At 58.1% G+C, this 57,041-nt stretch carries 52 protein-coding genes and 2 pseudogenes (1 of these 54 only partly in view); 34 read left to right on the top strand and 20 right to left on the bottom strand.

The window, feature by feature from the left end; translation table 11 throughout:
- The 4 genes from CAF65_RS03695 to CAF65_RS03680 form a co-directional block, all read left to right on the top strand.
- Positions 1–569, top strand: partial view of an ABC transporter substrate-binding protein gene (locus tag CAF65_RS03695; RefSeq protein WP_085715065.1) — the 3' portion only. The gene continues 226 nt to the left of window position 1, outside the view; 569 of the gene's 795 nt are visible here — the last part of the coding sequence; its start codon lies off the left edge, out of view; the stop codon is at positions 567–569.
- A 64-nt stretch (positions 570–633) separates the two neighbouring features.
- A complete protein-coding gene (locus CAF65_RS03690) occupies positions 634–2,181 on the top strand; it encodes an amino acid ABC transporter permease/ATP-binding protein (protein ID WP_085715064.1) in 1,548 nt (515 codons plus the stop codon).
- A gap of 43 nt (positions 2,182–2,224) precedes the next feature.
- On the top strand, positions 2,225–3,013 hold the full coding sequence (locus tag CAF65_RS03685) for an SDR family oxidoreductase (RefSeq protein ID WP_085715063.1): 789 nt from the start codon (positions 2,225–2,227) through the stop codon (positions 3,011–3,013).
- Between the two features lie 397 nt (positions 3,014–3,410).
- Positions 3,411–6,305: a multicopper oxidase domain-containing protein gene (locus CAF65_RS03680; RefSeq protein ID WP_085715062.1), complete on the top strand. Its 2,895-nt coding sequence runs from the start codon at positions 3,411–3,413 to the stop codon at positions 6,303–6,305.
- Positions 6,306–6,465: 160 nt separating this feature from the next.
- On the opposite strand, the gene CAF65_RS03675 is transcribed toward CAF65_RS03680, so the two are convergent.
- Positions 6,466–7,422 carry an AraC family transcriptional regulator gene (locus CAF65_RS03675; RefSeq protein WP_085715061.1) on the bottom strand — a complete coding sequence of 319 codons (957 nt, stop codon included), beginning with the start codon at positions 7,420–7,422 and terminating at the stop codon, positions 6,466–6,468.
- Between the two features lie 199 nt (positions 7,423–7,621).
- Here CAF65_RS03675 and CAF65_RS03670 point away from each other — a divergent pair, with 199 nt between their 5' ends.
- From CAF65_RS03670 to CAF65_RS03655, 4 genes are all read left to right on the top strand, one after another.
- Positions 7,622–8,575 (top strand): diiron oxygenase, encoded by a 954-nt coding sequence (locus CAF65_RS03670; RefSeq protein ID WP_085715060.1) that lies wholly within the window; start codon positions 7,622–7,624, stop codon positions 8,573–8,575.
- A gap of 78 nt (positions 8,576–8,653) precedes the next feature.
- A complete protein-coding gene (locus CAF65_RS03665; protein ID WP_085715242.1) occupies positions 8,654–9,076 on the top strand; it encodes an MAPEG family protein in 423 nt (140 codons plus the stop codon).
- 140 nt (positions 9,077–9,216) lie between these two features.
- Entirely contained in the window at positions 9,217–9,507 is a 291-nt protein-coding gene (locus CAF65_RS03660; protein WP_085715059.1) for a hypothetical protein, read from the top strand.
- Positions 9,508–9,705: 198 nt separating this feature from the next.
- Entirely contained in the window at positions 9,706–10,266 is a 561-nt protein-coding gene (locus CAF65_RS03655; protein WP_085715058.1) for an NAD/FAD-utilizing enzyme apparently involved in cell division, read from the top strand.
- A gap of 32 nt (positions 10,267–10,298) precedes the next feature.
- Here the strand turns inward: CAF65_RS03655 and CAF65_RS03650 are convergent, their stop codons facing one another.
- Genes CAF65_RS03650 through CAF65_RS03630 form a run of 5 tightly spaced genes read right to left on the bottom strand, consistent with a single transcriptional unit; the run spans position 10,299 to position 15,336 of the window.
- Complete coding sequence (locus CAF65_RS03650; RefSeq protein WP_008017298.1) at positions 10,299–10,616, bottom strand: cytochrome C oxidase subunit IV family protein; 318 nt, start codon at positions 10,614–10,616, stop codon at positions 10,299–10,301.
- 13 nt (positions 10,617–10,629) lie between these two features.
- Positions 10,630–11,343: a heme-copper oxidase subunit III family protein gene (locus CAF65_RS03645; protein ID WP_085715057.1), complete on the bottom strand. Its 714-nt coding sequence runs from the start codon at positions 11,341–11,343 to the stop codon at positions 10,630–10,632.
- 6 nt (positions 11,344–11,349) lie between these two features.
- The gene (locus CAF65_RS03640; RefSeq protein ID WP_085715056.1) at positions 11,350–12,042 is read right to left on the bottom strand and encodes a cytochrome c oxidase subunit 3; all 693 of its coding nucleotides are present in this window, start codon (positions 12,040–12,042) and stop codon (positions 11,350–11,352) included.
- Positions 12,039–13,814 (bottom strand): cytochrome c oxidase subunit I, encoded by a 1,776-nt coding sequence (gene ctaD / locus CAF65_RS03635; protein WP_085715055.1) that lies wholly within the window; start codon positions 13,812–13,814, stop codon positions 12,039–12,041. Before ctaD ends, CAF65_RS03640 begins: the two co-directional genes overlap by 4 nt.
- A 49-nt stretch (positions 13,815–13,863) precedes the next feature.
- Positions 13,864–15,336, bottom strand: a complete 1,473-nt coding sequence (locus tag CAF65_RS03630; protein WP_085715054.1) for a c-type cytochrome — start codon at positions 15,334–15,336, stop codon at positions 13,864–13,866.
- 316 nt (positions 15,337–15,652) lie between these two features.
- Between CAF65_RS03630 and CAF65_RS03625 the strand changes: the two genes are divergently transcribed.
- Complete coding sequence (locus CAF65_RS03625; RefSeq protein WP_085715241.1) at positions 15,653–15,991, top strand: hypothetical protein; 339 nt, start codon at positions 15,653–15,655, stop codon at positions 15,989–15,991.
- Positions 15,992–16,007: 16 nt separating this feature from the next.
- On the opposite strand, the gene CAF65_RS03620 is transcribed toward CAF65_RS03625, so the two are convergent.
- A complete protein-coding gene (locus tag CAF65_RS03620; RefSeq protein ID WP_085715053.1) occupies positions 16,008–16,763 on the bottom strand; it encodes a tetratricopeptide repeat protein in 756 nt (251 codons plus the stop codon).
- Positions 16,764–17,076: 313 nt separating this feature from the next.
- Here CAF65_RS03620 and CAF65_RS03615 point away from each other — a divergent pair, with 313 nt between their 5' ends.
- The 3 genes from CAF65_RS03615 (at position 17,077) to CAF65_RS03605 (ending at position 20,958) form a co-directional block, all read left to right on the top strand.
- Positions 17,077–17,487: a hypothetical protein gene (locus CAF65_RS03615; protein WP_085715240.1), complete on the top strand. Its 411-nt coding sequence runs from the start codon at positions 17,077–17,079 to the stop codon at positions 17,485–17,487.
- 304 nt (positions 17,488–17,791) lie between these two features.
- A complete protein-coding gene (locus CAF65_RS03610; RefSeq protein WP_085715239.1) occupies positions 17,792–18,523 on the top strand; it encodes a protein-L-isoaspartate(D-aspartate) O-methyltransferase in 732 nt (243 codons plus the stop codon).
- A gap of 2 nt (positions 18,524–18,525) precedes the next feature.
- Positions 18,526–20,958 (top strand): SAM-dependent methyltransferase, encoded by a 2,433-nt coding sequence (locus CAF65_RS03605; RefSeq protein ID WP_085715052.1) that lies wholly within the window; start codon positions 18,526–18,528, stop codon positions 20,956–20,958.
- 313 nt (positions 20,959–21,271) lie between these two features.
- Here the strand turns inward: CAF65_RS03605 and CAF65_RS03600 are convergent, their stop codons facing one another.
- A complete protein-coding gene (locus tag CAF65_RS03600) occupies positions 21,272–21,613 on the bottom strand; it encodes a helix-turn-helix domain-containing protein (protein ID WP_085715051.1) in 342 nt (113 codons plus the stop codon).
- A gap of 99 nt (positions 21,614–21,712) precedes the next feature.
- Between CAF65_RS03600 and CAF65_RS03595 the strand changes: the two genes are divergently transcribed.
- Entirely contained in the window at positions 21,713–22,039 is a 327-nt protein-coding gene (locus CAF65_RS03595) for a nuclear transport factor 2 family protein (protein WP_085715050.1), read from the top strand.
- Positions 22,039–22,818 carry an SDR family oxidoreductase gene (locus tag CAF65_RS03590; protein WP_085715049.1) on the top strand — a complete coding sequence of 260 codons (780 nt, stop codon included), beginning with the start codon at positions 22,039–22,041 and terminating at the stop codon, positions 22,816–22,818. The genes CAF65_RS03595 and CAF65_RS03590 overlap by 1 nt, the downstream gene beginning before the upstream one ends.
- Positions 22,819–23,105: 287 nt before the next feature.
- On the opposite strand, the gene CAF65_RS28990 is transcribed toward CAF65_RS03590, so the two are convergent.
- From CAF65_RS28990 to CAF65_RS03550, 7 genes and pseudogenes are all read right to left on the bottom strand, one after another.
- Positions 23,106–23,273, bottom strand: a complete 168-nt coding sequence (locus CAF65_RS28990; RefSeq protein WP_371918989.1) for a hypothetical protein — start codon at positions 23,271–23,273, stop codon at positions 23,106–23,108.
- Positions 23,267–23,704, bottom strand: a complete 438-nt coding sequence (locus CAF65_RS03585) for a flavodoxin family protein (protein ID WP_371918988.1) — start codon at positions 23,702–23,704, stop codon at positions 23,267–23,269. The genes CAF65_RS28990 and CAF65_RS03585 overlap by 7 nt, the downstream gene beginning before the upstream one ends.
- A gap of 578 nt (positions 23,705–24,282) precedes the next feature.
- Positions 24,283–25,335: an alpha/beta fold hydrolase gene (locus tag CAF65_RS03575; protein WP_085715048.1), complete on the bottom strand. Its 1,053-nt coding sequence runs from the start codon at positions 25,333–25,335 to the stop codon at positions 24,283–24,285.
- Positions 25,336–25,925: 590 nt separating this feature from the next.
- Positions 25,926–27,152: an RtcB family protein gene (locus tag CAF65_RS03565; RefSeq protein ID WP_085715047.1), complete on the bottom strand. Its 1,227-nt coding sequence runs from the start codon at positions 27,150–27,152 to the stop codon at positions 25,926–25,928.
- A 181-nt stretch (positions 27,153–27,333) separates the two neighbouring features.
- Positions 27,334–27,531, bottom strand: a pseudogene (locus CAF65_RS28640) (diguanylate cyclase); the annotation flags it as partial.
- Between the two features lie 430 nt (positions 27,532–27,961).
- The gene (gene umuC / locus CAF65_RS03555) at positions 27,962–29,239 is read right to left on the bottom strand and encodes a translesion error-prone DNA polymerase V subunit UmuC (protein ID WP_085715046.1); all 1,278 of its coding nucleotides are present in this window, start codon (positions 29,237–29,239) and stop codon (positions 27,962–27,964) included.
- On the bottom strand, positions 29,232–29,657 hold the full coding sequence (locus CAF65_RS03550; protein ID WP_085715045.1) for a LexA family transcriptional regulator: 426 nt from the start codon (positions 29,655–29,657) through the stop codon (positions 29,232–29,234). Before CAF65_RS03550 ends, umuC begins: the two co-directional genes overlap by 8 nt.
- A 99-nt stretch (positions 29,658–29,756) precedes the next feature.
- Here CAF65_RS03550 and CAF65_RS03545 point away from each other — a divergent pair.
- Positions 29,757–30,386, top strand: a pseudogene (locus CAF65_RS03545) (SOS response-associated peptidase family protein).
- Positions 30,387–30,846: 460 nt separating this feature from the next.
- Positions 30,847–31,695, top strand: a complete 849-nt coding sequence (locus CAF65_RS03540; RefSeq protein WP_085715044.1) for a mechanosensitive ion channel family protein — start codon at positions 30,847–30,849, stop codon at positions 31,693–31,695.
- A 379-nt stretch (positions 31,696–32,074) separates the two neighbouring features.
- Here CAF65_RS03540 and choX read toward each other — a convergent pair whose 3' ends face one another.
- Entirely contained in the window at positions 32,075–33,016 is a 942-nt protein-coding gene (gene choX / locus CAF65_RS03535; RefSeq protein ID WP_085715043.1) for a choline ABC transporter substrate-binding protein, read from the bottom strand.
- Positions 33,017–33,105: 89 nt separating this feature from the next.
- Between choX and betI the strand changes: the two genes are divergently transcribed.
- Together betI and CAF65_RS03525 are read left to right on the top strand one after the other, a co-directional pair.
- Positions 33,106–33,696, top strand: coding sequence for a transcriptional regulator BetI (betI, locus tag CAF65_RS03530; RefSeq protein ID WP_085715042.1), 591 nt, complete (start codon positions 33,106–33,108; stop codon positions 33,694–33,696).
- 2 nt (positions 33,697–33,698) lie between these two features.
- A complete protein-coding gene (locus CAF65_RS03525; protein ID WP_085715041.1) occupies positions 33,699–35,123 on the top strand; it encodes an amidase in 1,425 nt (474 codons plus the stop codon).
- 272 nt (positions 35,124–35,395) lie between these two features.
- Here CAF65_RS03525 and CAF65_RS03520 read toward each other — a convergent pair whose 3' ends face one another.
- The gene (locus tag CAF65_RS03520; protein WP_085715040.1) at positions 35,396–36,286 is read right to left on the bottom strand and encodes a LysR substrate-binding domain-containing protein; all 891 of its coding nucleotides are present in this window, start codon (positions 36,284–36,286) and stop codon (positions 35,396–35,398) included.
- 274 nt (positions 36,287–36,560) lie between these two features.
- Here CAF65_RS03520 and CAF65_RS03515 point away from each other — a divergent pair, with 274 nt between their 5' ends.
- The 6 genes from CAF65_RS03515 to CAF65_RS03490 all read left to right on the top strand — a co-directional run bounded on the left by CAF65_RS03515 (position 36,561) and on the right by CAF65_RS03490 (position 40,950).
- The gene (locus CAF65_RS03515; RefSeq protein WP_085715039.1) at positions 36,561–37,178 is read left to right on the top strand and encodes a LysE family translocator; all 618 of its coding nucleotides are present in this window, start codon (positions 36,561–36,563) and stop codon (positions 37,176–37,178) included.
- A gap of 255 nt (positions 37,179–37,433) precedes the next feature.
- Positions 37,434–38,225 carry an enhanced serine sensitivity protein SseB C-terminal domain-containing protein gene (locus CAF65_RS03510; RefSeq protein ID WP_256578594.1) on the top strand — a complete coding sequence of 264 codons (792 nt, stop codon included), beginning with the start codon at positions 37,434–37,436 and terminating at the stop codon, positions 38,223–38,225.
- A gap of 215 nt (positions 38,226–38,440) precedes the next feature.
- Complete coding sequence (locus CAF65_RS03505; RefSeq protein WP_218191712.1) at positions 38,441–39,016, top strand: SMI1/KNR4 family protein; 576 nt, start codon at positions 38,441–38,443, stop codon at positions 39,014–39,016.
- 270 nt (positions 39,017–39,286) lie between these two features.
- Complete coding sequence (locus CAF65_RS03500) at positions 39,287–39,769, top strand: hypothetical protein (RefSeq protein ID WP_085715037.1); 483 nt, start codon at positions 39,287–39,289, stop codon at positions 39,767–39,769.
- Positions 39,770–40,042: 273 nt separating this feature from the next.
- Positions 40,043–40,456 carry a hypothetical protein gene (locus CAF65_RS03495; RefSeq protein WP_178076650.1) on the top strand — a complete coding sequence of 138 codons (414 nt, stop codon included), beginning with the start codon at positions 40,043–40,045 and terminating at the stop codon, positions 40,454–40,456.
- A gap of 167 nt (positions 40,457–40,623) precedes the next feature.
- Entirely contained in the window at positions 40,624–40,950 is a 327-nt protein-coding gene (locus CAF65_RS03490; protein WP_085715036.1) for a multidrug efflux SMR transporter, read from the top strand.
- 38 nt (positions 40,951–40,988) lie between these two features.
- Here the strand turns inward: CAF65_RS03490 and CAF65_RS03485 are convergent, their stop codons facing one another.
- Both CAF65_RS03485 and CAF65_RS03480 read right to left on the bottom strand, forming a co-directional pair.
- The gene (locus CAF65_RS03485; RefSeq protein WP_085715035.1) at positions 40,989–41,447 is read right to left on the bottom strand and encodes a metallophosphoesterase family protein; all 459 of its coding nucleotides are present in this window, start codon (positions 41,445–41,447) and stop codon (positions 40,989–40,991) included.
- A gap of 75 nt (positions 41,448–41,522) precedes the next feature.
- On the bottom strand, positions 41,523–42,446 hold the full coding sequence (locus CAF65_RS03480; RefSeq protein WP_085715034.1) for a LysR family transcriptional regulator: 924 nt from the start codon (positions 42,444–42,446) through the stop codon (positions 41,523–41,525).
- A gap of 136 nt (positions 42,447–42,582) precedes the next feature.
- On the opposite strand from CAF65_RS03480, the gene CAF65_RS03475 reads away from it, so the two are divergent.
- The 10 genes from CAF65_RS03475 to CAF65_RS03430 all read left to right on the top strand — a co-directional run bounded on the left by CAF65_RS03475 (position 42,583) and on the right by CAF65_RS03430 (position 56,538).
- A complete protein-coding gene (locus CAF65_RS03475; protein ID WP_085715033.1) occupies positions 42,583–43,638 on the top strand; it encodes a tartrate dehydrogenase in 1,056 nt (351 codons plus the stop codon).
- 107 nt (positions 43,639–43,745) lie between these two features.
- Positions 43,746–45,101, top strand: coding sequence for a dicarboxylate/amino acid:cation symporter (locus CAF65_RS03470; protein ID WP_085715032.1), 1,356 nt, complete (start codon positions 43,746–43,748; stop codon positions 45,099–45,101).
- 293 nt (positions 45,102–45,394) lie between these two features.
- Complete coding sequence (locus tag CAF65_RS03465; RefSeq protein WP_085715031.1) at positions 45,395–46,312, top strand: bifunctional helix-turn-helix transcriptional regulator/GNAT family N-acetyltransferase; 918 nt, start codon at positions 45,395–45,397, stop codon at positions 46,310–46,312.
- 245 nt (positions 46,313–46,557) lie between these two features.
- Complete coding sequence (locus CAF65_RS03460) at positions 46,558–47,430, top strand: GNAT family N-acetyltransferase (RefSeq protein WP_085715030.1); 873 nt, start codon at positions 46,558–46,560, stop codon at positions 47,428–47,430.
- Positions 47,430–48,323: a polysaccharide deacetylase family protein gene (locus CAF65_RS03455; protein ID WP_085715029.1), complete on the top strand. Its 894-nt coding sequence runs from the start codon at positions 47,430–47,432 to the stop codon at positions 48,321–48,323. The genes CAF65_RS03460 and CAF65_RS03455 overlap by 1 nt, the downstream gene beginning before the upstream one ends.
- 346 nt (positions 48,324–48,669) lie before the next feature.
- Positions 48,670–51,996, top strand: a complete 3,327-nt coding sequence (locus CAF65_RS03450; protein ID WP_256578593.1) for an Ig-like domain-containing protein — start codon at positions 48,670–48,672, stop codon at positions 51,994–51,996.
- A gap of 197 nt (positions 51,997–52,193) precedes the next feature.
- The gene (locus CAF65_RS03445) at positions 52,194–53,606 is read left to right on the top strand and encodes an FAD/NAD(P)-binding protein (RefSeq protein ID WP_085715027.1); all 1,413 of its coding nucleotides are present in this window, start codon (positions 52,194–52,196) and stop codon (positions 53,604–53,606) included.
- Positions 53,607–53,622: 16 nt separating this feature from the next.
- Entirely contained in the window at positions 53,623–54,582 is a 960-nt protein-coding gene (locus CAF65_RS03440; RefSeq protein ID WP_085715026.1) for an alpha/beta fold hydrolase, read from the top strand.
- A 146-nt stretch (positions 54,583–54,728) separates the two neighbouring features.
- On the top strand, positions 54,729–56,156 hold the full coding sequence (locus CAF65_RS03435) for a GGDEF domain-containing protein (RefSeq protein ID WP_085715025.1): 1,428 nt from the start codon (positions 54,729–54,731) through the stop codon (positions 56,154–56,156).
- Between the two features lie 85 nt (positions 56,157–56,241).
- Positions 56,242–56,538 (top strand): hypothetical protein, encoded by a 297-nt coding sequence (locus tag CAF65_RS03430; protein ID WP_256578592.1) that lies wholly within the window; start codon positions 56,242–56,244, stop codon positions 56,536–56,538.
- A 31-nt stretch (positions 56,539–56,569) separates the two neighbouring features.
- Here CAF65_RS03430 and CAF65_RS03425 read toward each other — a convergent pair whose 3' ends face one another.
- On the bottom strand, positions 56,570–57,028 hold the full coding sequence (locus tag CAF65_RS03425) for an Lrp/AsnC family transcriptional regulator (protein WP_085715024.1): 459 nt from the start codon (positions 57,026–57,028) through the stop codon (positions 56,570–56,572).
- Between the last annotated feature and the right edge of the window lie 13 nt (positions 57,029–57,041).

Raw genomic sequence — 57,041 nt, 5'->3', positions numbered from 1 at the left:
AGTTCCCGAGCCTGATCCTGGGCTTGAACTCCGGCAAGTACGACGCGGTCATTTCCGGCATGTACATCACGCCGGAGCGCCAGACTCAAGCCCAGACCATCGCCTATGCCAACACAGGTGCCGCAGTCATGGTGCCCCAGGGCAGCGAAATCAATGCGAAAAAACCTGAGGACCTGTGCGGCTTGAAACTGGGCCTGGAACAGGGCACTACCTGGGTCAAGGAATTCAGGAAACTGTCGGATGACTACTGCGTGCCGAACAACAAAGGCGCCATCACCGTCAGCGAGTACCCGTCGGCACCGGAAGTGACCCAGGCCCTATTGTCCAAAAACATCCAGGCCCAGGTTGAAATCGCTGGCGCCGCAAAAATGATCGCGGAAAAAACCAATGGCCGGGTAGTGATCACCACCGAGCACCCGATTTATCAGCAAACCCTGGGCATCTTCGTCAAGAAAGGCAACGACGACACCTTCCAGGCTTTGCAAAAGGCCTTCGAAGAGACGAAAAAGAGCGGTGAATACGCCGCTATCCTTAAGAAATATGGCTTGGAAGAACCGACTGCCAACTAAGAACCTGTCCTTGTAGTCTGGTCATCTGCCGCCCCTGCACGGGGGCGGCAGATTGAGGTGCCCTATGCAATTCGATTGGTCGTACTTTCTCTCCCTGTTCTCCCTGCCAGACTTCTGGAAAGCCTGCGTCACGGTGATCCAGCTCAGTGCCCTGGCCTGGTTCATCGGCATGCTGCTGGGTTTTGTCCTGGCCACGGCCAAGCTGTCCCAATCGCCCTTGCTGCGCATTCCGGCAGCTGTCTACATCTGGTTTTTCCGCAGCATCCCGTTGCTGGTGCTGGTGGTGTTCGTCTACAACCTGCCGCAATTGTTTCCCGGCAGCGGACCGATCCTGTCCAACCCCTTCTACTCCGGCTTGCTGGCCCTGGTGGTCACCGAGGCGGCGTACATGGCGGAAATCCATCGTGGCGGTCTGATTTCCGTGGCCAAGGGCCAAAAGGAAGCCGGGCGCGCGCTGGGTGTCGGCCTGTTTGGCATGCAACGCCTGATTGTGATCCCCCAGGCTTTCCGTATTTCGCTGCCCACTCTGATCAATGAATACATCACGGTGGTCAAGCTGACATCGCTGGTCTCGGTCATCTCCCTGACCGAAATCCTCACGGTCGGCCAACGCCTCTATGCCACCAACTTCCTGGTCATGGAGACCCTGGCGGCGGTCGGCGTCTACTACGTGTTGATCGTCACCGTGTTCGGCTATTTCCTGCAGCGCCTGGAGCGCTATCTGGACCTGAACTTCCGCAAGCCGCACACACTCGACGCGGCCACCATCGCCAGGTTCAAGGCCAGCGCCGAAGCGTTGCCCGACACTGCGCGCAAAGCCGCCGGCAACAACGCGACGCCTATCCTGCAATTGAAGAACATCCAGAAAAGCTATGGCACGCACAAGGTGCTGCTGGGTATCGACCTGAATGTCGACTACGGCCAGGTGGTCTCGATCATCGGGCCATCCGGTTCCGGCAAGACTTCGCTGATCCGCACGGTCAACGGCCTGGAAAGCATCGATACCGGCGACATTCTGTTGTTCGGCGAAAAGTTCATCGAAGCATCGGACAAACCCAACAGCTCCCGTCTGCGCAAAGGCGTGCGGCACATCGGCATGGTGTTCCAGAACTTCAACCTGTTCCCGCACCGCACCATTCTCGACAACGTCACGCTGGCACCGCGTTACCACGGCCAACCGGGCGAGTTGAGTGAACATCGTGCGTATGCGCTGCTGGACAAGGTCGGCCTGCTGGCCCATGCCCACAAGTACCCGCACCAGCTCTCCGGTGGGCAGCAACAGCGTGTGGCGATCGCTCGGGCCCTGGCCATGGAGCCGCAGATCATGCTGTTCGACGAGCCGACCTCGGCCCTCGACCCGGAACTGGTCAACGACGTGCTCAGCGTGATCCGCGACCTGGCGAAGGAAGGCATGACCATGCTGATCGTGACCCACGAAATGGACTTTGCCATGTCGATCTCCGACCGGGTGATTTTCATGGAGAACGGCAATATTCAACTCGATGCCGCACCTGAAACCATACGATGCGACGCCAAGGGCGAGCGAGTACGGCGCTTCATGGGAATCGCTGCCCGCTCGCCAAACCTGTCTGCAACGGTGGACCATGCATGAATAGGCAACCACTTTCTTTGAGCTCCCTTTCAGGAAAACCCGCATGAATCTTGGAATAGCAGGACGCTGGGCGCTGGTGTGCGCCGCCAGCAAAGGCCTGGGCAAAGCCTGTGCACAGGCACTCGTGTGCGAAGGCGTGAACGTGGTGATCACCGCACGGGGCGAACACATGCTTAATGAAACGGCCCGTGAGCTCAGAGCGATAAATCCTGAAGTGACGGTCATCGCCGTGGCCGGAGACATTTCGACGCCCGAGGGTCGGACGGCAGCGCTCAAGGCCCATGAGCATTTCGATATTTTGATCAACAACGCCGGAGGCCCTCCCCCCGGGGATTTCCGCGAATGGGATCGCAACGCCTGGCTCAAGGCGCTGGATGCCAACATGCTGACCCCTATCGAATTGATCAAGGCAACGGTAGACGGTATGGCGGCACGCGGATTTGGCCGGATCATCAACATCACGTCGAGTGCCGTGAAGTCCCCTATCGAAAGCCTGGGCCTGTCCAATGGCGCGCGCAGTGGCCTGACGGGGTTCATCGCAGGGCTCGCCCGACAGGAGAACATTGCCAGCCGCAATGTGACGATCAACAACCTGCAACCGGGTTCCTTCGATACCGATCGACTGCGTGACAACCTGGTCGCTGCCGCCGAAGAGTCGGGGCAAGACAGTGAGGTATTCCTTGGCGAATGCCGTGCCGAAATTCCTGCCAAACGCTTTGGATCACCCGAAGAGTTCGGTGCGCTTTGCGCCTTCGTTTGCAGCAGCCATGCAGGTTACCTGACCGGGCAGAACCTGTTGATCGACGGAGGAGCCGTTCGATCCAGTCAATAATGACGACAGGCACAATGGGACAGGCAGAAAACGGCCACGTCCCTTATCCCGAATCCCCCCGCACAATCGCACCCGGTATTGGGTAATGCGAGCATGATCCACTGTAGGAGCGAGCGCGCTCCTACAGAAGAATCCTTGACTGAACACCACTACCCTGTGTTGGGGGTATTCCCCAATTTCGGGGACCTTCACCCAGTTTCTGATACGCCCGCTCAAAGCCAGCAAGCAAGGGGAATGTGGCGCAGAGCCATAAATCAATTCCTTTCACTTTTGGCAAAAAAATTGCGTCGTCAACATCCCGGCTCGAAATAAAACGTTTCGCCAGCCGGCCTGGAAGCCGTGGCTCGTTACTCAGGTATAACCACGCGCACCGGGGATCCCGTCAGAGGTGTTTGCGATGAAACTGGATACCGGAAGGTTGACTCCTAGTCCATTGTTCAAAACCAGGCTGGCGCTGAGTATCTCTGCTGCCGTGATCATGCTGGGGCTGGGCTTGTCCCACACTCGGGCAGCCCCCCTCGACAACACCGATCCACCGCCTCCTACCGACCCATCGGCGTTCACCAATCCGCCTGCCGACCCCAATGCCGCATTGCGGGACTTGCTCAAATTGCCTCCGGCAAACGTCGGCGCCTTCGACTTGCCCAATGGAGTAGTCGGTAACCGCCAGACGCCCTTGGCCGACAATGTGCTGCCACCCGATCAGCAACCCAGCTTCAATATCCCCACTAACGGTAATGCCAGCCCGTTGTTCGGGGCTCAACCGTTCACACAGAAGCTTGAACTGTTCGAAGAGTTCGGCTCGAACAAGCTGGATGCGACCGACCCGCCATCACCCGTTCCGTTTCCGGTCCCGACGGTGGGCCCCGCACCGGCGCAAGATCCATTGAAGGTAGCGCGTAGCGGCCCGTCGCCGGATGCGCTGGATGCCTTTCTCAGGCAGCCGGCATTGACGCCCTTCCCCACTGAGTTCTCCAATGTACTGGACCGAAACCCCTGGAAGGCGCAGATCGAGCTTTTCCTCAATCGCCGAGTCGACTCGCCCGCAGAAGGCCGGCCACCGGGAAAAGGCTGGTCGCACCAGCGATTCAATGAGTTTTTCCCGCGCGACGCCTTCAAGACTGTGCAAGCCGGCGCGCACGTCAACAGCGGCTTGCGTGATCACATGCAACGGCATAACTACGCCGTGGGGGAATTTGCGCCAGGCGGGCTCTATCACAACACCAACGGCAACCCGGCCAACGAGGGCACCACCAAAGGTATCCAAGTGCAGTTTCACCCCAACCTCCCTGTTCAGGACCACAATGCGCTATGGACGTTCGACGGTACCTTTCCGCCCAAACTGCTGCAAGTACGCTATGGCCAGGCGATGCTGATGCGTCATTACGATGCCTTGCCGATTGATCCGTCGGCCAACCGGGGCTTTGGCCTGCATACCCTCACCACCCATGAACATAACGGTCACACGCCCGGAGAAAGCGACGGCTTTACCAACGCGTTCTTCTTCCCGGGCCAGTACTACGACTATCGCTGGCCGATCCAGTTGGCCGGTTACGACACCATCAACACCACGGCCGAGGACCCACGGGCGGCGTTCCCCTGCGACCCCGGTGAAACCCTGTTCGTCAACGACGCCAGCCCCGGCTTCAAGACCTGCGACCACGGCACCATCAAGATCCGTGGCGACTGGCGTGAAACCATGAGCACCCACTGGTTCCACGACCACATGCTCGAATTCACCGCGCAGAACGTCTACAAGGGTAACGCGACGATGATGAACTACTACAGCGCCCTGGACCGTGGCAACGAGGCCGTCGACGACGGGGTCAACCTGCGCTTGCCCAGCGGTACGGCGCTGGGCTGGGGTAACCGCGACTATGACGTCAACCTGACGATTGCCGACAAGGCCTGGGACCAGACCGGCCAGTTGTGGTTCAACCCCTTCAACACCGACGGTTTCCTTGGAGACCAGGTACTGACCAACTGGGAGTTCAAGCCCTTCCTGGACGTACGTGCCCGCCGCTACCGTTTCCGCATTCTTGACGGAGCGGTATCTCGCTACTTCAAGTTCGCGCTGGTGCGTCAGGTCAGTGGTAATGGTGGCGAGTTCCCCGGCCCGGCAGGTTCCGGTGTGTCTTATAACCGCGTGCCGTTCCACATGATTGCCAACGACGGCAACCTCATGGAACACGCGGTGCCCTTCGATGGCAGCCTGGACCTCGATGGCGACGGCGACACACAGGACAACAATGCCATTCTGCCGCTACTGGGCATTGCCGAACGCTATGACATCGTCGTCGATTTCGCGGCAAACGGCATCAAGCCGGGCGACAGAATTTTCTTTGTCAATATCGAGGAGCATGAAAACGGCAAGCGTCCAAATCGTGACATTCCATTGGCGGATGTACTCTCCGAGAAGTACCTGCCCGTGGTCAGGCAAACCAGCCACGGGCCACAGTGGGTCAACGGTGACCCGGGCGTAGGCCTGTTCCTGCAACTGAACGTCCAGCCTTACAGCGGCCAGGATGTCAGCCTCAATCCAGTCGACTACGAGCCCGCCAAGCCCGGCAAGCCCGAGGGCAAGTTCATGATCCCCCTGCCCTTGCACCGTGATGACCCTGCCGATATCGCCCGGCTTGCCCAGGCGCGGCACCGCACCTTTATCTTTGGCCGCTCCAACGGCACCGACGAACAACCCTGGACGATCAAGACCGATGGCGGCCCAGGCTTCAACATGGACCCGCGGCGGATTTCAGCCGCGCCACAACTGGCCAATGGCCCGACACCGGCCGGGTTCACGGGTGAAGGCACGCTGGAAATCTGGAAGATCCAGAACGGCGGCAATGGCTGGACTCACCCGGTGCATGTGCACTTCGAGGAAGGGGTCATTCTCAGTCGAGGTGGCAGACCACCACCCGAATGGGAAAAAGGAGCGCGTAAGGATGTCTACCGTATAGGCCGGGATCCTGACAGCCTCGACAATGTCGAAATGGCCATACGCATCCGCGAGTTTTTCGGTACCTACATGGAGCACTGCCACAACACTCAGCATGAGGACACGGCGATGCTGCTGCGCTGGGACTCCGAGCACCCTGGCCAGTTCCAGTTGATGCCCACACCGTTGCCCAGCTGGGACGGCGTGAAATTCGTGAACTCGGTTGCGTTACCGACATTCCGCACGGGAGATGGCGTCGGACCACAGGTCAATGTCAACAATAACCAAGTAGATAACAGTGGCGGTAGCGGTAGCGGTAGTAGCAAAGGCGGTGGCAAAGGCGGTGGCAAAGGCTAGCGTTGTCTATCAAACGGCTGATCATGTCGTCAGCAAACGCTAAACACCGCTTACACGACTGTTTCAACCCAAAGCCGCCTGACATCACAGTCGGCTTTGGGTCGATGGTTAGACATTGGCCGCCTGGCTTTTTCAGGGTGTCCTCCGGCACCAAACCTTCTCATGCCGATTGTCTGCGCCAGGTGCCTGGGGATGTGCCGAACTGGCGTTTGAATGCGCGACTGAACGCGGCTTCGGATTCATAGCCAACTGCAAAGCCGACTTGCGCCACATTGCCGCGACCTTCGCGCAGGTGTTGAGCCGCCACATGCATACGCCAGAGCGTCAGGTATTGCATCGGTGGCTGTCCGACCAGCGCCGTGAATCGCTCCGCGAAAACCGAGCGCGACATACCCACCTCAAGCGCCAGGGCTTCTGCAGTCCAGCTTTCGGTCGGACGAGCATGGAGTAGCGCCAGTGCGCGCCCGATATGCGGATCCCGCAAACCTGCCAGCCATCCGCGCCGCTCGGCGGGCAGGCTGGCGACATACTGGCCGATGGCTTCGACGAATAGCAGCTCGGATAGCTTGGTGATGACCGTTGCCGAACCGACGCGTCCCGCCGCGATTTCACTGACAGCAAAACGGAACGAACTTTCGATCCAGGCGCCTGAAGCCGTCGCGCGTACGTCCAGTTTCAATAAGGATGGCAACGACGAAAGCAACGGACTGAAGGGTGTTTCAGAGCCGAGGAATCCGCACAACAACTGCGTGGCCTCGCCGCCCCCGCCGTACTTGATCCGTGAAATCCCACCGACTTCCGGAGGCTGAATGACTTCTCTGGCCGGCATGGGCGCAACGCTCAGGTCGCTGCCAAAAGAGTGAGCGTCATTGCGAGGCAGCAGAACGAGTTCGCCCGCCCCCACGTCGATGGCGGAATCACCGTCGATGCGTATTTGCATGTGCCCCGCCGCTACAAAATGTGAGGCAATGATATGCCGGGGTACCGCCAGGAACGGTTTGCAATCGTCTGCCGAGAGCCTTCCGTTGATACACCAGGGCGCAGTGAGTTCCGCCTCGAGGAACACCCCGCCAGACAACCGAATCACCCGCAAAACATCAGAAAGCGCGTCCAGCAATTGCCAGCCCTCCTTTCCGGAGTCCGGAGCATGTAATCAGGCGCACCGGTCATTTGCCGCCTGAACCACGAGCCCTAGATTAGCACCAGCGCGGATTCAGAGATCGGGACTGTTCCCAGAGGCTTCACCCAAGGTCATTGGCTCCGGCGTCAACCGTAATTGCCCCACTCCAACTCAACCAGGGCAACAGGAGATCCATATGAACACTATCGCTACCCTACCCGGCTCTGAGTCAGGCAACGCTGCCCGTTATGCGCGGATTGTCAGGTCATCGAAAAAAACCGAATGGCAGATCGATCGCGACTTGCTGCAGGACCGGCGTTTCGATTTCTCGCGCAAATTCCTGCCCGACGGACTGTCGCAGATCGATCGCCTGACCTTTCTCACCGCGTCCGAGGCACGCCTGCTCAGTCAGATACAGGGCCGAACCTATGCGTATATATTTGGCCTGGTGGAGCGCTTTATCAGTGCCAAAATGCTCGATCAAGGTCGGGCCCATGTGTTTGACAATCAACTCGCACTCGAAGCGCTGGTGCGCTTTTCCAACGACGAGATCAAGCACCAGGCGTTGTTCCGGCGCATGGAGACGATGATGGGTTCGCAATTGCCTGCGGGCTATCGTCAAGTTGCCGATCCAAACGATGTGGCGCGCGCGGTACTGGCGGCCAGCACCTGGTCAGTGTTGGCACTGACCTGTCATATCGAGCTGTTCGTTCAGTCGCACTACGTACAGAGCATCGCACCGCGCGAGGAGTTGTGCCCGTTGTTCAAGGATGTCTTCAAGTTTCACTGGAAGGATGAAAGCCGGCACGTCGTACTCGATGAACTGGAGTGGCAGACGGAGCACGCGAAGCTCTCGCCAGCCGAGCGCGACCAGGCGGTGAATGATCTGATTACGCTGGTAGCGGCCGTCGACGCAATCCTGCTGGCACAGTCGGCATCCGATGCCGACTACTTCATGGGTAATGTTTCACGATCATTCAGTGCCGACGAGGCCGCGCAAATCAAGGCCGGTGTGCTGAGCGCCTATCGCTGGCAATACATTGTCTCGGGCGTGCAACATCCACACTTTGGTCAGTTGCTGACGCACATGACAACGCCTGCACAGATGTCCAGGATTCAGACCGCACTGGCCCCCATCATGAGCAATTGAGTGACCGCTCGTGACCGACTGCTCGTCGGCCGCGCTGTAGGAAGACGTGCTGATAACAATCTATCGGGGATGGCGGCCATGACGATACCGATGTGGATGCTGCTTGGGTTTGCGACCTGGACTTTGCTGCTGTTGATTGCAACCGTCGGCGTTTATCGCTGGGTCGCCATCCTGTTCTCGAGTGCTCCGATCGCCTCCTTCCGAAGCGATCAGCTCGAAGGTGCGGACTGGTACCAGCGCGGGACAAGGGCACACGCCAACTGTGTGGAAAACCTGCCTGTCTTTGCCGTCATCGTGTTCGTGATTTCCGCCCTTGATATCAACGGCCCGGCAGTCAACTACTTGTCCACACTCGTCCTGATCGCTCGCGTGTGCCAGTCACTGGTTCACGTATCCCATGTGCAAACCAATGCGTTTGTCGCAGTCCGGTTTACCTTCTTTTGCATTCAACTGGTCTGTTTTCTTGCGCTCATGGTTATCGCTGCGTATTACGGCGTATGAATACGGAAACGGCCAGAAGTGGCCGGTGGTCGTTGCATTTCGATTGTCGCCGGCGTTTGGCTAAGCTTAATGAATCAGGGCGAACTGAAACCTGAGTGATTACGACCATCAACAGATCGGTAGTCCCAAAGGAGACGACCATGTATGCGGTCATACGAACCTACCTGGGTACTGGAGCGAAGCAGCTTTTCGAGCTTCTGGAAGAACGCAATGTCGACATCGAAGCTACCCTGCGGACAGTGCCAGGCCTGGTCAGCTACACGCTGTTGAATACGGGAGATGGTGGTACGTCGGTGACTGTTTGCAAGGACAAGGCCGGCAGCGATGCGAGCTCGAAAGTCGCGCGTGAGTGGATTCAGAAAAACAGCTCGAATATCCGGGCGAACCCGCCGATCGTAACCGAAGGTCCGGTCATTGTGCAGATCAACTAGCGTGCCCTTGCGGTTGATCCCGTGATACTACCGGTGTCGCAAGTAGCCGACCGGTCCGCCTGCTGGCGAGTGCTATACTTCGCTCAGATTGCATGAAGTGTGCAACGTTCCCCTTGGTACAGATACCGACTGCAAAATCCTGGTTAACGGCTGCCGGACAAAGGAGGTCTACAGCAAACTCTAGATCGGAGGTGTGGCATGAATCGACACTATTACATCAGTGACAATCTCAACGAACTTGAAACCGTTGAAAATGAATTGGAAGCCAGCGGCATCAATTCCGAACAGATTCATGTGCTCAGTGAGAAAGTTGCTGATGTTGAACAACATCACCTCCACGAGATCAGCTCGTTAATGGAACAGGATGCTGTTCACTCCGGTGAGATTGGTGCAGTGGTCGGTGTGCCACTCGCGGCGCTGATCCTGCTTGGCGCCTATTGGATGGGCTGGACTGAATCCGCCGTAGGCTGGATGCCCTTTATCTTCCTTGCCATTGTTGTTTTTGGCTTCTGCATCTGGGAAGGCGGTTTTTTCGGCTTCCAGGTGCCGAACACTCACTTCCGCAATTTCAGCCAGGTGGTAAAAGAAGGCAAACATATCTTCTTCGTGGATGTTGACCCGAATCAGGAGTCGATACTGGACCAAGTCATCGGACATCATCCAAAACTGAAGATCGCCGGCACGGGAGCGGCAGCCCCCCACTGGACGGTAGCCTGGCAGCACAAGTGGCATCAGTTCAAACGAGTGATTTCGGGTTAGCTCCCGCAGACTCAAGGCCATCCGAAAGCGGCTTATTGACCGAAGAAAATGACCCGGCTGAGGAAAACATAATCCGCCTCGGTGGCCATCAGTCCGACGAGCACCAGTAAACACAAAGGTGGGACCAATATCGCATAGACCATGGCCAACCGCTCCCAGGCCATGTGCATGAAGATGGAGACAATCAAACCCGCCTTCAACAACATGAACGTGATAATCAGGAACCACCGAAGGTAGCCATGGAAGTGGAAATAATCGACAAGGTACGACATCGTACTGAGGACGAATAACAGTCCCCAGATCTTGAGGTACAGACTGATTGGATGTTGCTGCCCCTGAGCATGTGCCATCACCCGTGCTCCTCTACCACAAATAGAAGAAAGCAAAAATAAACACCCACACCAAATCCACGAAGTGCCAGTAAAGCCCTGCTATCTCGACGTTCTGATAATTTCCGGAGCGCTCATAATCTCCACGCAATACTTTGCGCGCCACAATGCTGAGGTAGAGGGCGCCGATTGACACATGCAGTCCGTGAAAACCGGTGATCATGAAAAAACTGGCGCCAAATTGCGCCGCCCCCATGGGGTTCCCCCAGGGGCGCACCCCTTCTGCGATGAGCTTGCTCCATTCAAATGCCTGCATGCTGACGAAGGTCACACCCAAGGCAGCGGTCGCCAGCATCAGGGCCGTGGTTTTCGCGCGATCACGGCGATAGGCGAAGTTGACGGCCATGGCCATGGTGCCGCTGCTACTGATCAGCACAAAGGTCATGATGGCAATCAGAATAAGTGGAATTTCCGTGCCGCCGATCGTCAATGCGAACACTTCACTGGGGTTCGGCCAGGCGGTGGTGATGGTCATGCGTACCGACATGTAGCCGGTCAGAAAACAGGTGAATATAAACGTGTCGCTGAGCAGGAATATCCACATCATCGCCTTGCCCCAGTGGACCTGCTTGAAGGCCTCTTTATCCGAGGACCAGTCGCTGGCGATGCCCGCCCATCCCGGTACAGGTGGCGAGCCTGGTGGATTGGCTGGACCGGTCTCGGCTTGGGCTTGCGGGTGCGATGCCATGGCTTTTCACCTCAGGCCGCAGAATCTGGCGATGGCTTCATAGGTTTGCGGCGTGCTGGTCAGCAGCACGAACAACACAAACCAGAGACCCAACAAGTAATGCCAGTAGATGGCACAGAGTTCTACGCTGGCGCTGAGTTGCGGCAACGGCACGTGACGCAGGAATTTAACGACGGTCCTGGCCCAGGCAATCAACCCGCCCAACAGGTGGAGGCCGTGCACACCGGTCAACAGGTAGAAGAAACTGTTGGCCGGATTGCTGGCGACAAAGTAGCCCCAGGCGACAAACTGCTGCCAGACCCAGAGTTGCCCCGCCAGGAAGGCAATGGCAAACCCTCCCCCCAATACAAAACCAATGACCGTGGCGTCCATTCGAGCCCGGCGGGCGGCCATGCGCGACCACTGCAGTGCGATGCAGCTCAATACCAGGAAAGCCGAATTGACCCACAGCGGCCATGGATTGGCCAGCGGCGCCATGGGTTCTGTCAGGGGTAGCCAGTCGACCATTTGCGAACGGGCGATAAAGGCGAGCAGGAAGAGAAAGAATAACGAACTCACCACCACCAGAAACAAGCGCAGACCCAGCCTTGCGGTTTGGCTTCCATCGGCCCCTTCGCCGGCCTGAATGCCCTCGGGATCGCGATTCCAGCTGCCGCCGGGGTCAGCACCGTCGGCGTTTCTCAATAGCAGTCTGTTCATGTTTTAACGTCCGCTATTTTGGTTCCGGCACCGAGTTGGCGCATTTGCTCCAGTTCCTCGGCGGAGACCGTTTGCGGCACGAAGTCCTGTTCTATCCCCGGCACGCTGTAGTCATAGGCCCAGCGATGCACCACCGGCAGCTTCGCTCCCCAGTTACCGTGTACCGGTGGGGTGTTTGGCGTTTGCCATTCCAGGCTGGCCGCGCCCCAGGGATTACTGCCCGCGGGTTTGCCTTTGAATACGCTCCAGGCCAGGTTGAACACAAACAGCAACTGGGAAACGCCGACGGTCAGTGCGACCACGGTAATGAAGGCATTCAACTCTTGCGCCGACTGCGGGATGAACGCGTAGTTTTCATAGGCGTAGTAACGACGCGGCATGCCTTGGAAACCCAGGTAGTGCATGGGGAAGAAGATGGCGTAGGTGCCCAGAAAGGTAATCCAGAAATGCAGCTTGCCCAGGGTGTCGTTGGTCATGCGCCCGGTTATTTTCGGAAACCAGTGATAAATGCCGCCGAACACCACCAGTACCGGCGCGACGCCCATGACCATATGGAAATGGGCCACGACGAAATAGGTGTCCGAGAGCGGTATATCCACGATCACATTGCCGAGAAACAACCCGGTGAGACCGCCGACCAGGAAGGTGACGATAAAGGCCAGGGCAAACAGCATCGGCACGGTCAGATGGATGTCGCCGCGCCACAGGGTCAGCACCCAGTTGTAGACTTTCAGCGCGGTCGGCACCGCGATGATCAAGGTGGTGACGGCGAAGAAAAAGCCGAAGTACGGGTTCATTCCGCTGACGTACATATGGTGTGCCCAGACCACAAAACTGAGTACGCCAATCGCAATGATGGCCCACACCATCATTCGGTAACCGAAGATATTTTTACGCGCATGCGTGCTGATCAAGTCGGAGACCAGGCCAAACGCCGGGAGAGCAACGATGTAGACCTCCGGGTGGCCGAAGAACCAGAACAGGTGCTGGAACAATATCGGGCTGCCACCCTGGTGATCGAGTTGCTGCCCCAACGAGATCATCGCCGGCATGAAGAAGCTGGTGCCCAACAGTTTGTCGAACAGCATCATGACCGCGCTGACAAACAACGCCGGGAAAGCCAGCAAGGCCATGATCGAGGCCATGAAGATTCCCCATACCGAGAGCGGCATGCGAAACAACGTCATGCCGTGGGTGCGTGCCTGCAAGACAGTGGTGACGTAGTTCAACCCGCCCATGGTGGCGGCGGCAATAAAAATCGCCAGTGAGACGAGCATCAGCACGATGCCCCACTCGACCCCTGGTGTTCCTTGAGCAATGGACTGTGGCGGATAGAGCGTCCAGCCCGAACCGGTGGGGCCGCCAGGGACAAAGAAACTGGCGAGCAACACCACTACCGCCACCAGGTAGAACCAGTAGCTGAGCATGTTGACGTAGGGGAAGACCATGTCGCGGGCGCCGACCATCAGCGGGATCAGATAGTTGCCGAAGCCCCCCAGAAACAAGGCCGTCAGTAAGTAAATGACCATGATCATGCCGTGCATGGTCATCGCCTGATAGTAAGTACTGGCATCCATGAACGCCAAACTGCCGGGGAAACCAATCTGCATGCGCATCAAGCCGGACAACACCACGGCGATAAGACCCACGAACAAAGCCGTCAAGGAATATTGAATGGCTATGACCTTGTGGTCCTGACTCCAGACATATTTGGTCAGGAAGCTCCTGGGCTCGTGCAGTGCTTCTGTTTCGGCTTGCTCCGCATAGGCCATCACGTCATCCTCCTGTCGAAGTTTCAGTGTATTCCTGGCTGCTTTGCGGCTACTTCCCTGGCTCCGCCTTGCTTGCATCAGCGTTGGCATTCGCTTTGGATTTGATAAAAGCGATCAGCGCGTCCAACTCCTTGTCGCTCGGTTTCAAGGCCGGCATGACGGCCGCATAACCCTTGACGATTTTGGCAGCGGGGTCACGAACCGATTCTTTCAGATAACCCTCATCGACCTTGACGCTCGTATCGTCGGCAAGGGTTTCGGTCTTGCCATACAGGCCCTGCCAGCTGGGGCCGACGCCCTTGTTGCCATCGACACTGTGGCAGGCCAGACAGCCAAGCGACCCGGCCAGCCGCTGTCCCTGCGCTACCAGGTCTTCACCTGGGCCCGATGCTTCGCCAGTAGAGGCTTCATCGCCCTGCTGCGCAGCACCCAGTGATTTGATCAGGGCGACGAGCGCACCCAGTTCATCGTCAGAGAGAGTATAGGCCACCATGACCGGCGGGTAGCCCTGTACCAGACGGGCCTTCGGATCGAGAATCGACTCTTTCAGGTAGGCCTCGTCGACCTGCACGCTGGAGCCATCGGCCAGCTGTTCGGTGCGGCCGTACAGCCCCTTCCATCCCGGACCGAGACTGGCACTGCCATCCTGGCTATGGCAGGCGCCGCAGCCGTATTTGTCGACCAGCAGGCGGCCTTTTTCCAATAGGCTGTCCCTACCGGGCCTGGCAGTTGTCGTCAATGTCTGCGCAAAAGTCGGTTGGCCTTTTAGCCATTGATCGAAGACACCCTGCTCCTCCACGATCATATGGCCGCGCATGTTGTAATGACCTACGCCGCAATATTCAGCACAAAGGGTTTCATACTTTCCGGTTTTAGTCGGCGTAAACCAAAAGTACGACACCATCCCTGGCACCATGTCCATCTTGCTGCGAATTTGCGGCACATAGAAATCGTGCAAAACGTCTTTAGCGCGCAGTAAGACTTTAACCGGCCGATCGAGCGGAAGGTGAACTTCATTATTCATTACAAGCACATCGTCCTGCCCAGCAGGATCCTTGGGATCAAGGCCGAGGGGATTGGCGGAATCAACAAACCTGATATCCGATCTGCCCAGCTTTGCGTCCTGACCGGCAAAACGAAAGGCCCACTGCCACTGCTGGGCGACCACTTCAAGCTCGTAGGCATTTTTCGGTACCCGGATGAAATCGTCGTAAACAACCAGGCCTGGCGCCAACATCCCGGCAATGCCTATCGAGGTAACGATGATCAACCATAATTCCAGCTTTTTGTTTTCTGGCTGGTAGGCCGCCCGTGCACCCTCTTTGTGGCGATAGCGCATCACCGCTATTGCCATGAATACTGTGATGGCAATGAAAAATATTCCGCTGATGATCAGGGTGATGAACAGGGTGGTATCAATGGAGCCCCAGTTGGATGCGGCCGGTGTCGCATGCCAGGGCGCCAGTATGTGGAATAGCACTGATGCAATAACGATTAGTATCAGGATAATTGCTATTGCCATTTGCTCTTCATCCTATTCCTGATGTTCATTGGTTATGCAAAAGCATCGCCACTGACATCCAAGCAGGCCAGACAAATACCACCCGTCCGGGCGGTAAAGTCAGTAAGGAGTATAGAGCCATCGGCTTGTACCGCGAGGTCGGCAAGAGAGGCCCGGTTGCCAGCTATACTTGAACTCTGATGACGGGCGGCAGCGATCGGCCAGAAGCAGCCACAAAGTGCGAACCCTGCCCTTGTGCAGTCGTCAAACATGAGTAATCGCAATGAGCAGGGACGATAGCTAACAGAGTCCGGCAACCTACATGGGAGGTTTCGTCATGAGTGCACTGACGATCGAAGGCTGGTGCAAACCCAGTCCCGACCAGAAGTCCATCCCGATCGGTGAGATCCATTTTTACGTCGACGGCCCTCTCCATGTCCGTCTGGAGGAGGCCGAAGAGCGTCTGCAGAAGTCCCACGAACGTGAAGCCATGGTCGATGTCGATATGGGCTCGATGGATTTGATCATGCCCGAGGGATACGCGCCCTTGTCCGACTGTCAGATGCGTGTCTATTTGCACCACGAACGCGGTCAGTTTCATATGGTCGGGCACCGTGCGAGCGATGGCAGCCTGATCTATACCAACGCGGTGTTGATCGATCAACTGATTGAGTAGCAGCTCACCCGCAGCCTCAACCGTGCAACAGAAAGGCTCCCGGAGGAACCCGATGTCGCAGCTTCTTGCAGCGACCGGGTGCCGGCTGATGCCCGGGCGGGCGATCGGGAAACCAGATCCGGCATTTCCCCGGAGGCGGCAAATGGCCACGGGGAATCACAACCTCATCGTACGCGGGCGCTGGCGCGACGGAAGCCATTTGCACTGCTTCTTCAGGCTGTGTTCTGTCAGCCGTCGGCGAAACCGATGCCCACGCAGCCTTTACCCGATCAAAAATGCCAGCTTGTTGCCCAGTGTCCGCAGCGGGTTGTTCAACAGGCGCCATCTGTGCTTCATGGACCTGCTCATCCTGCCCCTTCTGTACTGCAACCAGGCCCTCTCTGGCTTGGGGTGGGGTATTCGAGGCCCGAGCCTGCTGGGCCGCCTGGATCAATTGGAAGTTGCGGTTGCGTAACTCGACGTTGCTTCCAACCTGCACGTTCGAGCGCAGCGCCAATGTTTCAGCCTGTTGGTACTGCCCCTGCTGAAGACGCAACACACCGAGGTAATGCAGCGTCGCGGGATTGTTCGGCTGAATATGCAGGGCACGTTCCAGCGTGGCAGCGGCCTGGTCCAGCTGGCCATTTTCATACTGCCGCGAGGCGGTTTCGATCAGGGTTGTAGACGCGCGGTTACTTTGCGTGGGCGCGCTTCGCTCGGCAGCAATGCAACTATGCGACGCGAAGGCGCAGAACGCCAAAAGGACACCCGGTAGAAAAATCTTGGTTGGCATCAGGGGACGGACTCGACTGATCTCGGACGGCACTGCCCGAAAACAGGCCACCAGCGCTGTTCGGCTTCTGCGACACAGGCCCCTATTGACCTGGCCAGTGCCCTGAAGTTCCCGCTGTAAAGGCCGTCGCGGTCAATACCTCAAAGGCGCCGAGCACTGGGGCCATCGGCTATTTAAACAGCGGATCTCTAGAACTTTTCCCTGTTTATCGGTCTATGTGGATAGGCCCATCCACCCGGCAAGCGCGAACCCGCAGGCTTCCCGCAGCCAGATGGCCACACGTCCAATTGTCAATCAGAGGTTGTCTTCGTTCATGAAATTCCATGACCCACGGATGGTGCTCTTCGGCCTGTTCGCGCTCGCGGCAGTGGGCTCGGCATCAGCAACACAAATGAAGACCGCAACCCCTGTTGTCGCCACTGAAGTCGCAGCCGTTCAGGCTCCGTTCAAGGCTGCCGACAACCCCTGGCCGAGCTTGGCCAGCATGGCCGGCAAGCAGCCGGGGCCGTTCCTGGCCCATGACGACCGATACTGGCATGACGGCCGTTGGCACTATCGCAGAGATGATTGGCGAAGAGACGATTGGCGCCGAGACGAGTGGCGTAGAGAGCAGTGGCGCAGAGAGCAGGCCCGCCGCGAAGCCGAACGCCATCGTTATTGGGAGCGCCACCAGGATCGGGACATGCGGTACCGCTACGAGGACGATCGCCGCTACTATCGCTAGTTGCCAAGCCACGCCTGCATCACTCATCTTACATACACGGAACGAGTGTTGCCTCGACCGGTGCATTCACAGTCGGTAGCTGTCCTTTAAACAGGCAACTACCGGCCACTAGCTGACAATCGCATTCACTTTTTTATCACCGCTTGAACTGGCTGGTTGCTATCAGTGCAGTTACAGGTTGCGATATTTTCTCAGGCAATCGCCGCAGCCTGGTTTGGTCGCCGGAACCCCGGCTTGCCGAGTCAGCCCGCCGGCCATACGATTCGACTATTCCTCAGGCGGAGGAGTCATTGTGAAGCCGGTGATGCTCCTGACGCGCATCCTGGCGCCTGCCATCGCCCTGGCGCTGGCATCTGCCGGCCTGCATGCCGACGACCCGTTCGCGCCGTTGCGCGACGCCATGGTGCGGGAGATCGCCAACATGTCGTCCGTCACCCGCGACGACACCGGCAGGGCCGAGTTTTCCGCGCCGGTGATGGCCGCGATGGCCAGGGTGCCACGCCACAGGTTCGTCCCGCCCGACGAGGTGCCCTACGCCTACGAGAACCGACCGCTGCCGATCGGCTACGGCCAGACCATCTCCCAGCCCTACATCGTCGCCCTGATGACCGACCTGGCGCAGGTCGGACCCGGCGACGTGGTACTCGAGATCGGCACCGGCTCGGGCTACCAGGCGGCGATCCTCGCCGAGCTGGCGCAGGCGGTCTACACGATGGAGATCATCGAGCCACTGGCTGTGCAGGCCGGGGAGCGCCTGGGCCGGCTAGGATATGCAAAGGTGCGGGCCCGGCTGGGCGATGGCTACCACGGCTGGCCCGAGCACGGGCCTTACGACGCCATTCTCGTCACCGCCGCCGCCAGCCATGTGCCGCCGCCACTGATCGCCCAGCTCAAGGCCGGCGGGCGGATGGTAATCCCGGTCGGCGCGCCGTTCATGGTCCAGTACCTCCTGCTGATCGAGAAGGCCGGTGATGGCAGTGTGTCCACCCGGCAGGTGCTGCCTGTGAGCTTCGTGCCGCTGGTCGGAGGCGGTTGAACATGCATTCGCCGCCGTTGCTCGCCCTGGCGCTGCTGTCTGCCTCCGTGCTCGGCTATGAGGTGCTGCTGCTGCGCCTGCTTTCGATCATCCAGTGGCACCATTTTGCCTACATGATGATCAGCGTCGCGCTGCTCGGCTACGGCGCTGCCGGCACCGCCGTGGCGCTGGCACGGCCTGTGCTGGCGCCGCGCTTCCACGGCGTGTTCATCGGCGGCGCTGTACTGTTCGGGCTGAGCGCCATCGCCTGCTTCAGCCTGGCCCAGCAGGTTCCGTTCAATCCCCTCGAGATCCTCTGGGACGCGCGGCAGCCGGCGCGCCTGCTGCTGATCTACCTGCTGCTGTTCGTGCCGTTCTTCTGCGCGGCGGTGTGCATCTGCCTGACCTTCACCTGCTTTCAGGAACAGATTCACCGGGTCTACGCATTCGACATTCTCGGCGCCGGCGTGGGCAGCCTGGCGATCGTCGCCGCGCTGTTCGCCCTGACGCCCGTTGATGCGCTGCGGCTGCTGGGTGGCACCGGCATCGCCGCCGGGGCGCTGGCCGGCATGGCTTGCACCGGGCGCAGGCACTGGCTCGTGCCGTTGCTGCTGGCGGCGGCGGTCGCGGTGCCAGCCGGCGTGCCCGGGCGCTGGATCGCCCTGTCGCCCTCCGAGTACAAGGAACTGAGCCAGACCCTGCGAATCAAGGATGCGCGCGCAATCGCACAGACCTGGAGTCCGCTGGGCCTGCTCACAGTCGTCGACAGCCCGACCATTCCCATCCGCCACGCGCCGGGCCTGAGCCTCAACGCGACTCAGGAACCGCCCATGCAACTGGCCATCTTCACCGACGGCGACGGCCTTTCCGTGCTGAACCGCTATGACGGGCGCCGCGAGCCGCTCGCCTACCTGGACTACCTGACCTCGGCTTTGCCCTATCACCTGCTGCGGCAACCCCGCGTGCTGGTGCTGGGCAGCGGCGCCGGCGCCGATGTGCTGCAGGCGATCTACCACGACGCCAGCGCGGTGGATGCCATCGAACTGAACCCGCAGGTGATCGATCTGGTCCAGCGCCGCTTCGCCGACTTCTCCGGCAAGCCGTACAGCGGGCCCAACGTCCGTGTGCTGATCGGCGAGGCGCGCAGCCTGGTGGCTTCGCGCAGCGAACCTTACGACCTGATCCAGATCGCCCTGCTGGACTCCTTCGGCACCGCCTCGGGCGGCCTGCATGCGTTGTCCGAGAACTACCTGTACACGGTGGAGGCCTTCACCGAGTACCTGCGCCATCTCGCACCCGGCGGCCTGCTGACCATCACCCGCTGGGTCACCCTGCCGCCGCGCGATATTCCCAGGCTGCTGGCCACTGCGGCCGTGGCCATCGAGCGCGACGGGCAGGCTAGCGCGGCGCGCCGCATCGTCATGATCCGCGGCTGGAAGACCGCGACGCTGCTGGTCAGCAACAGGGATTTCGACGACGCCGGCATCGCCGTGCTGCGGGAGTTCTGCCGGGCGCGCTCCTTCGACCTGGCCTACTACCCCGGGATGACCGTGACCGAGGCGAACCGCTACAACCTGCTCGACCGACCCTGGTTCTTCGACGCGGCGCAGGCCCTGCTGTCCGGCGAGCGCGCGGAGTTCCTGGCGCGCTACAAGTTCGACGTGCGTCCGACCACGGATGATCGGCCGTATTTCTTCCACTTCTTCAAGTGGCGCTCGCTGCCGGAACTGCTGGCGCTGAAGGCGCAGGGCGGCCTGTCAATGCTGGAGTGGGGCTATCCGGTGCTGATCGCCACGCTGCTGCAGTCCGGCGTGGCCGCCGTGCTACTGATCCTGGCGCCGCTATCGGTGGCGCGGCGGCGCCAGCGGCGCTCTCGAAATGCGGCTTTGGCCAGGTTCGAACTTCGGGTCGTGTCCTACTTTGCAGCCATCGGCTTCGCCTTCATGTTCGTGGAAATCGCCTTCATCCAGAAGTTCACCCTGTTCCTCAGCCACCCGTTGTATTCGGTTGCGGCAACGCTCAGCGCGTTCCTGATCTTCGCTGGCCTCGGCAGCCATTACTCCGGCCGGCGGCGGGGGGGCGTTGGAACGGGTGTGGGGCCCCGTCATCCGCTGGCGCGTCCGGTCCTGGCAATCTGCGCGATCGTCCTGCTCTACCTGATCGTCCTGCCCCCGTTGTTCCAGTTGCTGGCGCCGGTGCAGACCCTCGCCAGGTTCGGCATCTGCGCCGCGCTGGTAGCGCCGCTGGCATTCGCCATGGGCATGCCGTTTCCGCTCGGACTCGGCCGCGTCTCCGCGCGCGCCGAAGCACTGGTGCCGATCGCCTGGGGCGTCAACGCCAGCGTATCGGTGGTGGCTGCCGTGCTGGCGACCCTGCTGGCGATCCACCTGGGTTTCACCGTGGTGTTGCTGCTGGCGCTGCTGCTGTATCTCGCGGCGGCGGTCATGTTTCCCTGATCGCGGCGGTTCGGAGCAAAACGTCAACAGACCCTGGTGAGACGAATGGCCTGTTGGAACGCCGCTTGCCGCAGTTCACACGTCTCGCCGTGTCGATCAGCGAGGGTGACGCCTTTCCTGCTTCGAAACTGAACATTTGAAAATGTGGACGTGTGCGTCATGCCAAAGATGAGAGGTTCCGTGCTGCAAGCAATTGGTTTTGGCCGACGCAGTCGAGTCGCAAGAGGTGGCTTTCATCCCATAGCTGCCGGTGTTGACCGGCAGAAACCGGCCAGAAGCAGCATCTCAGGTGGAGCTGCGAAACCAGGAAGGTTCAACCTGCTGGCTTGAGCGTCTCCCGAAGTTCCGCCCATTTCAACAGTGCATCCAGTGCCGGACAAAGCGCCTGACCCCACTCTGTCATGCGGTACTCCACCTTGGGTGGTACTTGCGGATAGGCGGTGCGATGCACGATGCCATCTGCTTCCAACTGGCGTAACTGCTGGGCGAGCATTTTCTGGGATATCTCGGGGATCAGCTTTTCCAGCTCGGAAAAGCGTTGCACCTGGCCACCGAAGAGGTGGAACAGGATCACCAGCTTCCACCGTCCTTCGAGTTGCTTGAACACTGCTTCTACTTCGCTAGCCGCAGTAGAGGGCGTATAGATTTTTCTCATATTTCCCTAGCTTACTTTTTCGTGGGTTCTTGCCATCGGGTATGGCCGAAAGCGAGCATGTGGATGAAGAAATCCTTACATCAGTGAGGTGAAATCGCCATGAAAATCGAATTGCCTGGACCGCTCGCCAGCTACCTTGCGGCCGAAAAGATTACAGACACTGAGGTGTTGGAGTGCTGCTTCGCCAAAGATGCCACCGTGCGCGACGAAGGCCATACGTACAAGGGGTTGGAGGCCATCAAGTCCTGGAAGCAAGCCTCGCAGACCAAGTATCAATACAGCATCGAACCATTGAGCAGCTCGCAGGAAGGACAGACCGTGACCCTGCTCGCCCGGCTTACGGGGAACTTCCCTGGCAGCCCTGTCGAACTCACTTACACCGTTGTACTCGTCGACGACAAGATCGCATCCCTGGAGATTCGCTGATGAGCATCGCACTGGAACTCGAAGACCTCCGGGCGCTGGTCACCGGCGGAACCAAAGGCATTGGAGAAGCCGTCGTCTCCCGACTTCGCGAGGCTGGCGCAAAAGTCCTGACAACTGCGCGCTCGCGTCCCGAGCACTTGCCCGAGGACCTCTTCGTCGCGGCGGACATCACCACCACCGAAGGTTGTGCCAGCGTCTTCGATGCCGTCCATGATCGTCTCGGCGGGCTCGATATCATCGTTCATGTCGCTGGCGGCTCATCGGCTCCAGCCGGTGGCTATGCGGTGCTCGACGATCAGGAATGGCAACGGGCTCTGGACCTGAACCTGTTCTCGGTAGTTCGCCTCGACCGAGCGCTGTTGCCCATGCTGCTCAAGCAAGGCTCGGGTGTCATCATCCATGTCACCTCTATCCAGCGCCAGCTACCGCTACCTGAGTCCACGCTTGCGTATGCCGCCTCCAAGGCCGCGCTCTCGAACTACAGCAAGGGCCTTTCCAAAGAAGTCAGCCCCAAGGGCGTGCGCGTGGTCAGGGTTTCACCGGGATGGGTGGAGACGGAGGCAGCAGTCGCCTTTGTAGAGGAGATTGCGAGGCAGAACGGCACCGATTATGAGGGTGGCCGCCAAGTCGTAATGGGCTCACTGGGAGGCATCCCGATCGGACGCCCCGCTAAACCAGGGGAAGTAGCCGATCTCATCGCATTCCTCGTCTCGCCACTGGCAAGCTCCATTACTGGTACTGAATACGTCATCGATGGTGGAACGGTTCCCACAGTGTGATGCCTTCCTTTAGTTAGCATGACGTATGGCAATGAGCGTGCCCCGAACCAGCTTATAGCCACCCATAGGAATGAGGCGACAACTAGCCCGACATGGAGGGGAAGATAAAAAAGTGAGTCCGTGTCCTATTGATTGAGCGTCCGCAATGGGTAGTGGATTCAACCAGACTTTATCGTGCCGAAATTCGAGGCATTTCTGCCCGAGAAAAACCAACAAAAAACCGATGTACGATCGCGCTCACTGGGTGATGAGCCATCGCACATCGGTGGTTAAATCCTCGTCGGGGATCATTCCACAGCGTGGCGACCCGCAGCCATCTGACGGGCTACCTTTGCCACACGGGCACCGAGGTGTTCGGCGGTCAGCAGGTCAGCTTTCGGTGGACCGAATTCAGCACTGACGTCCGCATCAGACTGGGCTGCTGCACCGAGCCAGAAGCTGTGGCGGTTCAGCATGTCTTCCGTGGTTTTGGTGCTGTTGTGACCCGGTGGAAGACCCAAGTTGATCCAGTGCATGCCGTGCTGCGCGGCGAAGATCGACAGTTGCTGCAAGGTTGCCAATTTGTCACCGGAACGGGAGGCGGCATTGGTAAACCTGCCGCAATCTTGTTGCCCCACACGCCCCCCTTGGCGAAGACAGTCCGCGAGGTCGCGTCCATGAAGCCTTTGAACTGGGCGGAAGCACTACCCATGTAGGTTGGAGAGCCAAAGATGATCGCGTCAACACCTTCCAGGGTTTCCCAGTATTGGTCGATATCTTCAACACTGATCAGCAAGGCTTCGGTACCGGCAACACTGCCTGCGCCTTTAGCAACGGCCTCGGCCTGTTTGGCGGTGTGACCATAGCCACTGTGGTAAACGACGGCAACGCGGGTAATGTTAGTCATGGTGCAATCCTCGGTAGCGATCAGTAGGTCCGCCCATGATTGGTTGCGGATTGAGAGTGATCATCTGCCGATACCATTCGAATTACGCACCAGGTTTTTGACCTACTCGTTCGATAATTTAGAACATGTTGTCGATTGAAGACCTAGCGCTGTTGGAAGCCATCCGCGAAACCGGCAGCCTGTCGCGGGCAATAGAATCAAACCCTGCGTTCAATGAATTGCGCAGCAGCGACAGGCAGCTGTCGACCAATTTCGGCCAATGCTGATCGACCGATTCTGTTGAAAAAGTCGGTCCGCCCAAACTGCCTGCTCATTGGCTGGTGAAAACGCCTTTTTGCACGCTGGTACGTGAAATCCGAGTCCGGAAGCCTCTGCCAAAAGTAAAGATTTCAATCTCGGGCGCGTGCTTTTCTGATGCGCAAACCATGGTCGACTTTTTCAACAGAATCGGCCAAAAGCAGACGCTCGCAAGTGTCCGCTTTCGACCGAGGCTGTGTGTAATAGGTGGCTGGATTCGACACAAAAATTGCGTTCCTACGCAAATTTCAGGTCTGCTGAGTTGCCGAGTGCCAGCAATCCTAGAGCTCCACTTTGTTGTTCGCGGACTGCGTCAAAAACTCGGTGATCAGTGACGTAACCTGCTGTTGGATTACCTCGCGCGGGCGAGCATTGTCGCCATCCCCGCAAATGATGCCATCGCCAGGAATGTCCTCTTCGAGCAATGCCACAGCACCTGGTTTGCAAATCGGCAAGAAGCTGAAATGGCTGGCGTCACTTATCTCGACATAGCGGCTGGACGCTTGGGGCAGGCGTGTGGCCAGGTTGGCGGACTCCAACTGAGCAGGCAGTTCCACCGATGGTGCGCCGGCAGCGATAACTAGCACCGGCACCGGCAGTGCCGCAAGGCTCTCATCGGTCATCCCGCGCGAGAGTCCCAGGTCCAAAGAAACCACAGCGGTGACGCGTTGATCGCGCAAATCGCCGGCCAGACCAGCCTTTAATGCCGGAGTACTCTCAGGGTTGATCTTTTGATAATTGGTGCAACTGGACAACTGGGGATGGAGTTTGCAGTCACGGGCAAACAGGGCCGGGTCGAAACGAGCGCCGGCGATCTCCATTGCAGTCCAGCCGCCGAGTGAATGGCCCACTACAGCAATTTGACGCTTTGTGACCACGCCAAATTTTTCAGGTTGAGTGGTGACCGCCTCAATGGCCCGATGCAGGTCAATGGGCCGCTGCCATAACTGCGCCGCCGCTTGCGGGCTTCGATCATGGGTCGTGGTGCCGGGGTGGTTGACCGCTGCGACAATGTAACCCTTATGGGCCAATGCACTCGCCAACCAGTTCTGATTGTTCCAATTGCCTCTGAATCCATGGGAGAGCACCACCAATGGGTGCTCGCCAGCAGAGGGTGGCGCGTTGCGAACCGCAGAAGCACCGACAAACACCACATCGTCGCCGATCAACTGTGGGGTGACGGTCGTTGTACTGGGATACCAGACGACCATCTCCAGCGGACGCTCATTGTGTGGGTCCGGCAGGGTGTAGGATTGGAAGCCGACAGAGTTGACGTCAGCGAGAGCGCTGGTCGTCAGACAGGTTAATAGCAGGGCGCCGAGAGCTGTTTTCAATGGGTTGTCTTCCTTGATTTAGATAGGGGTTCAGAACCTGGAACCCACCGATAGAGTGCATCACATCTCGCAAATTATAGAAATCCTGCGCCGTGAGCAGGTGAATCTGCACCGACATTAAAGCCGATACTCCGACTGACATGCATAGTTTTCGTTATCGGCATTGACCGCTCAGCAGCCGGGCTTTCGGGGCAAGTCCGAAGGGCCGCTATGGGGCGATTCTGTTGAAAAAGTCGGTCCGCCCAAACTGCCTGCTCATTGGCTGGTGAAAGTGCCTTTTTTGCACGCTGGTACGTGAAATCTGAGTCCGGAAGCCTCTGCCGAAAGTAAAGATTTCAATCTCGGACGCGTACTTTTCTGCTGCGGAAACCATGGTCGACTTTTTCAACAGAATCGGCCGCTTTCTACCGGTCACGACGGGCTGCCGCCAATACACCAGGACCCGTTTCGTTTGACCGCACCCTGGTGGCGCAGGCGATGGTTGAGGGGATAACGCTGCTGGCGGCTGATACAATGGTCGCGCAGTACCCGGGGCCTGTGCGGAATGTGTAACGATTTCTGCTGCGAAGGACGCCTGAGACAGCGCTCAACTATCCCTTTACACACACCACCTGGCGCAGGGTGTGCACGACTTCCACCATCTCGCGCTGGGCTTCCATGACGCGGTCGATGTCCTTGTAGGCCATCGGGATTTCGTCGATCACGTCAGCGTCCTTGCGACACTCGACATGCGCGGTGGCACGGATCTGGTCGGCGACGGTGAACAGCTTTTTCGCCTGGGTCCGGCTCATGACGCGGCCCGCGCCGTGGCTGCAGGAGCAGAACGACTCCTCGTTGCCCAGCCCGCGGACGATGAAGCTCTTGGCGCCCATGGAGCCCGGGATGATCCCCAGTTCACCCATTTGCGCCGACACCGCGCCCTTGCGGGTGACCAATACCTCCCTGCCGAAGTGCCACTCCTTTTGCACGTAATTGTGGTGGCAGTTCACTGCCTCCAGTTCTGCATCAAAGGGCTTGGCAATGACCTGGCGCGCCGCGCCGATGACCGCGTGCATCATCAAGGCGCGGTTCTGCCGGGCGAAATCCTGGGCCCAACCTACGGCTTCCACATAATCGGTGAAGTGCCGGCTGCCTTCCTCTAAATAGGCCAGGTCGCGATGGGGCAGGTTGGCGATGTGCTGGCGCATGTCGGCCTGGGCCAGTTCGATGAACAGGCAGCCGATGGCGTTGCCGACCCCGCGTGAACCGCTGTGTAACATGAACCAGACACGGTTGGCTTCATCCAGGCAGACTTCGATGAAATGGTTGCCGGTACCCAGGGTGCCCAGATGCTGGCGATTGTTGGTCTTTTCCAGGCGCGGGTACTTGTCGGTGATCGCCTTGAAGCGCCCGGCCAGCGCTCTCCAGGCATGCTCCGCCGAGCCGGGTACGTTGTCCCAGGCTCCCGTGTCGCGCTTGTTTCGGCCGAAGCTGCGTCCGTGGGGTACGGCTTTCTCGATGGCGCTGCGCAGGCGGCCCAGGTTATCCGGCAGGTCGGCAGCGGTCAGTGAGGTGCACGCGGCGATCATGCCGCAACCGATGTCCACTCCCACAGCGGCCGGGATGATGGCGCCGACGGTCGGGACCACGCTGCCGATGGTCGAGCCCTTGCCAAGGTGCACGTCGGGCATCACGGCCAGGTGCTTGAAGATGAAGGGCATCTTCGCGGTGGCGATCAGTTGGGCCCTGGCCTCGGGTTCGACAGACACGCCGTGGGTCCAGAGCTTGATCGGCTTGCCGCCGGGGACTTCCAGGAGTTCGTAGGTGGGGGTTGGCATGGGAGATTCCTCCGCGGGGGCAGGAATATTTTACAGTGTTCTGGCGGGCCCTATCGCTGGCAAGCCAGCTCGCCCTGCTTGCTGGTGATAGGACACTGGTAAATGCGGAGCCACGATTTTCAAGCTCCCCATCTTGTCTGCCGGCAGCACTATCATCAGCTGTCGAACAGGCATCCGTGTAAGGCGCATGAGCATAGCTCAGAACCGCCATATCTTCTGGCAAGTCATCGGCAATACGCAGGGAAAAATGCTGGAGCGTTGGCTTCGCTAACTCAAACAACCACGCCTGGTCGTCAGCCTCACCCATGCGCCGAAGAACTCGTCCCGACACCTGTTGGTAGTGCAGTTCAGTTCGAATACGACTGATCGACCAACATAGCGATGATGTTGAGCGTCTCTGTATTGGACAGCCCATCCAGGTTCAGCTTGTCGCTTCGACCACTCACCACGAATCCCTCTCATCCAACTGTATTTGAATCGGCGCAGTCTACGCCCCACTAATGAAGCCCGTACTAGGCGCCAGATATCGCTATAGGAGCTTGGACCTTCCACCTGAAGAGGTGCAGATTTCACAACATCACAGCGGGGGTAGCCTGGAACTGGTGGAAAAACGCTCTGCGGCTTTCCACTCTACGCGATCTCGGGAGTTCTGTAGGGTGGGCAACGTTTACTTGTCCACCAGCTTCAGCAACAGGCAGCTATGGGTTGTGGATTCAACCGGTCGTGGTTACGAAGCGTGCTGATCAATTCCGATGCATACCGTGGTCAGATCGAATGCAAACGGGTGGTCAGATCCGTGCAATTACCCATCATGAGCATGAAACCCGCCAGAGCTGATCCAGCCGTGTCGTATAGCTTTGGCTCATCATTTCTCGGCGCATTCCCCAATCCGGATTAGTCGGCACGCTAGCAGGGCGAAGCGTTCCCCGGCCCCAGCGCTGATTGATCTCATCCAGAACCCCCATCAACCTCGTTGAAGAGCTTGGCTGAGATGTGACAAACAGATCTTCTGTGTATTCTCCTGGCTGACAAAGGTTCAGCAACATGACTTCAGCCTTGCTGTACCTGAACCCCGGTCTGTAGACATGATCGACAGCCTCCACGGCCATGCGGGTCAGCGAACGTACGTCGTCCGTTGGGTATGGCAGGTCGATCACAACACCATTGGCGTATTTGGCCTCCTCCGGATTGAACATCCCGGTACGGATACTCACCCGAATTTTTTTGCACAATGAACCCTGAGCTCTCAGCTTTTCCGAAGCACGCATCATGTAAGTGGCCACGGCCTCTTTGATCGGCGCCAGTTCCGTTAAGCGCTTGCCGAACATTCGACTGCAACAGATTTCCTGCTTCGGCGGATCGGGGTCGTCCAGCGCCAGGCAAGATGTGCCGGCCAACTCTCGGGCAGTCTTTTCGATCACCACGCTGAAGTTCTTGCGCAATGTCCATGGGTCGGCCTTGGCCAGGTCCATGGCAGTATTGATGCCCAACCCGTTCAAGTGCATTTTCATGCGCCGCCCTACCCCCCACACCTCGGCCACGTCGGTGTTACGCAAGACCCAATCTCGCTTGAGTGGGTCGGTGATGTTCACCACTCCACCGGTTTGGGCTTGTAGGCGCTTTGCGGTGTGGTTGGCCAGCTTGGCCAACGTTTTGGTGTGCGCGATGCCAACACCGACCGGAATACCGGTGCACCGCAGGACTTTGGCGCGTATTTGACGGCCCAGAGCGTCCAGTCCATCGATTCCGCTCAGATCGACAAAAGCTTCGTCGATGCTGTACACCTCAACTGCCGGCACCATTGATTCGATCATGGTCATGACTCGCTCACTCATGTCCCCATAGAGGGCATAGTTCGAGGAGAACGGGACGATACCGTGTTGCTTGAGCTTTTGTTTGATCTGGAAATATGGCTCGCCCATTTTCACGAAAGGCTTGGCGTCGTAACTGCGAGCGATCACACAACCGTCGTTGTTTGACAGGACGACGATGGGCACCTTGGCCAGGTCCGGGCGGAACACTCGTTCGCAGGACGCATAGAAAGAGTTGCAGTCGATCAAGCCGAAAACCGGGACGGGGTTAGACATGGCTGCGCACCGTGCTGGTGATCACTCCCCAGATCGACAACTCATCACCTTCGAGGATGTAACGGGCCGGGTACTTCGGATTTTCGGAAAGCAGGATCACATCGTTTCCGCGTTTGCATAGCCGCTTGCAGACCGGATCGTTATTCAAGAGTGCCACCACGATGTGACCATGAGCAGGTTCAATTGACCTGTCTACTACGGCCAGGTCCCCCTCGAATATTCCGGCTCCCTGCATGCTCTCACCGACGATGGCAACCAGGTAAACGTGCGGAGCCCGAATGTTCAGCACTTCATCCAGGGAAAGGTGTTGTTCGATGTGATCCGCGGCCGGCGATGGAAAACCCGCCGGAACGCGGAATGAGCACAGAGGTAGCTTGGCACCGCCTTCGGATATAGGACCTAAAATGGAAAAGCTCATGATGTTGCCTTGTACATTAACTGTATATTTGTACAGTTAACTTTGTAACAGCCTTGCGGTCAATTTACTTACCGGACATTTCGATAGGTGGAGAGAAGTATGTGCGGCAGACTTTCCCAATACAGTGGCATTCATGACTTCGTCGCGGCCTTGAGCATGCCCAATGCCCTGGTCAACTCAACCGGCGACCAGCCGTTCGAGCGGTACAACGTCGTACCGACTACGCAGTTGGCCATTGTCCATCAAGAGGGCCAGTAGCTACACGCCGATATGGTGCAATGGGGATGGCGGCCGCACCGTGCAATCATCGCTATCGACAACTGGTTTGAATGGGTTGAAGAAGGCGGACCGAAGAAGCAGCCCTACCTCATCCGCCATCGCGATCGGACACCAATCCTCTGTGCTGCCATCGGCCAATATCCAACGGTCGAACATGAGGCAGGCGAGCACGACGGCTTCGTGATCATCACTGCTGACAGTGCCGGTGGAATGGTGGATATCCATGATAGAAGACCAGTGACTCTGCCAGGAAAACTGGCCCAAGAATGGCTGGATCCGGCGCCCCCCAAAGAGCGTGCGGAACAAATGGTGATGCTCCAGGGGGAATCTTCGGAAGCCTTCGAATGGTTCAAAGTTGACCCAGCGATTGGCAACGTACGTAATCAAGGACGAGCGCTTATCGAGCCCATCGAACAGATTCAGGATGACCACTACAAAGGTAACGTTTGAACCGACCAGATTACCTTCACTGCGATATCCAATAGATCACCAGCAACACTGTGGAGACCCAGACGATTTAGCCAATCTGTTGCGTCGACCGGTTGAATCCACAACCCAAAGCCGACGGTGGTGACAGGCAGAGATCGGCCAGGAGCAGCCACTCAGCCATCGAAACCTGGTCGACTCAGTTTAATAAAACGACTGCTTTCTGCCTGTAATGACAGGCAGCTTCGCTACCCTTCAGTAAGTCCCTTCCCGCACGAACCGTCTGACCTCAACCTGTATGGCATAAGCCGGCGCCTCCACAGCATTGGAATCTTGTGTATACCGCTGCACCCCAACGCTACAGAACGGTCCCTAAGGTGCGGGTGTTGTTATTCCCAGAGGTTGCTCGCTAGCCGATTGGCTGGCGGGGCACGCAGGCTGTGCTAGCGTTTTGAGGCCAATCCTTCATTCTCGAGCCCCAGCCATGGACGAAACCATCGTTAACATGACCACCGCGAAGTTCAACGCGCTAATCGCTCTGGTGCAACAGTACGGGGTCGCTTTCGCGGTCAAGATTCTCTCCGCCATCGCCTTCTGGATCGTCGGACGCTGGTTGATCGGCTTTGCCGTCGGCATGGTGCAGCGGGCCCTGAGCAAGCAGAAGCTCGACCCGACCGTGCTGCGCTATGTCGGCTCAGTCATCACCGTGACGCTTAACATCCTTCTGGTGATCGGCGTCCTCGGTTACCTCGGCATGCAGACCACCACCTTCGCCGCGCTGCTCGCCGCGGTCGGCCTGGCCATCGGCATGGCCTGGTCGGGGCTGCTGGCCAACCTGGCGGCCGGCGCCTTTATTATCGTCCTGCGCCCCTTCAAGGTCGGCGACTTTATCAGCGCCGGCGGGGTGATCGGCACGGTCAGCGAGATCGGCCTGTTCGCTACTGCGATCAACACCCCGGACAACGTGCTGACCCTGGTCGGCAACAACAAGATCTTCAGCGACAACATCCAGAACTTCACCCACAACCCGTACCGCCGCGTCGAGCTGAAGGCGCAGCTGTCTGGCGCGGCCGACTGGAAGGCGGCGGCGGCCTTGCTCAAGCAGCACATCGCGGCGCTGCCCAATGTGCTCGCCGAACCGGCGGTGGATGTGGAGATTTTAGAGTTCAACCTGGTCGGCCCGGTGCTGGCGGTGCGCCCGTACTGCCATAACGAGCACTATTGGCAGGTCTATTTCGACACCAACCGCACCATCAAGGATGCCCTCGGCGATGCCGGCTTCCCGGCCCCGATGCCGGCGCAGAGGGTGATCGTCCAGCAGCATGCCGGGTAAGCCGGGGCGCCTTCCCCCGGGGTTTGGTAGGGCCCCCCGCGTTCGCGGGGATGACGTGCTGGACGCGGCTTCGGTACCGGTCATTCCCGCGCCGGCGGGAGTCTAGTCGCCAAGCCGTGTCCTGGGACCCGTTCGGCACGTGGCTGGGCGACCGCAGTGGGTCGATTTCTGCTCTTCACGACAGGCAGAAAACGGCCAAGAGCGGACTGTCAAAAGTGTTTGAAATCCCAAGAGGAATTAATTATTGGACATTGCGGTTGGACGGTAGCCGGATCGACACGCAGCTAGCGCCTGGCATATGGAGCCCAGGCGCTGCTCTGGGAAGAATGCTCCCGACCTATAAGGCCTGGGGGAGATTCAATTTACTGAGAAGTGTCGTCTATCTGGACGCTGCATCCATATAAGACTTTACCGCCGCGAGCCCAGGTTTACCTTCCACTGTTTGAACATCAAGCAACGTTCTATCAAGCCATTCGGGATGGGCACTCAACCATTTTTTTACAGCAGAGCGTGGGTCAAGGCCACCATTGATCACGTAGTCCATCATGGTGTTTTCGGCATCTATGGAAAACTCCAGATTCTTCAGAAGCTGGCCCACGTTAGGGCATTCGTCCAAGTATCCCGTACGCACATCGGTACGGACCGACGATGCGCCAAAATTTTCTCCGTAGTACTTGTCGCCACCTGACAAATATTCCAGTTCAATATTCTTGTTCATTGGGTGAGGTGCCCAGCCCAGAAACACGATCCAGTCGTTCTTTCTGATTTGCCTGCCGACTTGTGTCAGCATGCCCTTCTCACTGGACTCAACCAGGCTCCAGCTCCCCAGGTTATACGCGTTATCCGCGATGAGGTTCTGGATCGGTTTGTTTCCACCTGGCTCTACTCCATAGATTTTCCCGCCAAACTTTGACTTGTAAGTGTCCAGGTCAGCATAGCTTTTTACACCTTGCTCATAGACGTATCGCGGAACCGCCAACGTAAACTTTGCACCCGTGAGGTTCACTCGCACTGTCTGAATCGACTTGTTGTTGTAGTAAGGCTGAGCCGCCTCGATCAACGCCGGATCCCATGTTCCGAGGAACACGTCGATACTCTTGCCTTCCATCGCCTTGTAGGCAATTCCCGTCGATAACGTTATGACTTTTGGGGCGTAGCCCAGCCCTTCCAATACTGCTGTGGTCAAAGACGTCGTCAACGTGATGTCGGTCCATCCCACCTCTGCGAATTGAGGCGCGCGACACCCCACAGGGTCCGCGGCGCCGGCAATCCCCTGGAATGTCATCAACAGCACGGCACAAACGATAGCTCTGCTTTTCATACCGGATCCCCTTGCGTTCTCTTGTTTTTGGGAGAATCTAGTGATAACTTTTTTTTCATTGAGTGTCCAATGAAAAAAAGAGAAGCCCCATGCCAAAGGTTGGAATGCAGGAAATCAGAAGAAAGCAGCTCGTCGAGGCAACGCTCATTCTCATTGGTGAGCAAGGCATGGCGGGGACGAGCATGGCTCAGGTAAGCGCCCGCGCGGGGTTGGCCAACGGCATCGTCCACCACTATTTCTCGGACAAGAATGCCTTGCTTGAGGCCACCTTGAGAGAGCTGAACAAACGCATCAATGCCGAGATCTTTGCGCGCCTGCGGAAGTCCGCAACACCCGCTGAGCGTGTTCTCGCGTTTGTGGACGGGAACGTCAGTGCCTTGAACCTGACGCGAGACAATGTCGCGGCCTGGCTCGCTTTCTGGGCTCAAGTACCGCAATCCCCCAAATTGCAACGGGTACAGAACATCGTTGCACGCAGGAGCCACTCCTTACTTTTCCATGCCTTGTCAAAAAGCATGGAAAAGACAACAGCCCACTCCAAGGCACAGATGATCGCGATCTTCATCGACGGTTTATGGTTGAGGGCTGCGGTCGATTGCAACCCGGACACGATCGATGATTCGCGCCGTCTGGCTTACGAGTTCCTCAACAACGTACTTGGTTATGATCTGGAGGCGTAGAAATGACACCTGAAAAGTATAAAAGTCTTGATGCCGTGGGCCTCGTTCAATGGTTGCAGTCCGGAAAAGTCTCTCCGTTGGAACTGGTTAACCTCGCAGCCAGAGAAATTGAAATCCAGGACCCTGCCTTGGGTGCAGTCGTAGCGATCGATATCGAAGGCGCACAGCGAGCAGCGCTGGATCCCAAGGCAGGACCACTCGCAGGTGTGCCGATCCTGATAAAGGACACCAATATCGATGTAAAAGGCTTTGCAACCAGGCATGGTTCGCGACTGTACGAAGATGCCGCACCCGCTCAGGTCGACAGTGAGTTTGTGAGTCGATTGCGCAAGGCCGGGGCAATCATTCTCGGGAAAACCAAAACGCCCGAGTTTGCAGGCGACTTTGTAACAGAACCTGAATGGCAAGGCCCTTGTCGAAACCCCAGGAATCCGCAGTACGCTTCTGGTGGTTCAAGTGGAGGATCCGCCTGTGCCGTGGGCGCAGGCATGGTGCCAGTTGCGCACGGCACCGACTGTGGCGGGTCGATCAGGGTTCCGGCTTCCGTTTGTGGTGTGGTTGGACTGAAGCCAAGCAGGGGACGCAACCCTGTAGGTCCTCATGTCGGTGAGTTTGTTGGTGGCCTTGATTCCGAGCATGTACTGACCAGGACCGTCCGCGATAGCGCATTGCTGTTGGATGTCCTGTCTGGCTATGAGCCAGGCGCGCCTTATGCTGCTCCCCCTGCCCCTCCCTCTTGGCTCGAATGCCTGAAGACGAGGTCACCACGACTCAAAATCGCCTTTGCCTGTGCCCGTCCGGATGGCTCGAGTATCGATGAGGCCATCCACAAAGCCATATTGAATGCCGTGGATTTTTTAAGTAAAGACGGCCATGAATTACGCCCGTTCAATTGGCCGGATATGGCCAAGGCCGGTGCAGCGGCTGCATTATTCTGGCAGATGGAAATTGAGGCCTTGATGGAACACAAAGCCCAAAGTCGCGGTTATCCGATCTCTGTACAAGATGTTGAATGGATTACCTATGAGTTCTACAAATGCTCGACTCAGAGAACGGCACTGGACGTACACCATGCACGGGCTACTCAGAACAAAGTAAGCCACGACATGGCCGATAGTTTCACCGATATCGATGTCCTCATCACACCAACAGTGGCGCTTGCTCCACCGTTGATTGGTGGTTTTGTCGCCACAGGGGAAAGGCATCTGGACGAGTGGTATAAAAACGCTTACGCATTTTCTCCCTTCACCGAAGTTTTCAACCTGACCGGCCAGCCGGCCATCAGTATCCCCGTCGGGATCATGGAGAACGGCCTTCCAATCGGGATGCAGATAGTTGGCAAATTTGGTGACGAGGAAACCATCCTCAGACTTGCAAGTGAAGTTGAACGGAGCTTGTTCGCAACCACCCTGTTTGCAAAGGCATGATCACGCGCTGAACTACGACGCTGGCCAACCGAATTGACCCAAACTCCATAGACACTTCCTGCAGGTAGTTACTGGATCGTTGCCTGACGTGATTGGCTGCGTCACGGAACAGAAGGAGCATTTTATGAGTGTCGGATTTGGGTCGATTCTGCTGAGAAAGCCAGCTTCGGTTTCCACCGCAGAAAAGTTCGCGCCTGTGATTGCAATCCGTGTTTTGCGCAAAAAATTCCGGTTTCATTAGACCACTACAAAGACGCTCGCACTACTCACGCTCAGCCCAAATCACTCTTGATCTGCTTTGCGCATATGCCCATCTGCTTTGTGACCCAATACCTGAAAGTGGTGCACTTGGCACTTTCCTCAAAAGGCCTGGGTGACAGCAGGCAATAGGCCGACCCATCCTGGATAAAGCCAAACGGTGCGATCAGTTGTCCGGACCTGAGTTCATCCTGAACCATGAGAAAGGACACCACACTGATCCCCAACCCCGCAGTTGCTGCCTGAATACACAGATAGAAATGCTCATAGTCGGCCCAGCCAGCATTAGGCATGGCCATTTGCGAAAGGCGCAGCCAGTTGTCCCAGGCCAATGGGCGTGTCTGGCTACGTAGCAAGCGCATTCCCTCCGATTTCCTTTTATCGGGACTATTGGACGAGGTGCACACAGGTCCAATCCATTCCTCACAAATCGTCACGCTGTGGATTGACTGATCCAAGCGAAAATCATCACGTCGGATGGCCAGATCCGCACCTGAGCGTGCGAAGTCTATAGGACCACCGGCCGCCAGCAGTTGGACCTGAAGGTGCGGGTGAGCGGCATGGAAATCGGGCAGTCGCGGGATCAGCCATTTCATTGCGATGGTGGGTTCACACGATAGTACCAGTACGTCCTCGCGGACTTCTCCCTGCAATCGGTAAACAGCACTTTCCAATTGCTCGAACATGGGCCCGGTAACGTTGTACAGAAGGCGGCCAGCACGGTTGAGAAAGATCGCACGGTTGCGCCGATCAAAAAGTTCGACCCCTATTGCTTCTTCCAACAATCGAACCTGGCGGCTGACTGCGCCATGGGTGACGTGCAACTGCTGAGCGGCTCTCACGAAGCTTTGGGTCTGGGCCGCAACGTTGAAAAAACGAAACGCAGCCAAAGGAGGCAAATTCATATTGACGATGATTACTCACAGGTTTCGACGACTATAAATCGTTTTTTTTATCGATGGCAATTCTCCATCATGACCGCCATTCACCCTATCTGCGTGCATAACCATCAATGAATATAGGCACTCCATGAATGCCACGCGAAGCCAAATACCGCTGGCTGTTGTAAGTACCGCGATCAAGTGAAGCTGCCACCCACCCTCAATCTGTGCAAAAACGTAGCGCAAATACAATTACTGCCGTTCGCGGCATGGGTAACCATTGCGCCGGAGAGTCTTCATGAACGAATTGCTTCTAGTTGCTGCCATTTCCATCCTGGCAGTTATCAGCCCCGGCTCTGACTTCGCCATGGTCACTCGCAACAGTTATGCATATGGACGACGCAGCGGTTTGATGGCCGCCCTGGGTATCGCCTGTGGCGTCCAGATTCACGTTTTCTACACAGTGTTCGGCGCTGCAGTGATCTTCACTCAATCACCCTTGCTGTTCATGACAATGAAGTTGCTTGGCGCCGGATACCTCATTTATCTGGGTATCAAGTCCCTGACCAATACTTCTTCGTTGACGTTTGGTGGTGCCAACGCCTCTACCCCTTCATCCTGGGAAGCATTTCGTACTGGCTTTTTCACTAACGCGCTCAATCCCAAAACCATGTTGTTCGTGGTGGCGACCTATAGCCAAGTGGTGCACACAGGCAGCTCGCTAACCGCAAACTTTGCGTACGGCCTGTTTATGTCGTTCACCCATTGGGCGTGGTTCAGTTTCGTCGCACTGTTTTTCTCCGCTGAAGCGTTGCGCCGGCGAATGCTGGAAAAGCAGCAGGTTATCGACAGACTCATTGGCACGGCACTGATCGGCTTGGCGGCGCTTCTGGTCATTCCAGGGGTTGGTGGTTAGTGTCGTGGGAGTGTTATGAGATCAGCGCGAAGGGCTCCTGATAGGCTGCAATCGGCCACAAGCGGACATCCCGCAACGTCGCCAGTGGGCTACTTCAGCTTGTCACGACAGGCCGAGATCTGCAGAAGCGGCTTTTCGAGCTATTCGACGTAAAGTTCGCGAAGTTTTCAGATTTCCCTCTAGCGTGGCTCGCTGGCATGATGGCAAATTGGCTCTATCGAAACGCTATTACTTTTTTCGCTCAAAGGAGTTCTCGTGAGCAAACCATCCAATGATCTTGAGCGAAAGCTAATGCTCGCTGCTGACAATCCGGCGAATCGCCCCGAGTTCTACAAGGCATTAATGGCGTCCGATGTTTACGTAATCGGCTTTACAGATTCTGAAGGCGAAGAAATTAGAACAATTCCTACCGGCGCCAAGTTATCAATAGTGAATTGGGAAAAGAATGACGGTACGCCAATCATTCCGTTCTTCACCAGCCTCGAAGCATTGCAGCGTGTCTTGAAGGAGGAGTCGAAATATGTGGCTTTACCAGCCAAAAGCTTCTTTGAAATGACCCTTGGGTCATTCTTGATGCTCAACCCAGCCTCATCCTATGGCAAAGAGTTCTTTCCTGACGAAATACATGCGCTACTAGAAACGGGTGTGAACCATGCTCCGCAGACTAGAGTAGTTCAGAAAGAAACCAAGGTACTGCTCGGTCAGCCAGCCAATTATCCATCAGAGATGGTGTCCGCGCTCACATCACTTCTGGCGAAGCATTCGGCTGTTAAGGCTGCGTATTTGTGCTTAATGCATGATCCATCAACCAGTGAAAAACCGTCACTGGTCGTTGGTTTTGACGGTGATAAGGACCTTGCTGAGGCAATGAAGGAAGCTGGCTCAGTGGCCGCGGATACAGCCCCCAAGGGGGAGGTAGTTGATTTTGTTGTTCTCAAAAAGGGCGAATCGGGATTTAGCAATTACATGCTCAAATCTGTGAAGCCATTTTACGAACGCACTTGGGGGGCCAAATTGCGCTCACTATTCTCTCCGGGCAAGGCATAGCGAATCATTCCAGCGCGCGCTGAGAATGTCAGCAAAGGGTCGGCCTGTGCCGGTCAGGATCAGTTATAACCAGCCAAGAGCAGACCTTCAACTTGAGGAAAAACTACCCTTTAACTGCCACCGCCGATGCTGGGCATACGAACGTGCTACGCCAGTCTAGCTAGACCAACCGGCGGATGGCAGTATCAACAGAATTCGAAGATAAGGACGTCAGCATGCGTGGCTTAATTTACCTCGGGGCCTTATTCACTAGCTTGCTTGCCCCCATTTCCTTTTCCCAGGCTATTGAGCCACTGCAACAAATTCCGCTGCCGGCGGATTATCTGAGTTTTCTTCAGTCAAAAAATGGCGACGAAGGCTGGCTTGGCGAGGACTACTTCATACTGTGGCGTGCCGATGACCTAGTGTCCCTCAATCACAAGTATGAAGTTGAACATTATGCTCCTGGCATCTTTTTGTTCGGTTCCACTGGCAGCGGCGACGCGTGGGGGTTCGATCTGAGAGCAAACCCGCCAACGGTTGTTCGCATTCCCTTTGTAGGTATGGCCGCCGGCCATGTCGAAACAGTCGCCAATAGTTTTAGCGAGCTTTTGCAGCTTTCTGCCTCTCACCCGACACCTTCGTTGAAGCCCGCTAGCGAACACGCCGGGATGGAGCTATTTGAAATCCAACCAATAATTTTTGGCGGCGATCCCGTCGATCCGGCCAACAAAGAATGGAAGTCTCGGGAGGAACATATTCAACTCGTCAGGTTTTGGAATCAAACCTTAGAGAAAGCCAAACAGGATTAACAGCTACAGGTATCAATTCGTCTTCAGCTTCGCAGCTACGGCGACCTCTCAGTCAACGTGCGAATGGCTATATCGGGTTGGTTTCTGCCCTTCAAGGTAGGCAGAAACCGGCCAGGAGCGGACGTTTAGAGTGATTTAAATAAATCTGATCCTCTTTTTCTGCTTCGCACGATACTTAAAAAGTCCATCAACCGGGCGCCCAAATGCTACGCTTTCGGGTTCCCTCCGCTGCGTTCCGGCGCCGGTTATGTCCAACTTCAGGAGTGACGGATGCTTAAGAAACTACTTGGAATCTTTACGGTCGGCGCTGCGGTAGCTTCGCCTGCAACCACTCACCACGTCTTTGGCAACAACGTCTTTTCGCTGGACGCTCCAGCAATTTTCACGCGCAATGCTGGGACAGAGACGTTCCAGTTGGTAGCAACAGACGAACTCGCGGCAATTACGGCCACTGCTTACGCAAAAGCCGACGGCTCACTGGACGAGTTCTGCGATTATCGCTTCTCGACTGTCGAGGATTTCTATAGGGCTATCTCAGGGCCGCGTGTATTTCAGGCCGCTCAAGTCTCAGGCAAGATTCAAGAGTTTGAGGGGACTTGGCCCGGCGAGAGCCGACCCACATATTATGTCGTTTCGTGCCTTCAGACTGACAATGCATACGTCTCGCTAAACATAGTCACTACGAGGCAACATTACGCAGCCTATCGCGCCCAGTACGATGCAATGCTTGAGTCCATCCGGCCCGGCACCTAACAATTCTAGGCCGACGCTCGCTGCTCGCGGACTAAATTCCACCAAAACGAATGTCTGCAACGGGTCGATTGCTGCCCTTGGTGACAGGCAAAAAGCGGCCAGGAGCTGACATCAGGCACCGAAGTGCCTGATGACGTTTTGACGATGAGCCCCCTTCCCCGTCACCCAGATGAAAACCGCTTGCGATAATCACTCGGCCCCACCCCGAGACGCCGCATGAAGGCCCTTCTAAACCCATCCGTATTTGCATAGCCGACGGTATCGGCCAAGCGCTTGAGTGGTCAGCATTACGGTGTCGGTGGCCTGCTGGGTGAAGCGATTGGCGCGTTTGCCGGCCTGGTATTCGTGTTGCTGACGCTGGGCTATCTGAGCAAATGGGTGAAGCATCCCGAAGCGGTACGGGCCGAATTCAACCATCCGGTCGCCAGCAACTTTTTCGGCACCGTCACCATCGCCCTGCTGCTTTCCGCAGTGGCAGCGCCCCACAGCCAACTGCTTGGACAGGCACTCTGGATACTGGGCAGTGTATTGACCGTGTTGCTTGCCGGCCTGGTGGTTTCGCGCCTGTTGTCGGGCGGCCACGATCAACTCAATGCCGTACCCGCCTGGCTGATCCCGGGCGTTGCCACCCTCGATATCGCGGTAACCGGTGCGCACATGCCCATGCCCAGGACAGCACGTTGCTGACGGCCATCGCGGCAGTGATCTTGCTGTTCCTCACTGCGGCCCTGTTTGTGCTGACCGTGAAAACCCTGGCCAGTCTGTTCAGCGGCAAACTGTTGGCCAACTGACGTTTACCTCCCTTTGGCGAGCCTTGACCAGCTCGCTTTTTTTTGCCACACAGGTCTTGTCGAATGACTTACACCACATCCTGGTTACTGCTGATTGTCGCCGGCTTCCTGGAAATCGCCTTTGCGGTTGGATTGAAATCCGCAAATGGCCTGGATCGGCCCTGGATCCTGGCCGGCACCTTAGTGGTATTGGCCAGCAGTTTGTACTTGTTGACGATGGCATTGCGGGTCCTGCCCGTGGGCACCGCCTATGCGGTCTGGACCGGTATCGGCGCTGCCGGTACAGCCATCGTCGGCATGTATTGGCTCGGTGACGGAGTTTCGCTTTGGCGGTTGTTCTGGGTCGGCTTGATTCTGCTGAGTGTCACCGGGCTGCGCTGGGCAGCCTAGGCACCAGAAATCACGAAGGGTTCAACCCATTGCAGAGCTCACTCCAACAGGTCAATCAACCGAGGCTCAATTGAAGTCGCCGATACCTCAAGCAGCGCCAGCGTCACTGGAAGCTTGAAGCGTCGTCGCCCCGCGCTGCCGGGATTGACAAACAATCGCTCCCCGCGCCATTCGATGCGTGGCTTGTGGGAGTGGCCGGTGATCACCAGCTGTACGCCTCTCTCCAGATCGACCGGGACATCGGCAATGTCATGCACCAACAACGCCTGCCAACCGTTGAGATCGAAACGCAGAAAGTCCGGGAGATCTTCTGCCCATGCCAGCTCTTGATCATTGTTCCCGCGCACGACGTGCAGGGGCGCAATAGAGGCCAGTCGGTCAAGGACTTCCGGGGCACCGATGTCGCCGGCATGAATGATTCGCTCGCACCCCTGCAGGGCGGCAAGCGCTTCGGGACGGAGCAAGCCGTGGGTATCGGAAATCACGCCAACTTTCATGCAAGCTCCAGGACAAATACAGGAATCTGCCAAGTATCCAGCACACCTGCCAAAGCGTCTCCTCACTGATCCTGCTCAGTCGTACGCAGGTTCTGTTTCGTCCAGGTGATCAATGTGCTTGAAGCGCTCAACCAGAAAGTCGATCAGGCTGCGCACTCGCGCCGACAGGTGTAACTGTTGCGGGTAAACCGCGAAAACATCGGCGCGGGTTGGTGTCTGGTCTTCCAGCACTAATCGCAAGCGGCCACTGCGCACATAGCGGGCGATATCCCATTCTGCCCGCAGAAGAATACCGTGGCCTTCCAACGCCCAGTTCAGGGCCACTTCACCGTCATTGCAGCCCAATGCGCCACGAACTTTGACGTTTTGTGTACGCCCACCGTTAGTAAAACTCCACACCCCGTAAGGCGTTTCGTTCTGCCGCAGAAAGATGCAGTTGTGTTGCTGTAAATCCGTGAGGCGTTGCGGCACGCCGTGTTTTTCCAGGTACAGCGGTGAGGCGCATAACAATCGGCGATTGGACGCGATCTTGCGTGCATGGAAGGCGGCGTCCGGCAGCGTACCGAAACGTATGCCCAGATCAAACCCGTGCGTCGTCAGGTCAAGGGGGTGATCGCTGATTTCCAGCTGCACTTCCACCTCCGGGTACTGTGCGAAAAACGCACCCAGGGCCGGGCCGATGTAACGGCGACCAAACCCCAGCGATGCGTTGACCCGTATCAGGCCTTTAGGCGTAGCCCGACTGCTGCTGATCAACTGCTCGACCTCATCTATCTGCGTGAGGATACGAGCGGCATGCGAGAAAAGCAGTTCGCCTTCTGCAGTCAGGCTCATGGAACGCGTGGTGCGATTGACCAGGCGGATGCCCAATCGAGCCTCCAGCGAGGAAAGACGCTTGCTCACCGCTGGCGGCGTGATGCCCAGCTCCCGCGCCGTGGCAGCGAGGCTGCCTTTGTTGGCCAGGAGGTAAAAAAATGACAAATCCAGAGTCTGGCTCATTCGTAACTCAAAGTTATTTATGTAGTGATTCTGAGTAACTCACACCTATTTGTTCACTACATATACTCCGCTCACACCCTGATTGAACAGCCCGTTCGACAGGCAAAACAAGAACGTTACGAGAGTGGAGTTGACCATGAGCGCATACAAGATTGCAGCGGTTCCAGGTGATGGCATCGGTGTTGAAGTGATCGCCGCGGGCGTCGAGGTGCTGCAAGCCCTGTCGAAGAAATCCGGCTTCGAACTGGATTTCAAACACTTCGACTGGAATTCGGATAACTACCTGAAAAACGGTTACTACATTCCTGAAGGAGGCCTGGAAGAACTGAAAACCTTCGACGCGATTTTCTTCGGTGCCGTGGGAGCGCTCAACGTACCGGATCACATTTCCCTGTGGGGACTGCGCCTGCCGATCTGCCAGGGCTTCGATCAATACGCCAACGTGCGTCCGGCGCGCGTGCTGCCAGGGGTGAAAAGCCCACTGCTCAATGGTGACCAGATCGACTGGGTGGTGGTGCGAGAAAACTCCGAAGGTGAGTACTCCGGCAACGGCGGTCGTGTGCACCGGGGCCTGCCGGAAGAGGTTGCCACTGAAGTGTCGGTATTCACCCGTGCAGGGGTTGAGCGCATTCACCGCTTTGCCTTCGAACTGGCGCAAAGCCGCCCGCGCAAACACCTGACCATGGTCACCAAGTCCAACGCCCAGCGTCACGGCATGGTGTTGTGGGACGAGATCTTCTACGAAGTGGCCAGGGACTTCCCGGACGTGAAGATCGACAAGGAGCTGGTGGACGCCGTGACCACGCGCATGGTGCTCAAACCGTCGACCCTGGACGTGATCGTCGCCACCAACCTGCACGCTGACATTCTGTCCGATCTGGCCGCTGCGTTGTCCGGCAGTCTGGGCATCGCGCCGACCGCCAACCTGAACCCGTCGCGCAAATTCCCCTCGATGTTCGAACCGATCCACGGCTCGGCTTTCGACATCACCGGCAAAGGTGTGGCCAACCCGATTGCAACTTTCTGGACGGCGGCAATGATGCTCGAACACCTGGGCGAAGCCGCTGCGGCCAAACAGCTGATGTCCGCCATCGAGGCCGTGACCGAAAGCGGTCTGCATACCCCTGATCTGGGCGGTACGGCTACCACCCGCCAGATCACGGATGCGGTCATCGCGTTGATCAACCGCTGATGTTTTTCAGCGATTCAAAGTAGTACTGCGGCACATCGCCAAGGGGCAGATCACTGGATCCGACTCCTTGGCATTTCCTGACAACAATAAAAAATCAGGGCCCTGTCATGAAAAGAATATTAGGCAAACTCTACGTACAAGTGCTCATAGCGGTCATCCTCGGCGCCATTGTCGGAGTGTTCGTTCCTGAAACCGGAGCTGCGCTCAAACCCTTGGGCGACGCCTTCATCAAACTGATCAAAATGCTCCTCGCACCGGTGATCTTCCTGACCGTAGTCACAGGGATCGCCCGCATGGAAAACATGAAGGAACTGGGCCGGGTCGGCTTTCGCGCCTTGCTGTATTTCGAAGTGGTGTCAACGCTGGCACTGGTGGTCGGGCTGGTGGTGGTCGATGTGTTCAAACCCGGCGCGGGCATGAACATTGATGTCGCCACCCTCGATACCTCCAGCCTGGCCACTTACACCTCCGCAGTGAAACATGCCTCGTTCATGGACTTCGTCATGAACATCATTCCCGATACCATTGTCGATGCCTTCGCCAAGGGCAATGTCCTGCAAATCCTGTTGTTCTCCATTCTGCTGGGCATCGCCCTGGCCCACGTCGGTCCGCGCGGCAAAGCATTTGTCGACACCCTGGACAGCCTGATGCAGGGCATGTTCCGCATCGTCAACATGGTCATGCGCCTGGCCCCGATCGGCGCATTTGGCGCCATCGCATTCACCATCGGCAAATACGGTTTTGGCTCGCTGTTCTCGCTTGGCAAGCTGATGGCTTGTGTGTACCTGACCTGCGCCGTATTCATGATCTTCGTGCTCGGGCCGATCTGCCGCTACAGCGGTTTCAGCCTGTGGAAGTTCCTCAAGTTCATCAAGGAAGAACTGTTCACCGTGCTGGGCACCAGCTCCTCGGAATCGGTGCTGCCGCAGATGATTTCCAAGATGGAAAAGGCAGGCGTGTCCAAACCCGTTGCGGGGATGATCATTCCCTCCGGTTTGACCTTCAACCCGGACGGGCAGGCGATCTACTACACCATCGCCGCGATTTTCATTGCCCAGGCGACCAACACGCCGCTGACCCTGACCGATCAATTGATCGTGCTGGCGGTGCTGATGTTCACCTCCAAGGGCTCGGCGGGTGTCACCGGTTCCGGCTTCATCATTCTGGCGGCCACGCTGTCATCCCTCGGCACCATTCCGGTGGCGGGCATGGTCTTGCTGCTGGGTGTCGACCGCTTCATGTCGGAGGCGCGTGCAATCACCAATACCATTGGCAACGGTGTCGGCACCATGGCGATCGCCAAATGGGTCGGGGCGCTGGACACGATCAAGATGCACAAGGCGCTCAATGGCGAGGTAGAAGAACAGAAGCCTGAAGTTGTACAGGTCGAGACTGTCCATACACCTTCTTCAGTGACAGGCAGTCCTTTGCTGCCCAGCCTTGAGAAGGCCTCTCGAGCGTAAGCAAGTGGCGCTGGATGCAGCGATGTTTTCCTGGCATGGACAGGATCACCATCGCCGCTGTTACAAGAACTCCCCGGCAATACCAAATGAATTGCCCCTGATTTCCTGGACGCTACCGAATGCCTGTTTCTGGCTGACTGCTTCCTGTCGGGAGGGGCAGCAATGGGCCAAAACAGACGGTCAGACCAGATACGTCTTAACCAGAAGCGGCCGTTGCAACTGACCGTCGCAGGATTGACATAATTGCCTATGGCAACAATATAATTGCTAAAAGCAACTATCAGGGGATTTCCATGACCGCAACCATCATGGAGCGCGCTGACACCGTGCGCCGCTTCAACCGTTTCTACACCCGGCAGATCGGCGCACTGCAAGAGCACCTGCTTCAAGCCGAGTTTTCCTTGACCGAGGCGCGCATCCTTTATGAATTGGGCGCCAGTGCTGGCCTGAAGGGTTCAGACCTCTGCCAAATGCTCGGCCTGGACGCTGGTTACCTCAGCCGCGTCATCGGTGGATTCGAAAAAAAAGGATTGATCACCAGGACTCGCTCAGCAATCGATGCCCGAGCTTCTGAAATCCAGCTCACCGATCCAGGTCGTACCGTGCTGGCCTCGCTGGAGCAAGCCGCTCGCGAGGAAGTCGTGGTGATGCTGCAAGGCTTGCCTGATCCACAGCAAGAGCAATTGATCCAGGCCATGAGACGGATATGGACGCTATTGGGCGACAGGGAGCCCTCCTACCTCCTGCGCGATCCACGAGCGGGCGACATGGGCATCGTCGTTCAGCAGCAAGCTCAACTTTATGCCCGCGAATACGGTTGGAATACGGAGTTCGAAGCGCTGGTGGCGGAAATCGTCGCCAAATACCTTCGTGAGTTCGATCAGTCCTGCGAGCGTTGCTGGATCGCGGAAAAAGATGGCACGGTCATCGGTTCGGTCTTTGTCGTCAGACATGACGAGACCACCGCCAAGCTGCGGATGCTGTATGTGGATGCGAGTGCCAGGGGCATGGGAATCGGCAATCGTTTGCTGGAAGAGAGTCTCCGGTTTGCGCGGCACGCGGGCTACAAAAGCATGATCCTCTGGACGACCAGCGTACTTTCTGATGCCCGAAAGCTATACCAGAAAGCAGGTTTTCAATTGGTCGAAGAGGAACAGGTACACAGCTTCGGAAAAGACCTCGTCAGCCAGACTTGGGCTCGGGACTTGTAGTGGCGTTGATGGCAGTGAACGTGTTGGGGTTGCCCATCGTCCGCCGTGGGTCGGGAGCGGTATTAACATCTGGCCGCGGCCCTGCAGGAGGGGCCGGGCCTCACTCTCAGGACAGTTCAATGGCGACGAACATGTTCTGCAGGTGAAGTGACGGCCTGGATCAATACCCGGGTTGAAGCTATACCGAAAGGGTCCGGAGTGGGGATGGACCACACGCTCGATTAGCGACTGAGGAGAACTTCGCGGTGTCGGATCAGCTGGTCATACGCAACATGACCCGTCCCGAGCTGGACGAGCTCGTCGATTGGGCTGCCCGTGAGGGTTGGAATCCCGGCTTTCACGATGCCGAGCTGTTCTGGGCTACGGACCCTGCTGCCTTCATCGCGGCCTCCCGGGGCGGCGAGTTGATCGGCGGCGGCGCCATCACCTCCTACAATGGCGAATTCGGTTTCATGGGTTTTTTCATCGTCCGGCCTGAATATCGCGGTCAAGGTCTGGGCAATACCCTCTGGCACGCACGCCGCGAGCGACTCCTCGCCCGCCTGCGCCCAGGCGCGAGCATCGGCATGGACGGCGTCTTCGCGATGCAGGACTACTACGCCAAGGGTGGTTTCGTCTTCTCCCATCGCAACATGCGTTTTCGTGCCGAGATCACCGAACGCCCGACGACCTCGCAGGCAGGCGACCAGGACATCGTCCCGTTGGCCACCTTCCCGTTCGATCAGGTTGTCGATTACGACCGCACCTGTTTCCCCGCCGCGCGCGCAACCTTCCTGAGGGGGTGGATAGCCCAAGCCAATGCCCTCGCCCTGGGTTGCCGGCGCGAGGGCAGGCTAAGCGGCTATGGCGTCGTAAGGCGCTGCCGGGAAGGCTGCAAGATCGGCCCCTTGTTCGCCGATGACGTCCTGGCAGCCAATGCCCTCTACGCGCGCCTGGCGGAATTTGCGGAGGGTGGCCCACTGTTTCTCGATGCCCCGGAGAATAACCCCGCCGCGATGGCGCTCGTGCACCAACAGGGCATGACCGAGGTTTTCGGCTGCGCACGCATGTACCTCGGCCCTCCTCCGGCGATCGCGCACGAACGTGTGTTCGGCGTCACGACCTTCGAGCTGGGCTGATGTCCGCTCGCGACCTCATCGGTTATGGCGGCCGCCCACCCCACCCGCAATGGCCCGGTGAGGCGCGCGTCGCGGTCCAGTTCGTACTCAACATCGAAGAGGGCGCGGAGTCATGCATCCTCAATGGCGATGCACAGTCGGAGGCCTGGCTTCACGAGCTACCGGGCCGCCCGCCGCGTGTGGGGGAACCGGACTTGAGCGTCGAGGGCATGTACGAATACGGATCGCGCGCAGGTGTGTGGCGCATTCTGGAGCTGTTCAGCGCCCGAGGCCTGTCGCTGACCGCCTTCGCCGTCGGCCGGGCACTGGAACTCACCCCGGCGATTGGCCATGCGCTCTGCGCTGCCGGGCATGAAATTGCCGGGCATGGCTACCGTTGGCTGGACTATCGCGACATGCCTGAAGACCAGGAGCGGCGCCATATCCGCCTCACCCTCGACGTGATCGAGCAGATCTGCGGTAAACGCCCCGTAGGTTGGTACACGGGAAGGGTCAGCCAGAACACCCGTCGCCTGTTGCGCGAGGAAGGAGGTTTTCTCTATAGCTCGGACGCCTACAACGATGACCTGCCCTATTGGCTCCCAGGCACGCCCGCCCACCTGGCGATCCCTTACACATTGGTCAACAACGACGCCCGCTATCTGCTGCCGAACGGTTTCGCCTGCGGTGAAGACTTCTTCCGGCTGCTCAAGGATGCTTTCGACCTGCTGTGGCAGGAGGGCGCGCAACACCCGAAGATGATGAGCGTCGGCCTGCATGGGCGGATCAGTGGCCATCCTGGTCGCGCGATGGCGCTGGCGCGCTTTCTCGATTACGTGCAAGGCCACGACGCGGTGTGGATCTGCCGGCGCGAAGAAATTGCCAGGCACTGGATAGCCCGATTCCCCGCGTGAGTGCTACATGCAAATCCACCAAAAGCGGTCGCTGAAACAGCGCCGCCACTTTCCCCACGAATGGGGTACTTCCCCCACCCAACCGGATGTTTACCACCTGATTTGAGGACTATTCCCCCGCCCCGCTTCTCCCGTCTGTAACGCTCAGAACAACTTGTTAATTTATTTGAGTTTTTTCTTCGCGCGGATGATGGCTCATTAGTTGCACCCCGCCCCTTATGCCTGCAACAGCTGTCGTCCCGGACATGGAGACGGCGAAGCATCAAGGGAGGGGTGAAAAATGAAAAGCGCGATACCACCATGCGATTCTTTCAACCGGCTGCGCAAATCGAGCCTGCCTTGCGCGATGCTCCTGTCTCTGGCCACGGCAGACGCCGCACCGCTGGATGATGTCAGCCAGCCACCGCCGACCGACCCCTCGGCGTTTACCAACTCGCCGCCCGACCCCAAGGCCGCGCTGGATGCCATACGGACCATGCCACCCGCCAACCAGGGCTCCCTCGCCCTGCCCAATGGCGCTTTTGGCACGCGCACCACACCAACGGCCGACAACGTGCTGCCGCCAGCCCTGCAGACATCCTTCAAAATCCCCACCAATGGCAAGCCCAGCCCATTGTTCGGGGCCCAGCCGTACACCCAGCAACTGCTGCTGTTCGAAGAATTCGGCACGGAAAAACTCGACCCGACACTGCCGGCACCGCCCCTGACCTTCCCGCCTCCGATCGTCGGCCCGGCGCCCACGCAGGATCCGAACAACATCGCCCGCAGCGGTCCTTCGGCCGCGGCGCTGGAAGCCTTCATGCGCCAGCCAGGGCTGTACCCGTTTCCGTCGCAGTATTCCAACGTGCTGGACCGCAACCCGTGGAAAGCGCAGATCGAAGCCTTCCTCAACCGCCATCCGGTCGGCTCGCCGGCCGAAGGTCGTCCGCCAGGAAACGGCTGGTCGCACCAGCGCTGGAACGAGTTCTACCCGCAGGTTGCCTTCAAGACCGCGCAAGCGGGCGCCAAGCTCAACGGCGGCATGCGCGACCGCCGACAGTTGCACAACTACGCCGTCGGTGAGTTCGGGCCTGGTGGGCTCTACAACCAGACCTCGGACGCCCCGGTCATAGCGGGCACCACCAAAGGCATCGACACCCGCTTTCACCCCAGCATGCCGATCCAGAATCACAAGGCGCTCTGGACCTTCGATGGCACCTTTCCGCCAAAACTGTTGATGGTGCGTTACGGCCAACCGGTGCTGATGCGTCACTACAACGCCCTGCCGATCGATCCGTCGGCCAACATGGGCTTTGGCCTGCACACCCTCAGCACCCACGAACACAACGGCCACTCCCCGGCTGAAAGCGACGGCTATGCCAATGCATTTTTCTTTCCGGGGCAGTACTACGACTATCGCTGGCCGATCCAGTTGGCCGGTTACGACACCATCAACACCAGCGCTCAGGATCCGCGTGCGGCGTTCCCCTGCGCCCCGGGCGAAACCCTGTTTGTCAACGATGCCACGCCGGGCCTGAAGACGTGCAACAACGGCAGCATCAAGATTCGTGGCGACTGGCGCGAAACCATGAGCACCCACTGGTTCCATGACCACATGCTCGATTTCACCGCGCAGAACGTCTACAAGGGCAACGCGACGATGATGAACTACTACAGCGCCCTGGATCGCGGTAACGAAGCCTTCGAAGACGGCGTCAACCTGCGCCTGCCCAGCGGATCGGCCCTGCCCTGGGGCAACCGTGACTACGATGTGAACCTGCTGGTGGCCGACAAAGCCTGGGACGCCAATGGCCAGCTGTGGTTCAACCCGTTCAACACCGACGGCTTCCTCGGCGATCAGATCCTGGTCAACTGGCAGTACCAGCCGCGCCTGAATGTGCGCGCGCGCAGCTATCGCTTCCGCATTCTCAACGGCTCGGTGTCGCGCTTCTTCAGGATCGCGCTGGTGCGCGAAATCGCCGGCAGCGGTGGCGAATTCCCCGGCCCGGCAGGTTCCGGCGTGTCTTATACCCGCGTGCCGTTTCACATGATTGCCAACGACGGCAACCTCATGGAACACGCCGTGCCGTTCGACGGCAGCATGGACCTGGACGGCGACGGCGATGTCCAGGACCACAATGCCATCCTGCCCACCCAGGGCATTGCCGAGCGGTTCGACATCATCGTCAACTTCGCGAAAAACGGAATCAGGACCGGCGACAAGCTGTACTTCGTCAACCTGATGGAGCACCAGAACGGCAAGGGTCCGGAGCCTGTACCGCTGAGCCTGGCCGACGTCCTGTCCGGGAAGTACAAGGCGGTGCTCAAGCAGGGCAGCAAAGGGCTGGAATGGGACAACGGCGACCCGGTGGTGGGCAAGTTCCTGCAGCTGGTGGTCCAGCCTTATGCCGGCCAGGACGTGAGCATGAACCCCGCCGACTACGAACCCGCCAAACCGGGCAAACCGGTCGGCAAGGTCATGATCCCGCTGACGATCAACCGCGACGATCCAGCGATGCAGGCCAAGCTCAAGGTGGCACGCCATCGCGAGTTCATCTTCGGCCGCTCCGACGGCACCGACGAACAACCCTGGACGATCAAGACCGACGGTGGTCAATTCGGCTTCCCCATGGACCCTCGAATCATCAGTGCCGCTCCACAACTGGCCAACGGCCCGACCGATGCCGGGTTCTCCGGCGACGGCACCCTGGAGGTGTGGAAAATCAGGAACGGCGGCAACGGCTGGAGCCACCCGGTGCACGTGCATTTCGAGGAAGGCATCGTCCTCAACCGTGACGGTAAGGCGCCGCCGGAATGGGAAAAATGGGCGCGCAAGGACGTCTATCTCATCGGCGAAGGCATCGACAGTTCAGTGGACGTGGACATCGCCATCCGCTTCCGTGAATTCGCCGGGACCTACATGGAGCACTGCCACAACACCCAGCACGAGGACACGTCCATGCTGCTGCGCTGGGATGTCGAGCATCCAGGCCAGTTCCAGTTGATGCCAACGCCCCTGCCCGGCTGGGACGGCGTCACCTACGTCAACTCCGCCGCGCTGCCGACCTTCCGCACTGGCGATACCCGGAACAATAACGACGGCGATAACAAAAATCCGATCGCCAACCCTGACAGCGCCATCAGCAACAACGGCCAACCGCTGACCATCAACGTCCTGGCCAACGACACCGACCCTGACGGCAACGTGCCCCTTAAAGTGGTGGGCCTGGAGCAACCGGACTCCGGCAAGGGCACGGTCAGCACCGATGGCCTGCGCGTGACCTACACACCACCGGCCACGGTCCCCGCACCGTTCACCGCGACCTTTACCTATAAGGCCGCCGACACCAAGGGTGCGGAGTCGGCACCGGCGACGGTGTCCGTGGCGGTCTCGGCAGCGGTCGTCGAGAATCTGATCGTCACTAGCGCTACCGTCACCGCCCGCAGCAACAGCCGCTACTACTGGGTCCTGTCGGGCACCACCTCGCGTGGCACGGGCAATACCATCACGGCGACTGCCACGACCACAACCGGTACGGTGAACCTTGGTACCGCCACCCTGACGCCTACAGCGACAGGCGCGCGCTGGAATATAGCGGTGACCACCGTCGGCAGTGGCCCGTCGCCTGGCGCGACGGCGACCGTCAAGTCGGCCTTCGGCAAAACCGTGACGGTGCCGATAGCGGCGCGTTGAGTGACAACTGGTTAACCGAACCCCAGGCCGGGTGGCTGGATGTTTCTTCGCGCATGCCGGCCTGAGCAAGGACATTCAGGCCGCAGCCATTAACGCCATTGGTTATGTGAGTGAGGCGCATTCGTTCTATTGTGCGCGGCATCGCTGGCTAATCTACTGAGGTTGAGGGGCGGCAACCTTCAGGAAGGTGCAACCATATGGACGCAAATCCGATCGAAACCGACTACCTGATCATCGGTGCTGGCGCGACAGCCATGGCCTTCGTCGATACGCTACTCGAGGAAACGAATGCACGCATCGTGATGGTGGACCGACACGAACGACCTGGCGGGCACTGGAATGACGCCTACCCGTTCGTACGGTTGCACCAGCCTTCGACCTGCTATGGCGTCAACTCACGCGAACTGGGCAGCGGAACGAAAGACACGACGGCACTGAACGAGGGCTTGTATGAGCTGGCCTCCGGCGCCGAGGTGGTGAGCTACTTCGACCAGGTGATGAATCAACGGTTTCTGCCGTCAGGTCGAGTCCATTACTTCCCCATGTGCAACTACACCGGCGAGGGCATTGACGGCCATCGTATTGCCTCGCTGGTCAGCGGCGTAAACCAACAGGTCCGGGTGTACAAAAAGGTGGTAGACGCCACCCATGCCCAGACCGCCGTTCCCTCGACCCACCCTCCCAGGTACAGGGTGGAACCCGGCGTGCAATGCGTGCCGCTGAACGACTTGCCGAAAATCCGGCACCCCTGGTCCAGCTACGTGGTGGTGGGATCGGGCAAGACCGGGATCGACGCTTGCCTGTGGTTGCTGCAACACGGTGTTGCGCCCGAAAAAATCTGCTGGATCATGCCCAACGATCCGTGGCTGATCGACCGGGCCAACATGCAACCCGGCCTCGACAACTTCGAACGAACAATCGGTGGTCTCACGGCACAGTTCGAGGCTATCGCTGCCGCAGACTCGATCCCGGACCTGTTCTCCAGGCTTGAGGCGGCGGGCCAGCTCTTGCGCCTGGATACGTCCGTCGAACCCACTGCTTACCGCTGCGCCACCGTCACTCAAGCGGAAATACGCGAGCTTCGACGCATCGACAACGTTGTGCGTCTGGGGAGAGTGCAAGTGATCGAGCCAACGCGCATCGTGCTCGAACAGGGCAACATCGCCACGAGCACGAGTGCCCTGCACATTGATTGCAGCGCCAGCGCCATCCCGTCACTCCCTGAAATGAAGGTGTTCGACGGCGGCAAGATCAACCTGTTGATGGTCAGCAGCTGCCAGCCCGTGTTCAGCGCGGCCTTGATCGCCTATGTGGAAAGCCACCTGGACGATCAAGCGCAAATGAACTCGCTGTGCATGATGGTCCCCCCGCCCCACGTCCCCACGGACTGGATCAGAATCTGGGCGGTCTACCTGGGTAACCAGCTACGCTGGGGAGAGCATGACGGCCTGACCCGCTGGATCAGGCAGTCGCGCTTGTACTTCATGACGGCGGTGGTCAGGGGCTTGCAGGAAACCGATACCGAGAAACTGGCACAGTTGCATCGGCTCTCTGTCAGCAGGCAGCAGGCTCTGGCGAGTTTGCCACGGTTGCTGGGGGCCATCGCTTGAATCGCAGGAAGCGCACATGAACGAGCCACACCTTGAACTGCTCGACATCAATGGCATCCGCATGCAGATCGCCACGCAAGGTTGCGGCCCGCTGGTCTTGTTATGCCACGGGTTTCCGGAGCTGTGGTACTCGTGGCGCAACCAGCTTGCTGCGCTGGCGGCCGCCGGCTATAGAGCGGTAGCGCCCGACATGCGCGGCTATGGCGGCACGGATGCGCCGGCCGAACCCGACGCCTACACCACGCTGCACCTGGTAGGCGACATGGTCGAGTTGGTCAACGCACTCGGCGAACAGCAAGCCGTGATCGTCGGCCATGACTGGGGCGCGCAGGTGGCCTGGAGTGCAGCGATGATGCGACCCGATCTGTTCCGCGCCGTGGTCGGCATGAGCGTTCCCTTCTCGCCACCGTCACGCGTGGAGCTCCTCAGCACGCTTGCCTCGCGGGGTATCAGCGACTTCTACATCCAGTATTTCCAGACGCCAGGTGTGGCCGAGGCCGAATTGGAAAGGGACGTCGAGTCGACGATCCGGCGCATCTACTTCAGTGGCTCGGGTGACGGGCCCGATTGGCCGGTGTTCGGCCGACTGCAGCCGGGCCAGGGCTTCCTGGGGGCGATGATCGAGCCCGAAACCCTGCCCGCCTGGCTAAGCCTGGAGGATATTGCCTGCTACACCCGCGAATTCACCCGCAGCGGATTTCGCGGCGGCTTGAACTGGTACCGCAGCATGACGCGCTCATGGGCACTGCTGGCACCCTGGCGCGGTTGCATTATCCGGCAGCCGTCGATGTTCATTGCCGGGAGCCGCGACGGCGTGCTGAAGTTTCCGAGCTCCCCGCGGCAGATCGAAGCCTTCGCGCAGACACTACCGGAACTGCGCGGGTGTCATATCCTCGAAGGGGCCGGGCATTGGATACAGCAAGAGCGCGCGACAGTGGTCAATGAGCTGCTACTGGGTTTCCTGAAAAAACTCTGATCCGCAGGTTGAATTCTTATCCATAATTGAAATGCCGCAGATCGCTCCATCCCATGTTTGCGTAGTGATACGAGGGACCGTTGGCATGCAGGCGGCTTCAACACCGGACCGGTGTGGGCCATACGGATTTAACACTGGAGGGAACCATGAGCAATCTCTTCGCCACCGATGAGTCACCTGTAGCCGTTCGCCTCATGGTCAAGGTTTACGCCTACTTGCTGCTCGCAGGATTTGCGTTTGTTCCGGCCTATCTGATTGGCTACTTGTACTTTTTCCAGGACCCCACGCTTGTATTCGAAAATCACCTGTTCCATGTCATTGCAATCATCACAGCCACCTTGGCGGGCTCGTTTGTCACTTACGTAACGTGGCGCTGCTATCAGTCATCCGGAGATCCGCTGCTGCGATGGATGACACTTGGTTTTCTCGGTTTTGTACTGATCTACGCGTTGCATGGTGCGTTCACCGGGCAAGCGCACCACAATATCTGGCTCTTCCTGCTTTATGGACCAGCCTCTCGACTGGTCATGTCGATTCTGCTGTTAGTCGGAATGCTGTCGTACCACCGCCAACCTCATGCCGCTGACCAACGAATGAAAGCCCGCCCGTGGTTGACCTGGATTGGACTGTTCCTGCTGGTTGACCTGGCAGTGGCATACGTCGCGAACTTGCCGATCGCCGGCAATCTCGCGGTGCGCCTCTCCATGGAGGGTGGTGCCCTCGTTCTTTCCGCAATGACCGTGGCCATACTCCTGCTGCGCCGTATCCGTTCGCCGCTGATGATCATTTTCATCATCTCGGTCACCGCGTTCGCGCTGTCATCTCTTGCCTTCATCCTTGCACGTCCGTGGAACCATATGTGGTGGCTCGCTCATGCGATCTTCGCCGGTGGATTCTTCATGTTGAGCTATGGGGTGGTGCAAGCGTTCCTCACCACGCGGTCGTTTTCGAAGATTTACAGCCAAGAGGAATTGATGGTGCGTCTTGCCGAAGCGATGGCGTATGCCGAGAGCGCCCTGCAGGAACTCCAGCGCACCAATCAGGAACTCGGGCACCTTGCGGCGACCGATCCACTGACAGGCGCTGATAATCGTCGTCGGTTCATGGAGCGGGTCGAAGTCGAAATTGGCCGGACCAAACGCGGCGGTGCGCCGTTCTCCGTGCTGGCACTCGATCTGGATAATTTCAAGTCCATCAACGATCGCTTCGGACACCAGGTTGGCGATGACATCCTGAAGAGTTTCGTGGAGAAATGCCTCGATTCGATCCGCCCGTATGACGGCGTAGCCCGAGTGGGCGGGGAAGAATTCATGATACTGCTGCCTCAGACATCACTTGAAGGCGCGCACGAAATCGCCGAGCGTCTGCGAAGCACCGTCGCAAATAGTTCTTTTCATGGCCTGCAGCGCTCAACCGTGGTCACGGTGAGCATCGGCGTATCGCAATCCGGTCGCGACGGCGACACCATCGAGGCAATTCTGCGTACAGCCGATCAACGCCTGTATCACGCTAAACACGAAGGCCGTAACCGAGTGGTCACTACCTTCAAGACCAGTCTCCAGCCCCTGCCCTGACCATCGTCGCGAAGTCGCTGCCTGGCTTCAACCGACTGTGCGATCTACTGAGCCGTTGCCCAGCCCGGTCGAGTCGTCATCGCTGATGGCCAATCTGTGGCTGCTACAAACCAGCGATATGCTTTCAATCGCCTCTGGCCAGGTCGCCGGGCATTTCACCCATCGCGGTCTGGTCAAGGCACTGAACTTTGAAATGGACGCAGAAGGTTGCATCGGTGTCTGCTGGCGCGACGAGCCCTACATCGATAATACCGTTGTGGATTTTCGCCAATGCCTTCTCAAGGCCGCCGGCAAGCGTAAACTTGCAGGCCTGCTCGGTCAGGCTGACCATCTCGTCAAGTCCCGCTCAGGATCTCTGCCGGCGCTTTTCTGTAGTGCTTGACTCGTCCTGAACAAGGGGCAAGTCCCGGCACTTACAGTGGCAAGGTATTGCAGTGCTTGATCTCCTTGACCGAAAACCCGGTATACATTTCCTTGATACTGCCGAGTGTACGTATGCGATGCATGGCGAGTTCATGGAATGCTTCCATGTCTTTGACGACTACCTGCAAGAGGTAGTCGTATTTCCCCGACACTTTGTGACAGGCAATAATGTTGGGCAGCGCCAGAACGCCCGCTTCGAAATGCTCCATGGCGTCCTCGGAGTGACTATCGAGAGTGACGCTGATGAAAGCAAAAAGTCCCAGCCCCATGGTCTTTGGGTTCAAATGCGCGTGATACCCGATAATCACCTCCTCTTCCAGGCGCTTCAGGCGCTTCCAGCAGGCTGGCGCTGACAGGCAGACACGAGCGGCGATCTCGGCGTTCGTCAGGCGACCATTCGTTTGCAGAATTTCCAGAATTGAACGATCAACCTTATCCATTTCCATCATGTGTTCTCTCCCT

This window comes from Pseudomonas sp. B28(2017), from assembly GCF_002113025.1.
In the GTDB taxonomy this organism is placed as follows: domain Bacteria; phylum Pseudomonadota; class Gammaproteobacteria; order Pseudomonadales; family Pseudomonadaceae; genus Aquipseudomonas.
The sequence above is the reverse complement of the archived record's forward strand: the minus strand, read 5'-3'. Positions and strand labels throughout refer to the sequence as shown.

What these genes read in the sequence shown, in the direction of transcription:
- CAF65_RS03690 (WP_085715064.1), top strand. Translation starts at nt 634, where the DNA reads ATGCAATTCGATTGGTCGTACTTTCTCTCCCTGTTCTCCCTGCCAGAC.
- CAF65_RS03685 (WP_085715063.1), top strand. Translation starts at nt 2,225, where the DNA reads ATGAATCTTGGAATAGCAGGACGCTGGGCGCTGGTGTGCGCCGCCAGC.
- CAF65_RS03680 (WP_085715062.1), top strand. Translation starts at nt 3,411, where the DNA reads ATGAAACTGGATACCGGAAGGTTGACTCCTAGTCCATTGTTCAAAACC.
- CAF65_RS03670 (WP_085715060.1), top strand. Translation starts at nt 7,622, where the DNA reads ATGAACACTATCGCTACCCTACCCGGCTCTGAGTCAGGCAACGCTGCC.
- CAF65_RS03665 (WP_085715242.1), top strand. Translation starts at nt 8,654, where the DNA reads ATGACGATACCGATGTGGATGCTGCTTGGGTTTGCGACCTGGACTTTG.
- CAF65_RS03660 (WP_085715059.1), top strand. Translation starts at nt 9,217, where the DNA reads ATGTATGCGGTCATACGAACCTACCTGGGTACTGGAGCGAAGCAGCTT.
- CAF65_RS03655 (WP_085715058.1), top strand. Translation starts at nt 9,706, where the DNA reads ATGAATCGACACTATTACATCAGTGACAATCTCAACGAACTTGAAACC.
- CAF65_RS03650 (WP_008017298.1), bottom strand. Translation starts at nt 10,616, where the DNA reads ATGGCACATGCTCAGGGGCAGCAACATCCAATCAGTCTGTACCTCAAG.
- CAF65_RS03645 (WP_085715057.1), bottom strand. Translation starts at nt 11,343, where the DNA reads ATGGCATCGCACCCGCAAGCCCAAGCCGAGACCGGTCCAGCCAATCCA.
- CAF65_RS03640 (WP_085715056.1), bottom strand. Translation starts at nt 12,042, where the DNA reads ATGAACAGACTGCTATTGAGAAACGCCGACGGTGCTGACCCCGGCGGC.
- ctaD (WP_085715055.1), bottom strand. Translation starts at nt 13,814, where the DNA reads ATGGCCTATGCGGAGCAAGCCGAAACAGAAGCACTGCACGAGCCCAGG.
- CAF65_RS03630 (WP_085715054.1), bottom strand. Translation starts at nt 15,336, where the DNA reads ATGGCAATAGCAATTATCCTGATACTAATCGTTATTGCATCAGTGCTA.
- CAF65_RS03625 (WP_085715241.1), top strand. Translation starts at nt 15,653, where the DNA reads ATGAGTGCACTGACGATCGAAGGCTGGTGCAAACCCAGTCCCGACCAG.
- CAF65_RS03620 (WP_085715053.1), bottom strand. Translation starts at nt 16,763, where the DNA reads ATGCCAACCAAGATTTTTCTACCGGGTGTCCTTTTGGCGTTCTGCGCC.
- CAF65_RS03615 (WP_085715240.1), top strand. Translation starts at nt 17,077, where the DNA reads ATGAAATTCCATGACCCACGGATGGTGCTCTTCGGCCTGTTCGCGCTC.
- CAF65_RS03610 (WP_085715239.1), top strand. Translation starts at nt 17,792, where the DNA reads ATGCTCCTGACGCGCATCCTGGCGCCTGCCATCGCCCTGGCGCTGGCA.
- CAF65_RS03605 (WP_085715052.1), top strand. Translation starts at nt 18,526, where the DNA reads ATGCATTCGCCGCCGTTGCTCGCCCTGGCGCTGCTGTCTGCCTCCGTG.
- CAF65_RS03600 (WP_085715051.1), bottom strand. Translation starts at nt 21,613, where the DNA reads ATGAGAAAAATCTATACGCCCTCTACTGCGGCTAGCGAAGTAGAAGCA.
- CAF65_RS03595 (WP_085715050.1), top strand. Translation starts at nt 21,713, where the DNA reads ATGAAAATCGAATTGCCTGGACCGCTCGCCAGCTACCTTGCGGCCGAA.
- CAF65_RS03590 (WP_085715049.1), top strand. Translation starts at nt 22,039, where the DNA reads ATGAGCATCGCACTGGAACTCGAAGACCTCCGGGCGCTGGTCACCGGC.
- CAF65_RS28990 (WP_371918989.1), bottom strand. Translation starts at nt 23,273, where the DNA reads ATGCTGAACCGCCACAGCTTCTGGCTCGGTGCAGCAGCCCAGTCTGAT.
- CAF65_RS03585 (WP_371918988.1), bottom strand. Translation starts at nt 23,704, where the DNA reads ATGACTAACATTACCCGCGTTGCCGTCGTTTACCACAGTGGCTATGGT.
- CAF65_RS03565 (WP_085715047.1), bottom strand. Translation starts at nt 27,152, where the DNA reads ATGCCAACCCCCACCTACGAACTCCTGGAAGTCCCCGGCGGCAAGCCG.
- umuC (WP_085715046.1), bottom strand. Translation starts at nt 29,239, where the DNA reads ATGTCTAACCCCGTCCCGGTTTTCGGCTTGATCGACTGCAACTCTTTC.
- CAF65_RS03550 (WP_085715045.1), bottom strand. Translation starts at nt 29,657, where the DNA reads ATGAGCTTTTCCATTTTAGGTCCTATATCCGAAGGCGGTGCCAAGCTA.
- CAF65_RS03540 (WP_085715044.1), top strand. Translation starts at nt 30,847, where the DNA reads ATGGACGAAACCATCGTTAACATGACCACCGCGAAGTTCAACGCGCTA.
- choX (WP_085715043.1), bottom strand. Translation starts at nt 33,016, where the DNA reads ATGAAAAGCAGAGCTATCGTTTGTGCCGTGCTGTTGATGACATTCCAG.
- betI (WP_085715042.1), top strand. Translation starts at nt 33,106, where the DNA reads ATGCCAAAGGTTGGAATGCAGGAAATCAGAAGAAAGCAGCTCGTCGAG.
- CAF65_RS03525 (WP_085715041.1), top strand. Translation starts at nt 33,699, where the DNA reads ATGACACCTGAAAAGTATAAAAGTCTTGATGCCGTGGGCCTCGTTCAA.
- CAF65_RS03520 (WP_085715040.1), bottom strand. Translation starts at nt 36,286, where the DNA reads ATGAATTTGCCTCCTTTGGCTGCGTTTCGTTTTTTCAACGTTGCGGCC.
- CAF65_RS03515 (WP_085715039.1), top strand. Translation starts at nt 36,561, where the DNA reads ATGAACGAATTGCTTCTAGTTGCTGCCATTTCCATCCTGGCAGTTATC.
- CAF65_RS03505 (WP_218191712.1), top strand. Translation starts at nt 38,441, where the DNA reads ATGCGTGGCTTAATTTACCTCGGGGCCTTATTCACTAGCTTGCTTGCC.
- CAF65_RS03500 (WP_085715037.1), top strand. Translation starts at nt 39,287, where the DNA reads ATGCTTAAGAAACTACTTGGAATCTTTACGGTCGGCGCTGCGGTAGCT.
- CAF65_RS03490 (WP_085715036.1), top strand. Translation starts at nt 40,624, where the DNA reads ATGACTTACACCACATCCTGGTTACTGCTGATTGTCGCCGGCTTCCTG.
- CAF65_RS03485 (WP_085715035.1), bottom strand. Translation starts at nt 41,447, where the DNA reads ATGAAAGTTGGCGTGATTTCCGATACCCACGGCTTGCTCCGTCCCGAA.
- CAF65_RS03480 (WP_085715034.1), bottom strand. Translation starts at nt 42,446, where the DNA reads ATGAGCCAGACTCTGGATTTGTCATTTTTTTACCTCCTGGCCAACAAA.
- CAF65_RS03475 (WP_085715033.1), top strand. Translation starts at nt 42,583, where the DNA reads ATGAGCGCATACAAGATTGCAGCGGTTCCAGGTGATGGCATCGGTGTT.
- CAF65_RS03470 (WP_085715032.1), top strand. Translation starts at nt 43,746, where the DNA reads ATGAAAAGAATATTAGGCAAACTCTACGTACAAGTGCTCATAGCGGTC.
- CAF65_RS03465 (WP_085715031.1), top strand. Translation starts at nt 45,395, where the DNA reads ATGACCGCAACCATCATGGAGCGCGCTGACACCGTGCGCCGCTTCAAC.
- CAF65_RS03455 (WP_085715029.1), top strand. Translation starts at nt 47,430, where the DNA reads ATGTCCGCTCGCGACCTCATCGGTTATGGCGGCCGCCCACCCCACCCG.
- CAF65_RS03450 (WP_256578593.1), top strand. Translation starts at nt 48,670, where the DNA reads ATGCTCCTGTCTCTGGCCACGGCAGACGCCGCACCGCTGGATGATGTC.
- CAF65_RS03445 (WP_085715027.1), top strand. Translation starts at nt 52,194, where the DNA reads ATGGACGCAAATCCGATCGAAACCGACTACCTGATCATCGGTGCTGGC.
- CAF65_RS03440 (WP_085715026.1), top strand. Translation starts at nt 53,623, where the DNA reads ATGAACGAGCCACACCTTGAACTGCTCGACATCAATGGCATCCGCATG.
- CAF65_RS03435 (WP_085715025.1), top strand. Translation starts at nt 54,729, where the DNA reads ATGAGCAATCTCTTCGCCACCGATGAGTCACCTGTAGCCGTTCGCCTC.
- CAF65_RS03430 (WP_256578592.1), top strand. Translation starts at nt 56,242, where the DNA reads ATGGCCAATCTGTGGCTGCTACAAACCAGCGATATGCTTTCAATCGCC.
- CAF65_RS03425 (WP_085715024.1), bottom strand. Translation starts at nt 57,028, where the DNA reads ATGATGGAAATGGATAAGGTTGATCGTTCAATTCTGGAAATTCTGCAA.